Genomic DNA, 57096 nt, shown 5'->3' on the forward strand with positions numbered 1-57096 from the left:
GTTGGGCGCGAACGCCTCGACCTTGACCAGTGCCTCGTCGGTCCCCGGCACGGGCTGGGGGACCTCTGTGAAGGCGACGGGGCGCGCCGCATCTCCTGTGGGAATCAGTCTTCGCATGCCGGGAATGCAACCCCGGCGGCAGCGCCGCGATCCAACAACAGCCGAGCAAGACCGACAACTTTCGGTTGTCACCTATGGTGGAGCCGTGGATCTCGACGTGGCGCAGGTGCGCGCCTTCGTGCGCACCGCCGAGGAACTGCACTTCGGCCGGGCGGCCAGGACCCTCGCGATCTCCCAGCAGGCGCTCTCCAAGAGGATCGCGCGGCTGGAATCCCTGCTCGGCAGGGAACTGTTCCAGCGCGGCGCCAACGGCGTACGTCTCACCGAAGCCGGACAGCGCTTCCTCCCACCGGCCCGGCAGACCGTGGCCGCCGCCGACACCGCGGTCGCGGCGGCAGTCGGCGAGGAACGTCCATTGCAGGTGGACGTCTGGGGGCATCTGTACGCGCCGATGCGAACGCTGGCCCAAGTCGCCGGACGAGCCGGAGAGCTGACGCTGGGACACGGGCGGGATCTGCGGTCGGTGGCGACAGCACTGCTGAACGGCGACATCGACGCGGCATTCGGCCGTGTGCATCCCCCGCTGCCCGCCGGACTGGCGCACCGCCTCGTCCGTCTCGAACCGGTGGACGCCGTACTGAGCGCGGACCATCCGCTCGCGGCCGAACCGGCTCTGCGGCCTCACCAGTTGCGCGACAGCGTGCTGTGGGCACCCGGCGCCCTGGACCGGCTCGACTTCCTCCATCAGTTCGCCGACCGCTTCGGCATCCGGAACACGGCGACGAGCGTCAACCTGGGGCTCGCCCACTTCCTCGCCGAGGTGGCGGAAGAGCCGCGGCGCTTCTCGCTGGTGCCCGCCGATGTGCCCCTGCCGCAGGTCCCCGGCGTGAGGTCGGTGCCGCTGGTCGAACCCACGCCGCTGTACGCCTGGTCCCTGCTGTGGCGTTCCGGGAACGGCCACCCAGGACTGCACGGCCTCGCCGCCGCCTGCGCCGAGGAGGCAGGGCGAAACCGATGGCTCGAGTACACCCCGGTCCACGACTGGCTGCCCGCGCCGCCGCCACGACCGTGAGCACGTGCGCTCCGCCCACTTCGTGGCTGGTGTCCGGCCAGGACACCGGGGCCGTCACGCAGCTCTCGGGACGGAGGTGAGCGATTTCCTGAACACATGCGCGAGCTGCGTTACCCTCTTCTCTCACTGGGGGTGAACTGGCGTGCGACGAATGTGACTTCGGGGGATTACTTGTCGGGACAGCGGCCGGCGTCGGCGGACGACGCGGCTGCCGCGCTGCGGCAGACCGGTGCCTTACCACTGCGGCTCGGCGACCCGGGGCGCGTCGGTCCCTACGCCCCGGTGGCGCTGCTCGGCAGCGGCGGAATGGGGCGCGTCTATCTGGCGCGTCCCGGGGACGACAGCCCGGGGCTGGTCGCGGTGAAGGTGATCAGGCCGGAGTACGCCGAGGATCCCCGGTTCCGCCGCCGGTTCGAACGCGAAGCGTCCGTGCACGCCCGTCTGCGGACACCGCACGCGCCGCGCCTGTGCGGCACGGGTTTCGAGGACGAACTGCTGTGGATGGCCACGGAGTACCTCCCCGGCTTCGATCTGGCGGAAGCCGTGAAGGAGTACGGCGCCCTGGAGACGGCCGCGGTCTGGCGGCTGGTCGCGGAGCTGGGGCAGGCCCTGGCGAGCCTCGCCGTCGAGGAGATCGTGCACCGGGACCTGAAGCCGTCCAACGTACTGCTGTCCGTCCGCGGCGCCCATGTGATCGACTTCGGTATCTCGAAGGCCGCTGACGCCAGCGCGATCACCGGCACGGGCAACCGGGTGGGGACCCCGGCCTACATGTCACCCGAGCACTTGAGAGAGGGCCGGTCCGACACCGCGTCGGACGTCTTCTCGCTGGCCGGGACCCTGGTCTACGCGGCAGCGGGACGTGCGCCGTTCGGCGACGGCACCGGCGTCGACGTGATGCACCGGGTGGCGTACGAGGACCCGAACCCCGAGGTCGTCGGTGAGATCGCGGCGGCGGACGAGGAGCTCGGCGCGCTGCTGACCGCCTGCCTGGCCAAGGAGCCCGCGAAGCGCCCCACTCCGCGGGAGCTGATCGACGCCGCCCGGGCCCGCCGCGTACCGTCCACCTGGCCGGAGCCCCTGGACGGTGAGGTACGCGCCCGGCAGCGGGCGTACGAGGCGCTGCACCACCTGCCCGTCGCGAGCATGAGCCGCCTACGGGCCGCGGGCCCCGTGCCGCTTCCCCCGTCCGCGAGGCCCCAGCAGCCCGCGCCATCCGCGGCGCAGCCACTTCCGTCGCCGCAGCCGGAGAAGGACGCGAGCTCCGCCGCCGAGCCTCCGCTGGAACAGCCGGGCCCCGGGGGAGCTCCCGCCCGGGGCCGGCGGAGGGCGTTACTGGTCGCCGGCGCGGGCATCGTGATCTGTGTCGTGGCCGCGATGGCATTGCTGCTCAACCGTCAGGATTCCCCCGCCGCCGCCTCCCCGAAGGCCGGTGCGAGCTGGGCGGACGGCACCGGTTCCGGTGGCGCCTCCCCCGGTTCGGTGTCCCCGAGTACGAGCGGGCAGAGCCGCCCGGACGTCGACGGCGCCGTGGAGGAGGAGCGCGGCGCGAAGGCGGGAACCACCCCGGCGGTGCCCAGGGCCTCGGACTCCGCCGCCGGCCCGGACGACGACGCCCTGCCTTCCGGGGACACGCCGTCCACCGCGCTGTCCCCCGCACCGTCCGCCGACAGCCCGTCCGAGGAGGCCGGCACCGCGCCCTGGCTCTCCGAGTGCACGTACTACGCCGGCAGTGGACGCACCCGCCCCGGCGACAGCGGCAAACGCGTACAGCAGGTGCAGTGCATGCTGACGGAGCGCGGATACAGCGTGGGAAGCACCGGCGTGGACGGCGAGTTCGGGTCCGGCACGGAGAGCGCGGTCCGCGCCTTCCAGAGCGAGCGGGGGCTGAGCGCGGACGGTGTCGTGGCACACGACACCTGGGCCGCACTGCGCAGCTCCGACTGACGGCCCTGCGCCCTCGCTCCTACGTCACCGGGCTCGGCGGATGCGCCACGCTCACTCGTCGATCGCCGAGCCGAAGTGGGCGCCGTGGGCGCTGCCGCCGAGGGCGGCGGCGTTGTAGGACCGGGAGCCGTCGGCGAGCAGACCGTCGCCGCTCGCGGGCAGCAGCCACACCGCGCCGTCACCGGCGTTCTCGTCGGGCGCCGCGGCCACCAGCTCGGCCCGGCCGTCGCCGTCGGTGTCGATGAGCCGCACCTGGGCGCCCCATCCGTCGCCGGCCTCGGCGGCACCGGGGATGCCACGCGTGTTCTGGTCGAAGTGCTGGAACCCGGTGGCGGTCAGGCCCTCTCGCGAGCCACGCAGCAGCGACACAGCGCCCGCCCCCTGTTCGCCGTCCGCATCCTCGCCGGGCCCGCCGACGGCCAGGTCGGCGTATCCGTCACCGTCGACGTCGGCCACGGAGACGTCGCTGCCCCACGAGTCGTGCGCCCCCGGTGAGCCGAGCAGGCCCGGCGAGTTCTGCGACCACCACTGCGGGGCCGTGCCGGGACCCTCCGTACCGGCGGGTCCGTCGCCTCCGCCGTAGTAGACGCCGACCAGGCCGCCCGGTGCGTCCGCGTCACCGGCGGTCTCGTCGACGCCGCTGCGCTGGCCGACGACCAGGTCGTCGTGGCCGTCGCCGTTGATGTCGCCGGAGGCGGTGCCGAGGCCCCCGTGCAGGTCGCGCTGGTAGCTCAGGCCCTCGGCGCCGCCCGCGTAGAGCGCGGACCAGCCCTTGGTGTAGTCGTCGTCGGGGCTGTAGCCGGAGACGACGAGGTCGGCGAAGCCGTCGCTGTCGTAGTCGCCGGTGGTCAGGTAGGCGGCCTGGAGGGTGTGGCCGGTGGAGCGCGGAGTGCCGACCTGGCGCAGGAGGCCCGCGTGGTAGGTGAAGACGTGCAGGCCCGCCTTCTGGTCCAGGACGACCAGCTGGTCGCCGTCGATGTCGCCGGTGAACCGGGCGGCCGCGACCGCGTGTCCGAACCGGGCGCCCGCGACGGGTGTGGTGGCGGCGACGGTTCCGGTGCGCTCGAAGTCGAGGCCCTTCGCGGACCCGTGGACGACGGTCACCCGGCCCGCGTCCTCGACGGTGCCCTCGTCCTCGCCGGGCGTGCCGATGACCACGTCGTCGTAGCTGTCGCCGTCCAGGTCGCCGGTCGCGACGGCCTGTCCGAAGTGGTCACCGGTCTCGGAGGTTCCGGGTACGCCCTTGGTCGACTGGCTGACGAGCTGGACCTCGCCCTTGGGCACGGTGTTGTTGGTGCCGACGCCGTTGGGGGCGCCGTACTGGACGGTGACGTATCCGGCGCCTTCTTTGCCGTCGACGGTGCCGTCCGGGACGCCGGTGAGGAGGTCGTTGTAGCCGTCGCCGTCGAAGTCGCTGTTGCGGTCGACGGCGGCGGTGCCGCCGGGGACGCCCGCGAACGCGGTCGGCGCGGCCAGGATGCCCGCTCCCGCCAGCAGCAGGAAGGAGGCCGCTGCGACGGCGGCCGAGCCGGCGGTACGCCGGGTGGTGCGCGTGGTGATGCTCATGTCTGTTCCCCCCGTGGGATGTTGACGCTCTGTCAGTCGGCTGGTCGGGCCGACTGGTCTTGCTTGCAACGCAGGGTTCGACACGAGGAGCCCGGAACGAGTTGTGGTGCCCGGGCGTGCTGTGACACGCCAGTGACAATCGTTGCCGCACCACGACGGGGCCGCCCTTTGGCGGCATGACGGTCAGTGCTGGGCGAACTGCACCCGGGTCGGCTGCACGACATCGGGTTGTATTCCGATGCCGTCGATCTCCAGTTGCTCGCCGTAGATGTCGGTGATCCTGATCGCGCCGCCGCATGCGCTGCCCTGCTCGGACAGGAAGTAGTTGTAGTCGGTGCGGGGCAGCTCGCTCCACCCGGCGGCGGTTTTGACCTCGAGCCGGGCCAGCGGGTTGCGGTGGCCGATCGCCTGGATGGCGCACCAGTAGCGGCTCGAGCCGGTCTTGTAGCGGATCGAGATCGTCTCGGAGGTGCTGGGGCTCAGCAGGCCCCAGGTGATCGGGATGCGGCCCTGCACGGGCGCGGCGAGTTTCGCGAACGCCTGCGGGCTGAGGTCGAGTTGGCCGGGTGCGCAGGGCAGGGGGCACTCGTTGGTGATGCGGACCGTGACGGAGGCACCGCTCGCGGCGCGGACGAGGATGTAGGCCCCGCACGCCCTGGACGTCTCGTAGTCGGTGTGGTTCATCGCCGCGGTCATGACGTCGTCGGTGGGGCCGTACAGGCAGGCGCCGTCGCCGTCGCCCACGTCGTAGAAGGTGGCCACTCCCTCGTAGGAGACGCCCGGCTCGATCCGTCCGGCCGCCGGGGCCGATCCGGACACTTTCCGCGCCGGACGCGTGACCGGTGTCCTGGACGGCCGGGGCGAGGCGGTGCTCGCGCGGGCCTTCGGGCTGCTGGTACGGGCCGACGCCGAAGGGGACGCCGTGGTGGGCTCCGATTCCTCCGTCGTCGGGGTGGCCGTGCCACGGGTGCCGGCGACGGGCGTGGCCGCGGCCGGGCGGGCGTCGGTCCCGTGGTCGGGGCTGAACGCGAGAACCAGCGCTGCCACGAGCGCTACGGCTACGGCGGCGGCCGCGGAGACGAGGGCCGTGCGCCCCCTGCCCGGCGTAGGGGAACGATGCGAACGAGATGCCACTGGTGCGTCCTTGGGTGATCCGTGCGAGCCTCCGGCCGGAGGACGCTTGCGTCTCGTCAGTCGCCGCCGCTTCCCGAAAGGTTGCCGGGCACTTTCTCAGCCACCGCGTCCCCGGCCGGGTCCAGCCCCGTCATCAGCTCCGCGAAGGCGCCGGCCGCGGCCCGGGAGGTGAAGAGGCGCTCCAGACGGGCGCGGGCCAGGTGGCGCGGGAAGGGGTCGGCGTCGCCCGCGTCGTGCAGGGTCCGGGTGAGCCAGTGGGAGAACTCCTGGTCGTTCCAGACACGGCGCAGACAGCGCGCCGAGTAGGTGCTCAGGGCGGAGTCGTCGCCCCGGACGTAGTCGCGTACGGCCCGGGCGAGGACATCGGCCTCGTACAGGGCGAGGTTCATGCCCTTGCCGCCCATGGGTGACACGATGTGCGCCGCGTCGCCGACCAGGAAGAGCCGGCCGTACTGCATGGGGTCGTGGACGAGGCTGCGGAGCCGGAAGACCTCGCGGTCGGTGATCGGCCCGGAGACGAGGGCGGGGTCGCCGAGCCTGGTGCGCAGGGCGTCCCAGACGCGGTCCTCCGGCCAGGCACCGGGGTCGTCGTCGGGCGGGCACTGGAGGTAGTAGCGGCTGGCGTGCGGGCCGCGCGGGAAGTGGGCGGCGAAGCCCTGGCGGCTGACCGCCAGGAGGGGGTGGGCCGGGGGCGGTGCGTCGGCCAGGACGGTGAGCCAGCCGATGCCGTGGTCGAAGGCGTACGCGGTCAGCTCCCCGTCGGGGACGGCCGTACGGCTGACACCGTGGTCGCCGTCGCAGCCGGCGACGACGTCGCAGGTGATCGCGCGGGGTGTGCCGTCGGCGGCGCGGTAGCGGACGGTGGGGCGCTCGCCGGTCAGGTCGTGCAGGGAGACGTCGGCGGCCTCGAAGCGCAGGTCACCGCCGTCCTCGAGAAAGGCCGCGGTGAGTTTCTGCACGAGGACCTGCTGGGGGCAGAGGCGGGCCGCAAGCCCCTCGGAGCCGTCGCTGTCGGACACCAGATGGCTGCGGCCGTCCACCCGGAACTCCAGGATGCCGTCGTACGGGACACCGCCGAGGACCCGGTCCGTCAGCCCCCAGGAGTCGAACATGCGCACCGCGCGCGTCTCGACGATGCCGGCCCGCTGGCGCTGTGCCACGTGGTCGCGGGAGCGGCGTTCCAGGACGACGCAGTCGATGCCGCTGTGCCGCAGCAGGGTCGCGACGGTCAACCCTGCCGGGCCCGCGCCGATCACCACCACGGTCGTCGAATCGGCGGAATCCTGCAACTGTCTTGCGTTTTCGGCCACTTGGGCACCTCCGGCACCCAGCGTAGCGAGGCCGTGCACCCGCCGGGCCGGATTCGATCAGCGGTGGCCGCGCTGATCGAATCCGGCCCGGGGCCAGGGGGGTTCAGCGGTGACAGGTGGTGATGCCCGGCCGCCAGGGGCAGGCGAGCCCGGCGAAACCGCCGTTGGCCACGACGTCCACGGCGAGCGTGCCGTCGCCGCGCAGTACCTGCCGGTCCTGGACGAGACCGTCGGCGCCGTCCCGGATCGTCTCCACCAGCCACCGGCCCGGACCGAGCTGCAGCGGCACCTCGGCCGTGCGGGCGGCGCCGGCGTAGACCCCGCCCAGGAACCAGCGGTCCCCGCTGCGGCGGGCCAGCACGGCCTCCTGACCGGGTTCGCCGGCGAGCAGGCGGGTGTCGTCCCAGGCCGCGGGGACCTGGTCGAAGTAGGCCCGGGCGAGCGGCCGGGCCTCGTACGACTCGGGGGTGCCGGCGAACATCTGGAGACCCGACTCGTAGACGACGGTGAGGCCGACCTCGGCCGCATCGGAGTTGGGCCGCAGGCCCGCCCGCTGAAAGGCGCCGGGGGTGAAGTCCATGGAGCCGACGACGTTGCGGGTGAAGGGCAGGGTGGTGAGGTGGGCGGCGGTGTTGGTCCGCTTCTCCTCCCCCGCGACGCCCTCCAGCGTCATGACCTGCGGCCAGGTACGCTGGATGCCCTTGGGGACGGTGGAGCCGTGGAAGTCGACCATGAGGTGGTGGGCGGCCGTCTCCGCGAGGATGGTGTCGTACCACTGGAGCATGGGCTGCGCCTCGGAGTTCATGAAGTCGATCTTGACGCCCTTGACGCCCCACTTCTCCAGGGTCGGCAGCCACTGGGCGCGTTCCTCGGGGGTGTCGAGGTCACGCTGGTGGATCCAGACGATGATGCCGACACCCTTGGCGCGGGCGTACCGGGTGAGTTTCGGCATCCAGCTGTCGGTCTGCCAGTCGGGGTCGGTGACGTCCCACTCCCCCGGCCGGTAGTACCAGCCGGCGTCGACTGCCTCGTAGGGCCAATGCCGTTCGGCCGCGTAGTCGACGTACGCCTTCTGCGCCGCGAGGCTCTGCCCCGCCTCCCTGCCGCCCGCGAGCCAGGTCCACAGGACCGTACCGGGGCGGATCCAGGAGGTGTCGCGGACTTGGGAAGCGGGGGCGAGGTCGTCGGTGAACGTGGAGCGGGTGACGGTGGCGAGGTCGCCGGTGACCATGGCCCGCCAGGGGGTGGCGAGGGGTCCGTCGGCCTTGACGCGCTCGTCGGCGAGCTTGACGCGGTAGGTGCCGGTGCCCTGGGTGTGGGCGAGGCGGGCGCCGGAGTAGGCGCCGGTGAGGCCGGACTCGGCGAGCAGGGTGTAGCCGCCGTCGGTCGAGAAGAGGGCCTGGTCGGAGTAGTCCGCCGTGGGCGCGGTCGCCGCCGTGTACTGGGCGAACTGGCCCTCGTTGTCCACCCGGTAGGTGCCGAGCCAGGCCTTGGCGTCCGCGGGGAGGTTGAAGGCGGACGCCTCGCCGAGGACGTCGCCGGCTCCGGCGGGCAGGACGTAGCGGTAGGCGACGCCGTCGGCCGAGGCACGGACGACGAGGTCGAGACGGGCGCCCGCGGTGGTGGCGAAGGACAGCCGGGTCTCGTTCATACGGACCCGGCGGTCCAGCCGTTTGCCGGACTTGGTGCGGTAACGCTCCTCGACAGTACGGCTTTTGCGGTGCAGGAAACGCAAGTCCTTGGACAGGTCGGCCTGTTCGGTGAGGAGGCCGAGGGGGGACGGTTCGATGACCGTACGGCCCTCCCGGGACACGGCGAGGCTCAGCGTGCCTGTGGTCTCGTCGAGGGTGACCTGGGCGCGCGGGGCGTGTGCTCCCGCGGACAGGGACCAGGACTGGTCGTGCCGGTCGTGTTGTTCGGCTTGTGCGGGTGCCGTGGTGAGGAGTGCGGCCGCCAGCGAGGCGCAGAGTGCGGTGACCGCGGTTCTGATCGGAACTGCCATCAAATCCTCCGAGTTGTATGGCATCTGCCTGGCCCTTGCCGGCCTCTGCCCGACCCTGCCGGCCTTTACGGCAGTCCCCATGCCGGGCCCGGCTCGCTGACGGCGACGGGCGCGATGCTCAGGTCGGGACGCGAGCCGGCGTGGACGAGCACTTCGCGGCCGCGGGGCAGGTCGATGCCGAGGACGCCGTCGCCGAGGTCGCGGGTGCGGGCCGGGGTGCCGTCGTCCAGCACGGCGGTGAGGTGTCCGGTGAGGCCGTGCCGCAGCTCGAGGGGTTCGCCCGCCAGGCTCTTGACCCGGATGAAGCGGGTGGTCCCCGCCTTGCGGACGGCGCTGACCAGAAAGGCGCCCTGGGTACGGAAGTTGTGCAGGGTGAGGTCCGCCCAGGCGGTCGGGACGGCCGGGAAGACGCGGATCACTCCGCCCCAGCTCTGGCAGAACATGTCGTGCAGGGACTGCGAGGCGGACAGCGGGGTCTCGATGACCGGGCCGGCCTCGGTGTAGTGGGTGTTGGGGCGGCAGGGGTAACGGGTGGTCGGGTCGAAGAACTTGCGGAGGTAGGTGATCGCGGTGTCGCCGTCGCCGGACATCGCGTACATGGAGGCGGCGCCGGTGTAGCTGTAGCCGCGGTGGGCGCCGGTGAGCGCGTGCCAGTGGACGATCGACCTGGTGATGAGATCGCGGTTCTCGGGCTGGTCCCAGGTGACCAGGTAGAGCGGGTAGACCATCAGCAGGTGCGAGTAGTGGCGGTGGGACTGGGCGTAGGGGGTTTCGGCGCCGATCATGAAGCCGTTGTCGTCGACCGGGTACGGCGTGAGCTTGGCCGGCACCTCCTGCCAGCGCGGCTTCAACTCGTCGTCGACGCCGAGGATTTCGGCGGAGTCGAGGAGGGTCTGGCAGCCCCAGCGGATCAGGGCGAGGTCGTAGTTGGTGTCCTGCGGCGGGACGACGGGGTACTCGGGCGAGAGAGTGCTCGGCAGGTGGAGCTTGCCGTCGCTGCCCGGGGTGAGGAAGTGCAGGTAGTAGTTGATGGCGCGGCGCAGCACCGGGTAGACGGTGTCGCGCAGCAGGGACTTGTCCATGGAGTGGCGGTAGGACAGCCACACGTTGTGCAGGGCCCAGGTGAGGTCGCCGGTCTCGGCGCCGGTGCCGGGTCGGCCGACGGTGCGGTTGGCGAACATGTCGGAGCTGCGGCCGACGCCCGAGCTGTCGGCGCGATAGGCGGCCGGCACGTTGGCGATGAGCTGTTCCTGGTTCTGGCGCAGGGTGGTGGCGAGGGAGTCGAGCTCCGGGTGGTTGAAGCCGTGGATCAGCCAGTACTCCAGCTGGACGTTGAGGTTCCACCAGACCGCGGGCCAGGGGGTGGGTTCCAGCCAGGGCCCGGAGGTGGCCATGACGGGACCGCCGGCGCGGCTCGCGGAGGCGACCTTGTAGAGCTGGATCCAGTGGAAGCTCTGGAGCCGCTGGTCGGGGAACGACACGAAGCTCTTGCGGTAGAACGCGTGCCACCAGCGGAGGTGCTTCCGCCTGAGCGCGTCGTACGACTTCGCGCGGCGGAGGTTGCGCAGCGAGTCGGCCTCGGCGGCGGTGTCGGAAGGGTGGCTGTGGCCGACACTGAGGAGCAGGTCGGCGCCGGAGCGGCGGTGGGCGGTCGCGGTCTGCCCGCCGCCGGTGAGGGGCTGGAGGATCTGTTCGGTGCCGTCGCCGGTGGTGCGGGTGGTCCAGGGCGGGTTGGCGGTGTAGCCGGCCGGCGGGGCCTCGCTGATCTTGCGGGGGCTGACGGCTTCCTCGGGGTGGAAGGTCCAGGTGGCCCGTTCGCCGCCGTCGGCTGTGACACGGACGGCCAGGACCTCGTCGTGGATGAGGGCGGCGAGGGTGAGGGTGCCGGCCGTGGTCGTGACGGTGCCCGTGAGTTCGGCGTTCCACAGGCTCAGCCGCCAGTCGACGGCGGTGATGGTGCCGGCCGGTTCAAGGGTGAGGTGGCCGACGGGGAGACGGCAGGTGCCCCAGCCGCTGCCGAACTCGGGGCGGTGGTCCTGGACTCGGCCGTGCTGGACGGTGAAACGGATCTGGTGGGCGCCGGGTTCCTGGTAGACCATGCTGCCGAGCAGGCCGTCGCCGAGGAAGGGGCCCTCGTACCAGAGCGTGGGCAGCCTGGTCCACAGGAGGTCCTGGGCGCGCAGGAACCTGGCCCAGGCGGCGTCGGTGGTCATGGTGTCGCGAAGCTTCCAGGGCCGCTGGGCCGCGCCCCGCACGGACGCCGGTTCTTCGGCGTGGGCCGTACCGGGTAACGCGGCCGCCGCGGCTCCGCCCAGCGCGGTGCCGAGTACGGCTCTGCGGGGCAGCTGCGGGTGTCTCTCCGGCTGTGAGGTCATCGTCGTCCTCTCTACCTGATCTACCTGATCTGCCTGATCTACCTGACGAATCCTTGAGACATCGGGTGTATCGGGGAACCTAAGAGGCACATATGTACCTGTCAATAACTTCAACACCCCACTGATTGCATGCCAGGGAGCCCTTGCAGGGGCGACTTACCCGGACACGCAGGTCAGCTGGCCTGGACCAATATCTCGACTCCTCCGATGTATTCGATACTCGGCCTGGAAATCGGATGACCGCGGCTGCCCTCACCTTCGACAATGGGACATGCTGATCGACCACTGGCCGCTGCTGGGACTGCGCGTGCGCACGCCGCGCCTGGAGTTGCGACTGCCCGGTGAGGAGGAACTGGCCGAGCTGGGCGAGCTCGCCGCGGAGGGCATCCATGAGCCGGACCGCATGCCCTTCACCGTGCCGTGGTCCGACCTGCCTCCGGCGGAGCGGGCGCGCTCGGTGGTGCAGCACCACTGGTTGCGCAGGGGCAACTGGTCACCGGAGAACTGGGCCCTGAACCTCGTGGTCTTCGACGATGGCCGGGTCGTCGGCCTGCAGTCCGTCGCCGCCCGGGACTTTGCCGTGTTGCGGCAGGTGAGCACCGGCTCCTGGCTGGGGGCGCGGTTCCAGGGGCGAGGGAGGGGGACCGAGATGCGTGCCGCGGTGCTGCATCTGGCCTTCGCCGGCCTGAACGCACGTGAGGCGGTGTCGGGCGCCTTCGAGGACAACGCGCCCTCGTTCGCCGTGTCCATGAAGCACGGTTACGAACTCGACGGGATCGAGCGGCATGTGGTGCGTGGCCGTCCCGCGACCATGCGGCGGTTGAGGCTGACGCGAGCCCGCTGGCAGACGCATCAGCACGTCCCCGTCTCGCTCGTGGGGCTGTCGCCCTGTCTGCCGATGTTCGGCCTCGCGGAGGACGGGCGAGCCTGCGTCCAGGAGGCGCCTTCGTAACGCGGCCGCGGAGGCCGTCCGTCGGGCGGCTGCGGGGGGCCGCCCGTCGCCTACCGTCGGCGGGGACGATCCGGCAGGACGGCCGCCGAGTTCTGTCGGCTGTCCTCGACCGCCTTCCGGAGGTGTCGGACAGCCTCGTCGACCATGCTGTCGGCGAGGTTGCCATAGCCAAGGACCAGTCCGTGGTCGGCGTGGTCGTCGGTGGCGTGATAGGCGGCCAGGTCGGCGACCCGCAGCGACCGGGCGGCCGCGGCTGTGACCACGGCCGAGGTGTCCACGGTGGCCGGCAGGCGGAGGATGAGATGGAGGCCGGCCGCGATGCCGGAGATCTCGGCGCCGGGAAGCTGATCGGTGAGGGCTTGGACGAGGGTGTCGCGCCTGCCGCGGTACCTGTGCCGACAGGCTCGGAGATGGCGGTCGTAGGCGCCTGATTCCAGCAGCGAGGCAAAGGCGAGCTGGTCGGGAGTCGACGGCTGAGTGGCCGCCTGGTCGGTTCGGCGCAGCCGGTCGGTCCAGCGCGGGGGCGCCACCATCCAGCCGATGCCGAGTGCCGGGGACAGGGTCTTGCTGAGCGACTTGAACAGGATGACGCGAGACGGGTCCATGCCCTGAACGGCAGCGACCGGTCGACGGTCGTAGCGGAACTCCGCGTCGTAGTCGTCCTCCAGGACGACACCGTCCACCCGGCGGGCCCAGTCCAGCAGCGCGGCACGCCGCTCGGGAACGAGTACGGCTCCGAGGGGGAACTGGTGCGCCGGGGCCGTGAGCACGGCGCGCAGGCCCGGGCGCCCGGTGAGGTCGTCGACGCGCAGGCCGCCCTCGTCCACGCGCACGGGCACCGGCTCCAGGCCCGTGGCACGGATGACCTCGCGCAGCCGGGTCCAGCCCGGTTCCTCACATCCGACGGCCGTGATGCCGTCGGCCGGCAGGGCCTGGCACACGCGCCGTACCCCGTCGGTCACGCTCGCACACACCGTCACATCCCCCGGCGTCGCGATCACGCCTCGGGAGCGGCCCAGATACTCGGCGAGCAGCCGCCGGAGCCGGGGATGGCCACCGGGCTGCGGGTAACCGAACTCCGTGAAGGCCGTGGTCGTCAGCTGTTCGCGAATGGCGTCGGCCCACCGGCGGCGGGGAAAGGCGCGCAGATCCGGTAGGCCCGGCGCGAGGTCGAACCGGGCGGCGGGAGCCTGACCGGCCGCGGGGCGTTCGGCCTCGGTGCCGGAGTCGTTCGACCACCGCACCCGGGTGGCGGAGCCGCTGCGCGCCTCCAGGTAACCCTCGGCGACGAGCTGGCCGTACGCCTCGGTCACCGCCCACCGGGAGCAGCCGAGGTCGGCGGCGAGTTGCCGGCTGGGCGGCAGGGCGGTGCCGACCTCGACGCGGCCCTCCCGGATCGCCGACCGCAGCGCCCGCTTCACCCGCTCGTGCAGCGGTCCGTCTCCGGGCCGCCCCAGGTTGAGCAACAGATCCCCGGCCAGATTGGTCTGTGATACCCGCATGTCATTGGACGGTAGCAGCGAGCCGTTTCTCACTAGCTTGGGATGGCCGGCACAGGAGACGCCCCGTCGGCATCGACAAGCATCCGAGGAGGACGTGGTGGTTCCAGTGAGGCGTTCAAGCCCGGCCCACCCCCTGTTTCGTCCTGTGTTCGAGGACTGGTACGCGAAGGCCGGTGCCTTCTCGGCACTGCCGCAAGCGCCCGTCGTGCCGGATGAGTCCGGGCAGGAGCGGACCGCGCGGTCGCGCTGGCCGGCCCGCCTGGCCCGCCGAGGCCGCAGTGCGTCGGCCGGGTTGTCGACGAGCGTCAACACCACGGCCTGAAACGGACGTTGACACCCAATGGGTTCGGCGGCACGGTGAGGGTTCTTCCGCGTACCGGGCCCGGAGGTCTCGCCTTGGCTGGTTCATCCGCACCGAACTCGGACACCGAACTCGTCGAACGGGTACGGAAACTCCAGCCGCTCATCCGTTCGCACGCGCTGCGCGCGGAACAGGAGCGCCGGGTGACGGGCGAGGTCGTCGAGGCCCTGACGGACGCCGGGGTCTTCCGCATGAACGTCCCCCGCCGGTACGGCGGTCTCCAGTGTTCGGCTCGTACACAGGTCGACGTGCTGAGTGAGGTCTCCGCCGCGTGCGGGTCGGCCGGGTTCACCGCGCTGATCCAGGCGGGGTGCGCGTTCATCGCGGCGCTCTTCCCGGACGAGGCGCAGGACGAGATCTTCGCCGACCCCGGTGTACGGGTCAGCGGCACCCTCGTCCCGAAGGCGAAGGCCCGTCCGGTGGACGGCGGTTACGTGCTCGACGGAACCTCTCCGTTCGCCACCGGCTGCCAGGACTCCGACTGGCATCTGCTGACCGCCGTGGCGCACTCCGCGGAGGAGGGCCGCCCACCGGAACTGCTGTGGACGGCCGTGCCGATGACCGACCTCGAGGTGATCGACGACTGGCATGTCTCCGGTCTGGCCGGGAGCGGCAGCAACAGTGTCGTCGCCCGGGACGTCCGTGTCCCGGCCCACCGCGTACTGCCGCTGGGGCCGCTGCTGGGCGGCTCCTTCCCCTCGCGGCGCAACAGCGCCGACCCCTTCTACGGCATGCCCGTCCTCCTGCTGTTCTGCGCCTGGACGGCGGCCGGCGCCCTCGGTCCGGCCCGGGCGGCGCTGGCGGAGTTCGGTGAGCGCATCCACCAGCGGGGCATCACCTACACGTTCTACGAACGCCAGCACGAAGCCCCGGTGACGCATCTGCAGTTCGCCGAGGCCGCGATGAAGATCTCCTGCGCCGAAGCGCTCGCCGCCGACTTCATCGCGCTGATCGACGCCCGGGTCGGAGAGGGCAATCCGTACACGACGGAGGAACGGGCCCGGATCCGGGCCCAGAGCGGCTATGTGGCGCGGCTGTGCAAGGAGGCTGTGGACCTGATCGGTTCCGCCTCCGGTGCGTCCTCGCTGCGTCTGGAGGTTCCGGTCCAGCGCGCCGTGCGGGACCTCAACGCCCTGAACCTGCACTCCTTCGTCAACCCCGCCGCCAATCTGGAGCTGTACGGCAGGGTGTTGTCCGGACTGGACGCCGGTACGCCGTTCCTCTGACTGCCCCGGTGGGCCGGGCAGTCGGCGCCGGTCAGCCCCTGGCCAGGAGTTCCAGCGTGTCGATCACGCGGTTCGAGAAACCCCACTCGTTGTCGTACCAGGCGACGACCTTGACGTGGCGGCCCTCCACGCGGGTCAGCGCCGAGTCGAAGATCGACGAGGCGGGGTTGCCCGTGATGTCCGAGGAGACGAGCGGGTCCTCCGAGTACTCGAGGACACCGGCGAGGGGGCCCTCGGCCGCGGAGCGGTAGGCCGCGAGCACGTCCTCGCGGGTCACGTCACGCGAGACGGTCGTGTTCAGCTCGACGATGGAACCGACCGGAACCGGGACGCGGATCGAGTCGCCGGACAGCTTGCCGTCGAGGTTGGGCAGCACGAGGCCGATCGCCTTGGCGGCGCCGGTCGTGGTGGGCACGATGTTGACGCCGGCGGCGCGGGCCCGGCGGGCGTCGCGGTGCGGGCCGTCCTGGAGGTTCTGCTCCTGGGTGTAGGCGTGCACCGTGGTCATGAAGCCGTGCTCGATGCCGGCGAGCTCGTCGAGCACCGAGGCCAGGGGCGCGAGCGCGTTGGTCGTGCAGGAGGCGTTGGAGACGATCGTGTGCACGTCCGGGTCGTACGCGTCGGTGTTGACCCCGTACGCGAGGGTGACGTCGGCACCGTCCGAGGGCGCGCTGACGAGGACCTTCTTCGCGCCCGCGTCGAGATGGGCGCGGGCAGCCTTCGCCGAGGTGAACCGGCCGGTGGCCTCCAGGACGATGTCGACGCCGAGCTCGGCCCAGGGCAGCTGCGCCGGTTCGCGCTCGGCGAGCACGGTGATACGGCGGCCGTCGACGACCAGGGTGTTCCCGTCGACGGTCACCGGGCGGCCGAGGCGGCCGGCCGTGCTGTCGTAGGCGAGCAGCCTCGCGAGGGTGGCGGGCTCGGTGAGGTCGTTGACGGCGACGATCTCCAGGGCGCTGTCGCGTTCGAGGAGCGCGCGCAGCACATTGCGTCCGATGCGGCCGAATCCGTTGATGGCGATGCGAGTCATGAATGGTGTCCCTTCCCTATGTCCACCAGGCTCGCGCGCGGCACCGGCCGCTGACAGTGGCGCGATCGCCATGGTTCAAAAGGATCGCGCCAGGCGGGTGGGCGGGTCACTCACCGCGGGTGAACGTGCGCCGGTACTCGCTCGGTGTCGTCCCCAGGATCCGCTGGAAGTGCAGGCGCAGATTCGCGCCGGTCCCGAGCCCCACGTCGGTGGCGATCTGCTCGACGCCGCGCTCCGACCGCTCCAGCAGCTCGCGGGCCATGTCGATACGGGCGCGCATGACCCACTGCATCGGTGTGTATCCGGTCTCCTCGACGAACCGGCGGGAGAACGTGCGCGGCGAGACCGCGGCCTGCCGCGCCAGGATGTCGAGGGTGAGGGGTTCGTCGAGCCTGTGCAGGGCCCATTCCCGGGTGGCGGCGAAGCGCTCCCCGAGCGGCTCGGGCACGCTGCGCGGCACGTACTGCGCCTGACCGCCGCTGCGGTAGGGGGCCGCGACCAGGCGCCGGGCCGCGTGGTTGGAGGCGGCGACCCCGAGGTCACCGCGCAGGATGTGCAGGCACAGGTCGATTCCGGAGGCGGCGCCCGCCGAGGTGAGCACGCTGCCCTCGTCGACGAACAGGACGTTCTCGTCGACCCGGACGAGGGGATGCCTCGCCGCCAGCGCCCTCGTGTAGTGCCAGTGGGTCGTGGCGCGCCGGCCGTCGAGCAGGCCGGTCGCGGCCAGTGCGAAGGCGCCGGTCGAGATGGCGGCGAGCCGCGCGCCCCGGTCATGGGCGGCGACCAGCGCCTCGACGACGGCCGGTGGCGGGTCCTCGCGGTCCGGGAACCGGTAGCCGGGGATGAACACGAGGTCCGCCCACGCGAGCGCCTCCAGGCCGTGGGCGACGTGGTACGACAGCCCGTCCCCGCCGCTCACGAGCCCCGGGGCCGCGCCGCACAGCCGTACCTCGTACGGCATGCTCGCGCGTGTGGTGAAGACCTGTGCGGGGATCCCGACGTCCAGGGGCTTCGCGCCTTCGAGGACGAGGACGGCGACGCGGCGAAGGCGGGAGGCGGCGGACACGGGGACAGGCTACGCAGAGGTCAGGCGTCGGCCACGGTCGCGGTCACGGGCGTGCCGATCTCGACCGTGCGGCTCACGGTGCACAGGCGGTCGTGGGAGGTCTTCACCGCCCGGGGCAGGATCGTGCGGGCCCGGTCCGCGCCCTCGCCGTCCGGGAAGGTGACGGTGAAGGTGACCGCGAGGTCGGTCAGCCGGTTGCCGAGCTCGTCGGCGACCTTGTTTCCGCTCACCTCGACGGAGAAGGAGGCGGGTTCGGCGTGACGGCTGGTGGCGAGGTCGACGTCCACCGCCGTGCAGCCGCCGAGGGCGGCGAGGAGCAGTTCGACGGGGGTGAACTCGCTGTCGGAGCCGGTGCCGAAGCTGATCGTGCCGCCCCGGACGTTGGTGGCGACGAAGTGACCGGTGCCGGTGCGCTCGACGGTGACGGACCGCGCGGAGTTTTCGCTCATGCCGAGGACATTAGTGCCAGGCCGTGCCCCGGGGCGCGGGATGGCTTCGCCGCGGACCGCACGTCACCACTCCCCCTCCAGCGCCTCCGTCAGCCGCGCGACGGCGGCGACCTCGGGCAGGCTGCGCAGCTTGGCCACGGCCTCACGGCTGCCGAACGCGCGCTGCTCGGCGGTCACCGTCGGATCGACCGCGCAAGAGGCCTGTACGTACACGTAGTTGAGGTCTGTCGCGAACAGCATCGAGAAGGCGTCCAGGCCCCTGACCGTCGCCCGGCCTCCGGCGTCCCGGTAGGCACGCACCATGAGCCGTGCCGCCTCCACGTCGAAGAGGTTGCCGCCCGACCACACGTACACGGCCCGTGCGAGTTCACGCTCCGCCGAGACGGGCCCGGCGTTGTCCCAGTCGAGCAGGACCGGCCCGTCCGGGCCGACCAGGACGTTCTGCGGCCGCATGTCGAGATGGGAGGTCACCACGTCGGCGGGGGACGACGGCGAGACATGCCGGGCCAGCTCGACGGCCGTCGTGGCGACGAACCGGGCCAGCTCGCCCGCCCAGGGCAGTCCGGCCCGTTCGACCTGCGCGAGCAGTCCGGCCCAGTCGGAAGCCGGGTTGCACCGTTCGTACCAGCCGCTCGGGGTCCCGGTCGCGCCCTGTCCCGCCGTGTGCAGGATGGCGAGCGTACGGCCGCACCAGCTCAGGATCCGCGGGTCCGACGGGTCGGCCGCGGTGCCGTCGACCCAGTCGTACAGCTTGGCCCAAGAACCCCCGGGGAGCCGTACGACATGGGCGCCGGTGCGGTCGGGCATGAGCCGGGGCGCGGCAATGCCCAGCGTCTCCGCCGCGTCCCGCAGTGCGGACTCGGCGCGGACGTCCGGCTGGTCCTTCTCGAAGAGCAGTTCCTTCACCGCCCACGCGGTGCCGTTCCCGGACAGCTTCCAGATCTGCCCCAGGGCGCCGCGGGCGACGGGCGTCATCGTCCAGGCCGCTGCGCCGAGCCCGTAGGCGTCCGCGATGAGTCCACCCGTGTCACCCATGCGTCTCTCCCCTTCTTCGCCCGGTTGACGGGCGGCTGTGCCAGGCGATCCACGCCTCGAACGAACAACGGTGCCGGAGAGAGGACTTGGGGAACCGCCAGTCCACTCTCCGGCACCGGCCGGGCGGTGCTAAGCCGTCACACACGGAAGATCTCGAGGAAGCTGCTCCAGAAGCCCTTCTTGGCCGGCGGCTTCGGGCCCGCGGGGCCGGGGACGCGTCCCGCGGGGGCGGGCTGCTGGACGACGGTGGGGCGGGACGCGGTGGCGGTGCCGTACGCCGATGCCATCCGGGTGGCCGGGGTGGGGGTGAACTGGACGGGCAGGGTGGCCAGGGCACGGTGGAACGGGCCCGGACGCCACTGCAGTTCCTGGGCCGGGACGCTCAGGACGAGGTCGGGCAGGGCGTTGAGGATCTGCTCGATGGCGGTGACCGCCATGACCTGGGCCGGGCTCTTGGCCGGGCAGGCGTGCGGGCCCGCACCCCAGGCCAGGTGGGCGCCGCGGCTGTGGGCCTGGCCCGACTCGGTGAGGACCGGGTCGCTGTTGGCTCCGGCGAAGCTGATGACCAGCGGGGAGTTCGCCTGAACCACGACTCCGCCGAGGTCGACGTCCTGCACCGGGAAGTGCGTCGCGTAGTTGGCGATGGGCGGGTTGTTGAGCAGGACGTGGTCGAGGGCGTCCTCGATCTGCATGCTCGGGCCGTCCTCGCCCTCGGGACCGAGGAGCAGGAGCAGGGAGTTGGCGATGAGGTTGCGCGTGGGCTCCACCCCCGCGCCGATCAGCATCACCAGCTGGTCCTTGAGCTCCTCGTCGGTGAGACCGGCGGAGTGCTGGACGAGCCAGGAGGTGATGTCGTCGCCGGGTTCGCGGCGCTTGAGGGTGATGAGCTCCATGAAGCAGGCGGTGAGTTCGTCGCTGGCCTTCAGCGCGTCCTTGCCGTCGAACATGTCGGCCATCGCGCTGGTGACCCGGTCGCCGATGGCCGCGGGGCAGCCGAAGAGCTTGTTGATCAGCAGCATCGGCAGCAGCTTGGCGTAGTCGTTGATCAGGTCGGCCCGGCCGCGCTCGCTGAACTGGTCGATGAGGTAGGCGGCGATCGGCTCGACGTCGCGGCGGATCCGCGTGACATTGAGGCGGTCGAGGCTCTCGGTGACCGCCTTGCGCAGCCTGAGGTGCTGGGCACCGTCGGTGAACAGGCAGTTGGGGCGGTACGCCATCATCGGCAGGACGGGGCTGTCGAGAGGGACGCGCCCGTCGTTGAGGGCGGTCCAGCGGCGGCCGTCACGCGCGAACAGGTTGGGGTTCTGGAGCACGCGCAGGGCGGTCTCGTGGTCGACGACGAGGGTGGCGTCGACACCGGGGGCCAGTTCGACCGGGCCGGCCGGGCCGTGCGCCCGCAGGTACTCGTAGACCTTCTGCGGGTCCGCGGCGAAGGAGCCGTCGTACATGGGGCATCTGGCCGCACCGGTGGCGGCCGTGTCGTGAACGTCCATGTCTGTGTCCTTTGGTGGCCCGGACCGCGCGGTCCGGGCGGGGGGTGGTGGTTCAGGCGGCGCGGTCGAGCAGGTGACGCACGAGGGCGATCAGGGCGCGGGCGGAGGAGCGCTGGTCGCGGGCGTCGCAGTAGATGACGGGGGTGTCCGGAAGCAGGTCGAGGGCTTCGCGGATCTCCGCCTCCTCGAAGTGGCTGGTCTGCGAGAAGGTGTTGACGGCGATCGCGTACTCGAGGCCGTACTCGTCGATCAGGTCGATGACCGGGAACGTCTCCTCAAGACGCGAGGGGTCGACCAGCAGCAGGGCGCCGAGCGCGCCACGGGCCATGTCCTCCCACAGCTGCATGAAGCGCTGCTGTCCGGGGGTGCCGAACAGGTACAGCACCAGCTCGTCGCTCAGGGTCAGCCGGCCGAAGTCCAGCGCCACGGTGGTGGTCGCCTTCTCCGGCGCCCCGCGCAGGTCGTCGACGTGCATGGACGCCTGCGTCATCTTCTCCTCGGTGCGCAGCGGAGTGATCTCCGACAGGGACCCGATGAAGGTGGTCTTGCCCACGGCGAAGTGCCCGACCACCAGGATCTTCGCGGCGGTGGTCACCTCGGCGGACACGTAGATGGAGCCGTTCGCCCCGGGGTCAGCCGATGTTGAGGGTTTCGAGTCCATGCAGAACCTTCTCGAGTATCGCTCGGGGAACGTGCTGGGCGGGGGCCGGTTCAGCGCGGCGCAGGAGGTGCCCCTGTTCGAATAAATCGGACAGCAGCAGTCGGGCCACCCCCACGGGCAGTCCCAGATGTCCGGCGACTTCGGCGACCGACAGATAGCCGCCCGAACAGAGCTCCCAGATGGCCCGCACCTCGGGGCCGGCCCCGAGCGGCAGGGTCCGGTCGGGGGCCAGGCACACCAGCGTGTGCAGGGCCAGGTCGTCGTCGGAGGGGAGACGACGGCCGCCCGTGATGACGTAGGAGCGGACGAAGTCGCTGGTTACCGGAGCGTCCTCGCCTGGCCAGGTCATGCGTCTACGCCGGTGTTCTGGCGCGGCGTGGCGCTCATCGCCTTGGTCAGCGCGCCCACCGTCTTCTGCATCCGGATCGACATGGCCTCCATGTCGACGTCCAGAGCGGTCGAGACGGCGAGGTAGGAGCCGCTGCCCCCGGCGATGAGAAAGATCCATCCGCCGTCGAACTCGATCAGCGTCTGCTTCCACAGGCCCCTGCCGCCGCCCACGAAGGGGGCGACGCTGCGGCACAGGGACTGCAGGGAGCTCATCGCGGCGGCGTTCCGCTCGGCGTCGTCACGGACGATGCCGTCGGAGCGCTGCATCAGCAGGCCGTCCGCCGAGACGAGGATGGCGTGGCGTGCTCCGCGCACCTCGAGCACGTCGTTCAGCACCCACGACAGGTCGGGATTCACTGGTTCTGAGGTCCTTCCGTGTTGTCCGAGTCCCGCCCGATCACGGTTCCGCGAGCGAATGCCTTGAGCCGCGAGGCGGTCTCCTCGCCGGCCGCGTCCAGATCGGGTACGTCCACGCCGGGTGTGGCCACCACGGAGACAGTGCCGTTGCGGCGCCGGCGGCGCTTGGGCAGACCTCCGGCGGTCTGTCCGACGACGAGGGAGGCGACCGGGGTCGGCTTGGCCGCGGCGGACTCGCCCTCGTGGTCGTCGAGTTCGACGGGTGCGGGTGCGGGCACGTCCGCCGTCAGGAGGTTCTCCGGCACCCGGATCACGGCACGCACACCGCCGTAGGGGGAGACGGCGTCGACCGAGACGTGGAACCCGTAGTGGGCGGCGAGCTTCCCGGAGAGGGCGAAGCCGAACTTGGGCGGGTCGCCGAGGCTGGTGATGTCCACGGACCCGCCGCTGGTGAGCAGGGACGCGGCGCGGGCCTTGGTCTCCTGGTCCATGCCGAGGCCGGCGTCGTCGACGATCAGGCAGATCCCGGTGGGGACGGCCTGGATGTTGATCTCGACGGGGGTGCCGGGGGCGCTGTACTTGGTGGCGTTGTCCAGGAGTTCGGCCAGGACCATGGCGACCGGTTCGACCGCCCGGCTGGTGATGGCGACGCTGGCCTGCGAGTGGACCTTGACCCGCTCGAAGTCGCGGATCCGGCCCTGGGCGCTGCGGGCGACGTCGTAGACCGAGGCGTCCCGGTCGCGTCGGCCGAGCCAGCCGCCGCAGAGCACCGAGATGCCCTTGGTACGGCGGCTGAACTGGCTGCCGGTGTGGTCGACCAGCATCAGGTCGGCGAGGACCGCGTGGTCGTCGCCGTACTTCTGCTGGAGTCCGTCGAGCAGGGACAGCTGCTCCTCGGCGAGGGTGGCCAGGGTACCGACGGCCGACTTCAGCGTCGCCTTGGTCGCCGACTCGGCGTCCTTGCGCACCTCTTCCAGATCCGCGGCGTGCCGGGCGCTCACCGACGAGTAGGTCGTCTGGAGCTCGGCGAGCTGACCTCGCACACTCGCCATGTCGCCGTGCAGTTTGTTGTTGTTCGCGCGGAGCTGGATGTTGGTTCTCCGTGCGCGCATCACTGCGAAAACCGCAGCGATGAGTACCACGAGCAGGACCCACAGGAGTGGATCTTCGAACAATGACGTCATGAGACTCTCTTCAAGTCGCCTCGCGTCGGGAGACTGACCGTGCATGGGACCCCCGGAGTGCCCGGCGCCGTGTGGCGCGGACCTACCGGCGGACCAACCGTCACTCCTTCACGATGGGGCCGTTTTGGCTGTCCCCCGTACGCGCGTATGACGCGTCATCAGCCTACTGAAAAGTGTAATGATCTTATCAGCAGCCTCAGTGTCAACAGGCGTATCACAAGCCCCACTTGACGACTCTCCACAAAGATCCCGCAAAGGCCCCATGGGCGGCTACCGCTCCATGATCAACGCGCGCAGCCTACCAAGGCGTTGAGAACGCTTCGTCCCGGGCGGGGTGCAACCGATCGAGAGCGGCCGGCCCGAGACCGGCCTGCACACGGTGGAGTCCGGTCGGACGCATCCGGAGACGGCTCGGGGAACGAGCGCATCGACGTGGTGAGTTGATTTTCCTACGGCCGGACAGGGCTGTTATTCGCCTTTGCCGCGCAGCAATGCGCAGACGAAGTTCTCCTGGAGTGCGCGCATTCTCCGCAGCATTTCCGCGTCGGACGACTGGGTGATCTGGGAGGTCACCGAGAAGGTCAGTGAGCGGCGGCCGTCGGGAGTGGCCGCGATCAGCTGGGTGTAACCGAGCGTGTTGCCGGTGTGGCCCAGGACGGTTCCGCACCGCGTCCGGTAGCGGAAGACTGCCAGACCAGCGGAGTTGCGGCCCGGCCCGGCGGGCTCGGAGGCGCCCTCGACCCACTGCCGCTGCTGCTCGACGACCTTCCTGTCGTACAGCCGCCCGCTCGCGTAGCCGCGGATGAAGCGGGTCATGTCGGCCGGCGTGGAGACGATGCCTCCGGACGCCCAGACACCCGACATGCCGATGACCTCACTGACGTCCTCCGGCGGCGCGGACGGGTTCACGTCGTAGCCGTGCAGATAGGGCTTCGGCATCCGGTAGCCCTGCGGAAGGCTGGTGGAGTGCAGCCCCAGCGGCGCGTACACGAGTCTGCGCAGCAGCTCTTCGTACGGCGTGTGGGTGGCCGCCTCCGCCATGAGCGCTACGGCGATGTTGTCCGAGTTCGAGTACCGGTACTGCGTGCCCGGCTCGAAGAGCAGGGGCCGGCCGGCGACGTAGTCGAGCAGGCGCCGGGAGTCGAACTGGTGGTGCGGGTCGGCCCGCAGCTCGTCGAGGAACCCCTCGCTGCGGGAGTAGTCCGGCAGACCACTGGTGTGGTTCAGGAGTTGACGAAGCGTCACCGAAGCCCAGGCGTCGGGGAGTTGGGGAAGCCGCTTGCCCAGGGTGTCGTCCAGGCGCAGGGCGCGGTGGTCGATCAGAGTGAGGGCCACCGCCCCGCTGAAGGCCTTGGCCGTGCTCGCGATGCGCATGTGGTCGTCGGCGTGGGGCGGGCGGCCGGTGCGGATGTCGGCGACGCCGGCGCGCACGACACGGGTCCCCTTCTCGGTCCGCAGGACGGCGATGGCCCCGGGCGGGCCGCCGGGACGGTGCACGAAGTCCTCGAGCTGACGCTGGAGCGCCTGACGGCCGGACGGGTCGGCGGCCGCCCCGGCCGTGGCCGGGGTCAGCGCGGCGAGACAGACCGCGAGGACGGACACCGCTCTGAGGCGGCTTCGGCGCAGAGGCATGCGGGCTCCCGGAGGTGGCGACGTCATGACCCGTCAAGGCTCACCTCGATTCACGATCCCCTGCTTCCCGCGCTGCCGCAAACGGACCAGGGATACCCGCTCACGGGGACCGTGCCCACCCGCAGAGGTGGCTGCCCGCCCGTGGAGTCGCACGGCGGGCAGCCACCCCTACGTCTGGCTCGTGCCGGTCGGTGTCACATCGAGCGGCGGCTGGTGCGTCGTAGCAGAACGAAGCCGGAGATCAGGAGGATCGCGCCGAGTGCGGCGGGCCACAGCTGGGTGCCGGTCTCGGCGAGGCTGCTCTGACTGCCCTGGGGTTCGGGCTGTGCGGCGACCGGGGGCTGGGCGACGGCGTCGGTGGCGGTGTCGTCCTGCGGGTCGGGCTGGTTCGCCTGGTTGTCTCCGGTGCCGTCGCCGTTCCCGGTGCCGTTGCCGTTGCCGGTCCCCGCCCCGGGTGACGGCGCCGTCGTGCTGTGGGCGGTGGGGGAGCTGTAGGTCTTCGGCTCGTTGTCGGCGGGGGCGGTCGTCTGGTCGTCGGCGGGGGCTTCAGTGGTCGGCGTCGGCTGCTGCTGCGGTTCGTCACCGTTTCCGGGGTTGGGGTTGTCCTCGGAGCCGTTGTCGTCGCCGTTGCCGTTGCCGTCGCCGGGGCTCTGGGTGGCGCCGGGGTCCTGGGTGGCGCCGTTGCCGTCGCCCCCGCCGGCGTTGCCGTTGTCGCCGCCGTCGCCGTTGCCGTTGTCGCCGTTGCCCGGGTCGTCCTGGCCGGTGCCCGCGCCGCACTGGCGACCGTCGTTGATGCAGCCGACCATCTCGTTCATCAGGTTCTCGTCGAAGACGTTGATGAAGTCGCCGTGGTCGGTGACGGGCTTGTGGAGCTGCTCCGGGAAGGAGTCGACCGCGAACAGCGGAGTCGTGCGGCCGCCGTCGTTCAGGCTCGGCGCGTCGACGTCGTAGACGATCCGCTGGACCAGCTGCGGGATGGCCTCGAAGCCGTCCGGGCAGGTGCCGTCGTTCCGGGCGAACGCCACGTGGGTGCGGTGGTTGGCGCTGTCGATGTTGCGGCCGTCCCAGCAGCTCTGGAACTTGAAGGTGCGCACCACGTCACTGCCCTGCGGGCACAGCGGGTACTTGTCCTTCAGCTGCCGGTCCTCGAACCCGGTGCAGCTCCAGGACGCGTTGGCGTTGGCGGTGCCGTTGACGAAGGCCTTGGCGTCACCAGTGATGATGCGCAGCAGCCGAGGCATCGCGGTGACCTTGCCGCGGGGGTTGCCCACGAACGTCAGCGTCACCTCCTTCGGCGTGACGATCTGGCCGGCGTTGCCCTCGATGCCGCCGCCGGGCTTGGCGGCGTCCTGTTCCTGCGTGCCGTTCTGGAGCCGGATCACGGGCCAGTAGTACGTGGACTTGTCGCCCTGGTCGGCACAGCTCGTCTCGGCGTCGGCGAGGTCCTGGTCGCTGGCGAAGGCCGTGTTGGACTGGTTGCCGACGTAGTCGTGGAAGTGGTGGGCGCCGTTGGAGACACCCGGGGCCACGATGACGTTGTCCGAGTTGAACAGGCCGTTCGCGTTCACACCGCAGCTGGTGACGAAGGTGCCGCGGGAGGCGTCGCCCTGAGCCGGCGGCGCCTGTGCGGCGGGTGGAGCACTGTTGATGTCGGCGTAGTCGGCGGCCACGGGGCCGTTGCCGGCCTGGCCGCCGTTGCCCTGCTGCTGGCCGCCCTGGTCCTGACCGTCGCCCTGACCGTCCTGGTTCTGGCCCTGCTGGTCCTGACCGTCCCCTTGTTGACCGTCGCCCTGTTGGTCGCCGCCCTGGTCCTGGCCGTCGCCGTTCTGGTTCTCGGTCTGGCGCAGGGTGCAGCCGGCCATGTCACCGAGGCCGTCCGGCTGTCCCCCCGCGCCCTGGAGGGCGGCGGTGATGCGCTCGATCGTGGCGGCGCGGTTCTCCTGCAGCGGGTCGACGATACGGCTCTGCGCGGACTCCTGGTCCGTCACCGACGGGTCCTGGAGCTGCTGGTAGGCCTCGGCCACCTGCTGGTCCAGCAGGGCGAGTTCCTTGTCGACGTCCGCCCTCGACGCGTCGGGCACGCTGGTGAGCCTGTCCCCGACGTCCGGGCAGTCGATCGTGACGGATCCCCACGACGTCTGCTGCGGCGTGCCGCTCTCCGTGGCGGAGGCGTACACGTTCGCCGCGACCAGGCCACCACCCCCGAGCATCAGGGCCACTGCGGCGAAGGTCGCACGTCGTGCGCCGGTCGGTCGTCTGCGATTGCTGCGTCCCACGGAAATACTCCTGCAAGTGTCGGCTCTCCGGGCATGCAAATCCCCCGCCCCATACGGACGGCGGGCTCCCCGTGTTCAACCGACTCGGAAATTCACAGCACTCTCATACTGAACACCGAGTTCCACCACCCCCTTTCGACCCTCTGCGCAGGGAAAACGAGGTGACTCACCGGTATCCGCACCCCTACGGTTCTCGACATGAACGGCCCAGGCCCCGAACGCCTCCTGAACGTCGTGGACGTCGAAGCCACGTGCTGGCCCGGCTCCCCTCCCCCGGGCTCGGTCAGCGAGATCGTCGAGATCGGGCTGACGGTGGTGGATCTGTCCACCGCCGAGCGCGTCGGGCGGCACCGGATCCTCGTACGTCCCGCACGCTCCGAAGTCAGCGCCTTCTGCACGGAGTTGACCGGCCTCACCCAGGAAGAGGTCGACGGGGGACTGCCCTTCGGGAAGGCCTGCCGACTGCTGGCCCGCGAACACGCCTCCGGTGCGCGCCCGTGGGCGAGTTGGGGCGACTACGACCGTCACCAGTTCACCCGGCAGTGCGGGGCCACGAGGACGCCGTACCCCTTCGGCCGCCGCCACACCAACGCCAAGGCGGTCTTCACCGAGGTGCACGGCCTGCGCAAGCGCCCCGGGATGGCACAGGCACTCGCCATCGCCGGGCTTCCTCTCGAAGGCCGCCACCATCGCGGCGAGGACGACGCGTGGAACATCGCGGCCCTGGTGCTGCATCTGGCGGGGCGGGGAGGCTGGCCCGCGCTCACGGATACCGGAAAGCCGGACCTGCCGGGTCGCCGCAGCAGATCTGCGTGAGGTCGGCCACGCGGTGCGCGCCCCGGACGGTCAACGCGGGCCCGACCGCCACGGGTTCATGGTCGGCCAGGAATGAGGCGCTATTCGTCGAGGTAACGGTGTCTGATGTCGGCCGGCATGACGAAGAGCCGGCCCTCGCGCACCTGCCATTCGGCCGCCCCCTCGACTTCGTGGCTGACAAGGAACAGGCCCTGGACGAAGTCTCCGTCATCGTCGGAAGGGGGGATTCGGGCGATTTCCCTGATCTGGGCGGTGAACCAGTCCATGGCCGACTCACGGATGTCCGCGCCGTAGAAGGCGTAGTACCTCCAGTTCACGTGTCGGCGCGGTGAGCCCCATCCGTTGGTGTAGTGGTTGTCCTCGTGTGAGGAGATGATCTCCTGAACGGCGGCGAGTTGCGTCTGGTCGCACTCCAGCCACCCTCTGATCGACACGTAAACACCCATGGGCATGTCCTCCTGACCGCCAGGGAAGAGCCACGCGACCTGCGGTATCAGAGCACGGCCGCCCCCCGCACATCCCTCCGGGAAGCCGCCAGGTAGCCGACGAAGCCGAGGATGGCCACGGTCCAGGACAGGGTGACCGGGCCGAGGCCCAGGTTCAGTCCGCCCCGGCTGTGGCCGACGGCCATCCAGTCGGCGATCGAGGCGCCGAGGGGACGGGTGATGACGTAGGCGGACCAGAAGGCCGTCACCGCGTTCACGCCGCCCCGGCGGTGGGCGAGCCCCGGGACGGCGATCGCGGCGGCGTACAGGACGGCGGAGCCGAGGTAGCCGAGTCCGAGCGTGGCCGTGAGATCGCCGGCTGCGGTGCCGAGGGCGAAGGTGGCCAGGACGGCGGCCCAGTAGAAGACCTCACGGCGGCGGGTGCGGACGCTGTGGATGGACAGGGTCCGTTCGCTGCCGTGCCAGAGGGCGAAGACGGTGGCGAGCGCGGCCAGGAAGAACGGGGTCGAGAGGGCGTACGGCACGCCGAGGCCGACATGCAGCACGTCGGCGGCCATCGTGCCGAACACGCTGACCATGACCACGGCCGTCCAGTAGATCCAGGCCACGTAACGGCGGACGGCGAACTGCACCGTCAGCGCGGCCGCCAGGGCCACTGCGCCGAGGCCGACCGCCGGGATCGGGCCGAGGAGGTGGGCGAGCCAGTCCGACGCCGTCTCGCCCATCCCGGTGGTCAGCACTTTGATGATCCAGAAGTAGACGGTCACCTCCGGCACCTTGCTCGCCGCGTGGCGCAGGGGGTCCGCGGGCCGGTCGTGAGTGAGGTGATCAGTCGACATGGCAGGCACGATGACACGGCGCCCGGCCGTCGCCCCAGACCCCTTTGCCAGAGCTTTGGCGCTTCTGGTGCTCGGGTTGCCCAAGGCCCGCCGCCGCCTGAAATCACTTGGAACGCTCATGAAGGTCGACCCCCCGCACCGCCCCCGGAGCGCCGCCGTGTCGAAGCCGTCGCTCCGGGTACTCGGGGCTCCCGTCACGGCCCCTCGGTGCGGGCCGGCCAGGAAGGGGGCACTGATGACGCAGCACGCCGACGACGACGTCGACCGCCACGGGGGCGTCGCCGGACTGCGACTGGCGACCGGAGCGACAGGGGGCGCCGCCGACGCGCTCGCCTCGAGTCTGCCCGTCGACCGCAACCAGGCGATCCTGGAGGCGGCCAAGCAGGTCGGCGCGATCCTGAAACGAGAAGGGCACCCGTTCGCGCTCGCGGGCAGCGTCGCCGTGTACGCCCATGGCGGCGCCCAGAACCTCCAGCACGACGTCGACTTCGCCATCCTCCCCGAGGACGCGCAGTCCGTCGCCGAGACCCTCCGCGAAGCGGGTCTCGAGGTGCGGACGCCCCCGGAGGACTGGCTGCTGAAGGCCGACTGCATGGGCCAGCAGGTCGACCTGATCTTCGAGTTGGCGCACCAGCCGGTCACCAGGGAACTGTTGGCGCGGGCCGACGAACTCTCGGTCGACTCGGTGTTCATGCCGGTGCTGTCCCCGACGGATCTGCTGCACAGCCTGCTGTCCGCGTTCTCCGAGCATCACTGCGACTTCGGGGCCGTCCTGCCGATCGCCCGGGCGCTGCGGGAGAAGGTCGACTGGGACGCCGTACGCCGGGGCTGCGGGGACGCGCCGATGCCGGACGCGTTCTTCTACTTCCTGGAACGGCTTCAGGTCATCGAGCCGAGGACGAGGGAGGAACGGCCATGAGCGGGTCCCCGGGACAGCACGCGGAGCACTCCGCGGAGAACGTCGAGTACCGCGTCGCCCACCTGCGCGACCGGCTGGCCGCCGAGGAACTCGGCGAGCTGGGAGTCCGCGCCGAGGTGCGGGCCGGGGCGGTCGTGGTCACCGGCACGGTGCCGTCCGCGCAGTGCCGGGAGACCGTGCTGCGCACCGTCCGCGAGGAGCTGGCCGGACTCGCCGTGCACACCGACGTGGTGGTGGCGGACAACGCCACGCCCGATCATGCGGAGGAGCTGCCGTGATCCGTGTCGGCGCCGTGGGGGACATCCACATGGGCCCGGAGAGCCAGGGGGTGCTGCGTCCCGCCTTCGAGACCCTGTCCGACTGCGCCGACCTGCTGCTGCTGGCCGGGGACCTCACCCGGCACGGCACCCCGGACGAGGCCCGGGTGGTCGCCCAGGAGGTGCGGGACCTCCCGGTCCCGGTCGTGGCGGTCCTGGGCAATCACGACCACCACGACGAGCAGCCCGAGAAGGTCACCGCCCTCCTGGAGGACGCCGGTGTGCGGGTGCTGGAGGGCGAGGGGACGGTCGTGGAGTGCGGCGGCACGCGCGTGGGTGTCGCCGGCACCAAGGGGTTCGGCGGCGGGTTCGTGGGCCGCAGCGCCGGGGAGTTCGGCGAGCCGCTGATGAAGGAGTTCGTACGGTACTCACGGCGCTGCGCGGACGGGCTGCGCACCGCGCTGGAGGAACTGGACCGGCAGGGCTGCGCGACACGGGTGGCGCTCACCCACTTTTCCCCCGTCGCCGACACCCTGGCCGGTGAGCCGCCGGAGATCTATCCGTTCCTCGGCAGCTATCTGCTGGCCGAGGCGATCGACACCGCGGGGGCCGACCTGAGCGTGCACGGACACGCCCACGCGGGCACCGAGCACGGGATGACGGCCGGCGGCGTGCGGGTGCGGAACGTGGCCCAGCCGGTGATCCGACGGGCCTTCAACGTGTACCACCTGCACACCGACTGACGGTTCCTTCGCAAGCCGACCAGGGGGCGCGCACCCGCTGCGCGGCCCCCTCAGCCGCGGACGGACGCCCGGTCGTGGTCCTCCCACGCCTCGTCCCGCAGCTCCGGGCGCAGCAGGACCTCCACCGCCGTACAGGCCAGCGCCTCCGCCGCCGCGAGCATCACCTGCCGGCCGCGCTCGGAGCCGGCCGCGACGGCGAACTCGGGAGTGTGGTCCGAACCGTCCTCCTCCATGATCGCCACGAAGGGGTGGATGGCGGGCACCCGTCCGCTGACGTTGCCGACGTCGGAGGAGCCCAGGTAGACGCCCGGTGCGGGCGGGGTCATCTCGATGCCCGTCGCCGCCAGGTGCCGGGCGAACCGAGCCGACAGCGCCGTGCTGTCCCGGAAGTGCTCGTAGCGGGGGGTGGCCCGTTCCACCGTGACCGTCGTGCCCGTCGCCCGCGCCACCCCCTGGGCGCAGGTCAGCAGTTCCCCGGCCAGGTCCTCCAGGGCGTCCGTCGTCAGCGCGCGGAGCCCGAAGAGGCCCTCCGCGTACTCGGGGACGATGTTGGTCGCCTTGCCGCCGTCCGTGACGATGCCCTGCACGTGCGAGCCCTCGGGCAGTCTGCGCCCGATCACGGCCAGCGTGTTGAACAGCTGGATGAGCGCGGCGAGCGCGTCGATGCCCTCGGTGGGGTTGCCGGTCGGGTGGGCGGCGCGTCCGCGGAACCCGACCCGGTACTGGGCCTGCGCGGTCAGAGGAGCCCACTGCCAGCTGTGCACACCGGGGTGGAACATCAGCGCCGCGTCGACGTCGTCGAACAGCCCGGCCTCGGTCTCGGCGACCTTGCCTCCGCCGCCCTCCTCCGCGGGCGTGCCGATGGCCCACACGGTGCCCGCGTCCCGGTCCAGCACGGCGCGTGCGGCCAGGGCGGCTCCCAGGCCCGCCGCGGCGATCAGGTTGTGGCCGCACGCGTGGCCGAGGCCGGGCAGGGCGTCGTACTCCAGCATCAGGGCCACCGCGGGGCGGGTCCTGGTGCCGGAGCGGGCGGTGAACGCGGTGGGCAGTCCGGCGACGTCCCGCTGGACCTTGAACCCGGCCCATTCGAGTTCCCCGCACAGCAGCGCGGCCGCCCGGTGCTCCTCGAAGGCGTACTCCGGGTCGGAGTGCAGCATCCGTGCCATGTCCCACAGCCGATCCGCCCGTGCGGCCACCTCTCCGCGCACTCGCGCGAGCACCTCGTCCACGGCGTCGGTCACATCGGCCTCCCAGAACGTCGTACGCCTGCGTCCTGGTGCGGGTTCCTTCGAGGGGCCCGCCTTACACCCGGGCACCGTTACCGGTACCGGGGCGGGGGTACTCAGAAGCGGTCGTCGGCAGTCGTCAGGGAGGCCTCCATGAGGGCGGACCGGATCGCGGATCCCTGGGGTGACCGGACGCCGTACGGGCGCCACGAGACCTGGCCGTCCAGGGTGGACGGGTACCTCGCGGAGGGCGTGGAGCCCGCGGCGGTGCACAGGTGGGTGGCGGCGGCGTCGCTGCTGCACTCCGGTGGGGACGCCATGGACATCGCCGTCGTCGACGGCCGGATGGCGGGCGTGCGGGGACGGGCCGCGGACCGTGTCAGCCGGGGCAGGCTCGGGCCGAAGGACCTGTTCGGCTGGCAGGCGAACGCCTCGTCGGACCGGCTGACCAGGCCGCTGGTACGGCGCGGCGGGCATCTCGTGGAGACGGACTGGGACACCGCGATGGAGCTGGTGGCCGCGCGCACCCGTGAGCTGCTGGAGGAGCGCGGGCCCGGCTCGATCGGCTTCTACACCAGCGGACAGCTCTTCCTGGAGGAGTACTACACGCTCGCGGTGCTGGCCCGGGCGGGGATCGGCACCAATCATCTCGACGGCAACACGCGGCTGTGCACCGCGACCGCGGCCGAGGCGCTGAAGGAGTCCTTCGGCTGCGACGGCCAGCCCGGCAGCTTCGACGACCTCGACCACGCCGACGTGATCGCGCTGTTCGGCCACAACATGGCCGAGACGCAGACCGTGCAGTGGTCGCGGGTCCTGGACCGGCTGGCGGGCGGCGACCCGCCGCGGCTGCTGTGTGTGGATCCGCGCCCGACCCAGGTGGCCCGGCACGCCGCCGTGCACCTGGCGCCGCGGGTCGGCACCAATGTGGCGCTGCTGAACGCCCTGCTGCACGAGACGATCCGGCACGACCGGGTCGACCACGACTTCGTCGAGGCGCACACGGTCGGTTTCGAGGAGCTGTCCGAGCGGGTCGCGCCCTGCACGCCCCAGTGGGCGGCGGACATCTGCGACGTGCCCGTGTCGCGGATCATCGAGGCGGCCGAGCTCATCGGTACGGCGGACGCCCTGCTGTCCACGGTCCTCCAGGGTGTCTACCAGGCACACCAGGCCACCGCGGCGGCCGTGCAGGTCGACAACCTGCACCTGATCCGCGGGATGCTGGGCCGCCCGGGCGCGGGTGTGCTCCAGATGAACGGCCAGCCCAGCGCCCAGAACACCCGCGAGTGCGGAGCCGACGGCGATCTGCCGGGCTTCCGCAACTGGCAGAACGACGCCCACGTGGCCGACCTGGCCAAGGTGTGGAACGTCGACCCGTCCACGATCCCGCACTTCGCGCCGCCCACCCACGCGATGCAGATGTTCCGCTACGCCGAGCAGGGCTCGATCGGCATGCTCTGGATCAGCGGCACCAACCCGGCGGTCTCCCTGCCCGAACTGGCCCGTATCCGCGCCCTGTTGGCGCAGGAACGGCTCTTCACGGTCGTACAGGACCTGTTCCTGACGGAGACCGCCCGGCTCGCCGACGTCGTGCTGCCCGCCGCCACCTGGGGCGAGAAGACCGGCACGATCACCAACGCCGACCGGACCGTCCACCTGTGTGAGAAAGCGGTCGAGCCGCCCGGCGAGGCCAGGCCGGACCTGGACATCTTCGTGGACTTCGCGCGCCGCATGGACTTCCGTGACAAGGACGGCGGCCCGCTCATCGGCTGGCGGGAGCCCGAGGAGGCGTTCGAGGCGTGGAAGCGGTGCAGCGCGGGCCGCCCCTGCGACTACACGGGCCTGTCCTACGACCGGCTGCGCGACGCCGGTGGCATCCAGTGGCCCTGCACCGAGGCGAACCCTCAGGGCACCGAACGGCTCTACACGGACGGCATCACCTGGGCCCACCCCGACGACTGCGAGAGCTACGGCAAGGACCTGGAGACCGGGGCCGCCGTGGACCCGGTGGAGTACCGCTCCCTCAACCCGGACGGCAAGGCCGTACTCAAGGCGGCCGCGTACGTCGAGCCGCACGAGATGCCGGACGAGCGGTACCCGTTCCAGCTCTCGACGGGGCGCACGCTCTACCACTTCCACACCCGGACCAAGACCGGCCGGGTGGCCCAGCTGGACGAGGCCGCGCCGGAGGTGTGGGTGGAGGTCTGCGCGGCGGACGCGGTGCGACTGGGGCTGGGCGAGGGCGATCTCGTCCGGGTGGCCACCCCGCGCGGCGCCCTGGAGGCGCGGCTGCGGGTGACGGACCTCCGGCCGGGGCTGCTGTTCGCGCCCTTTCACTACGGCTACTGGGACACCAAGGAGGGCGACGGCCCGGACGGCGGCGGCCCCGGACGCGCCGCGAACGAGACGACGGTCACCGACTGGGACCCCGCCTCCAAGCAGCCCCTGTTCAAGACCGCGGCCGCCGCGCTCACCCTCGTCGCCCGCGCTGACGGACGGTGCGCGCCCGCGCCGACCACCACGGCCTCGGCGCCCTCGGACGCCGGCTCCGTACCGGCCACCACCGGCGGCCGGCAGGCGTACGCGACCCAGGACACTGTGCCGGGAGGCACGCCATGAAGGACGGCATCGCCCACACCCTGCGCGCCCTGCACCACGGGGAGCGGCGGCTGGCGCGGGACCTGGTGGCCGTGGCGGAACGGCACGCCGAGGAACACGAGGTCCACCACGTCGCCACCGACCTCGCCGACTGGTCGCGCGAGCATGCGGGGCGGCTCGCCGAGCTTGCCGCGGCCGAGGGACTGCGGCTCGACGACGACGCAACCGAGCCCCTGTCCGGCGCGGGACCGGAGGGGCTGCTGCTCCTGCACGACCTGCGGACCCTGCACCTGGCCGCCACGGAGAACTCCCTGCACTGGGAGATGCTCGCGCAGGCCGCCCAGGCCACCCGGGACGAACGGCTCCTCGACCTGGCGTCGGCCTGCCACCCGCGGACGCTGCGCCAGATGCGCTGGACCAACACCTTGATCAAACAGTTGTCCCCACAGCTCCTGACAAGCCTGTGACCAGGCATAGAGCGTGAGACTGAGGGCACTCGGGGGGCGGAGGTGGAAGAACATGGGACACGGAGGAAACGTCATCGACGAGCTGGTGACCGATCACCACGAGGTCGAGGAACTGTTCGGGAAGATCGAGGCGCTGGCGCCCGGTGACAAGAAGCGGAAGGTGTACGCCGACCAGGCCACCATGGAGCTGATCCGGCACTCGGTCGCGGAGGAGGAGTATCTCTACCCCGCGGTACGGGAGCACCTGGTCAACGGGAACACCATGGCGGACCGGGAGATCGACGACCACTCCAAGGCCGAGCAGCTGATGAAGGACCTGGAGGGCCGCGAGGCGGACGATCCCGAGTTCGACCGGATCGTGGGCGAGCTGATGGCCGAGGTCCGCTCGCACATCGCCGAGGAGGAGGAGACCCTCTTCCCGCAGTTGCGTGTCGCGTGCTCGGAGAAGGAGCTGAACGAGCTGGGCGAGAAGGTGCGCCGTGCCAAGAAGACGGCGCCGACCCGCCCGCACCCGTCGGCCCCCGACACCCCTCCGGCGAACAAGCTGCTCGCTCCGGGGACCGGCCTGGTCGACCGGCTGCGCGACGCGCTGTCGGGCCGGGGCAAGGGCGCCTGAGGATCGGCAAGGACGTCCGGTTCGCCCCGCGCCGCCCTTCCCGGGCCGCGGGGCACGCCGGTCACGCGGCGAGCGCCTCGTCCGATCCCAGTCGGTCCAGGAGCTCGCCCCGGTGCAGCCCGGCCACCGACGCGATCAGGTCGGGATGGCGGAGCAGGGCCGCGGCGTCCCGGTCCGCCGCGTCCGGGGCGAGCAGACGGCGGAACACGGCCGGTGAGCCCGTCGTGTGCTCGCCCTCCGCGATCTCCGCCACCGCCCGTGCGGCCAGTCCGGGGTCGGTGAGCAGACAGGCCGCCCAGCTGGCCACGACCTCGTCCACCCAGGTGCGCCAGGCATGGTCCTCGGCGTCCCGGTCCTCGGTGCCGTCCGCGCCGGTGATCCAGTCGAGGCGGGCGGAGCCGCCCGGGCCGGCCATGCCGACGAGGGCGGCGTCCATCGCCGTCGGATAGCGCAGCCAGGCGGCGGCGGTCACGGCCTGCCGTGCCTGCACCTCGCACAGCGCGGCGGCCAGGGCGCCGCCCGCCGGCGGATAGGCGCGGGTCAGCCAGTAGGCGGTCGCCGCGATGACCGGGGAGAGATCTGCTTGCACTGGCGGGCCGCCCGAGGTGCTGGTGGGAGAGGGGACTGCGCGAAACGGTAGCCGCGGTCCCGCCGGGACGACATGGCTCCGGCCTCCCCAGGCACGTGGCTTCGGCCACACCGGCCTCTTCGCGCGCCTACGCCTCCAGCCAGAACCGGGTGCGCCCGAGCCACAGGTCCAGCAGCTCCGAGTCCCCTCGCGTCTCGACACCGCGCGCCGGGCGGGCGTAGAGGAACAGGAGCAGGTCGGTGACCGGCCCGCGCACCCTCACCGCGGCCTCGCCGGAACCGCGCCGCCACACCGGCCGCCGTCCGGTGAGGTCCAGCAGCCACTCCCCCGCCGCCCCCGCGTCGAAGCCCAGGGTCCGCCCCGGCCCGAGCAGCTCCGCCACGCCGGGCCGGGGTTCGTAGGCCTCGGGAACGGTCGAGAACTCCAGCCACTCCTCCACGGCGTCCACCGCGTAAGACTCCTCGACCACGAACTCCGCACCGGTCACGAGCGCCGCGTCGGCCCGGTGCAGCAGGGTCTCGTACGTCATGCGCCGGGCCCAGAACAGCGTGGACTGCTCGACCAGTTGCTCGTCGGCGGGGGTCCACACCGGTACGCCGGGACCGGCCGCGCACAGGGTGCCGGCCAGTCGCACGGCGCCCTCCACGAGCCAGTCGCCGAGGGTGGAGTCGTCGAGGTCGGCGTAGGCGGCGGGGTCGTTGACCGAGTCGTCGTCGATCGGCCCGGTGGCCCGGGTCCGTACGATCTCCTCCGCCCAGCGGTGGTCGCCGCCCACGTGCCGCAGCAGCCGACCGAGGTCCCAGCCGGGGCACGTGGGCACCGGAGCGCTCAGATCGGCGCCCTTGACGTGTCGGGCCAGCAGGCCGGTCTGGTCGACGATCGCGTCGCGGTACTCGTCGAAGGTCAACAACGCTTCCCCCATCGCTGCACGATTCGTCGTCCCTGCCACCTAACCTGACTCCTTCGAGTACCACCACTGCGCAGAGGAGACACGGCCATGCTGGTCAGGGCGGGGAACACAGGGCTTCGGATGGCCCATGCGGCGTTGCTGGCGGGTGTCCTGACGGGCTGTTCGGAGGCCGCCGAGCAGGACGACTCGAAGGGGTCCGCGCGCGCGTCGGCGACGGCGGAGGCCTCTGGCGCCGACGGCGCGGCCGCGAGCAGGGCCGGCGGCACGATCGGTGGTCCCGGCTCGGCTTGCGAGCTGCCCGTCACCTTCGGCACGGCGAAGAGCTGGAAGGCCGAGGCGGTGCGGGCGCCGCTGAGCCAGGGGCCCGTGACCCTGGTCTGCGAGATCGACGCGAAGCCCGCGGGCAACATCGGCTTCCTGCGCGTATGGGCGGGCAAGCCCGGTGACGCGGACGCCCGGACCGTGCTGAAGGCGTTCGTCGCGGCCGAGGACGGGGTGAGCGGGGAGAAGTACCGGACCTTCACGTCGGGCGGCCTCCCGGGAGTGGAGGTCGAGTACCTGTACGCGAGCGAACTCCTGGAGGAGACGAAGAAGGAGAGCGCCTTCGCCGTCACCACCCCGGACGGGCCGGTGGTGGTGCACCTCGGCGGACTCGACACCGAGGAGCACGAGGAGATGCTCCCGGCGTACGAGCTCGCGCGGCGCACCGTGCACACCGCCTGACACGGGGCCGCGGCGTCAGGCCTCCGTGCCCGTGTAGAACGCGATCGTCGCGGCCGCCGTCCTGGTCGCCGTCTCCTGGTCCACGCCGGAGGCGGCGTACGCCTCGCCCCAGCCCTCGCCCGAGCCGGTGATGAACGCGCTGCCGTCGGGCGTGGTGTGCCAGGTAGCGGCCTCCTCCTTGCTGAGGCCGCCGCCCGCGAGGTGCAGGGCGAGCCCGTAGAGCCCCAGGTCCCAGCCGACTCCGACGGCACCGGGCCCGAACTGGTCCCAGAAGTCGTCCGGTACGACGGCCACGTGCTCGAGTTCGAGGACCGTGCGCTCCCCGGCCTCGGGGGTGAGGCGCACCTCGACCTCGCTGAAGCCCGGGTCGGGGCCGTACAGCCAGCTGACCCGCAGCCTCTCGGGTTCGACGCAGTCGAGGATCTCGCCGCCCGCGTTGCCCTCCAGCTGGTAGCGGCCGCCGACCTTGAGCTCGCCGCTGACCGGCATGAACCAGCGCGCGATCCGCTCGGGGGAGGTCACCGCGTCCCACACGTCGGCGATCTCGGCGTCGTAGGTACGGCGCAACAGGACCGTGCGGGCCTCGCCGGCCTCGACCTGCCGGGTGCCGACCCGCCGGTGCATACGGTTGATCGCGTCGGCGATCTCACTCATGCTCGCTCACCTCTCCTTGCAGTCTGCGCTCGCGCTTGCCTCGCGCGAGCTCCGTTCCGAGCGCGTCGAGCCGCTGGTCCCAGAAACCCCGGAAGCGCTCCAGCCAGGCGTCGACCTCCTTGAGCGGCGCGGCCTCGACGGCGTACAGCCGCCGGTTGCCGTCGGCGCGGACGGAGGCGAACCCGCTCTCCCGCAGCACCTTCAGATGCTGGGAGACGGCCGGCTGGGAGATCCCGAACTCGTCCCGGATCACGGCACTGACCTCGCCCGACGCCTGCTCGCCGGTGGCGAGCAGTTCCAATATCCGGCGCCTGACCGGATCCCCGAGTACGTCGAACGCGTGCACACGGCCACTATGCCAGCTTTCGCTTATATAAGCCAAGGCTTACAAATAGGCCGGGGCCGCGGAGTGTTCCGCGGCCCCGGCCTGTGCCGACAGGTCAGGAGGTGAGGCAGACGGTCAGGCGGGAACCGCCTCGGGTCGCAGCATGGGATGGCGCGCCGCGACCTCCTCCGACACGGCGAAGGCGTCGGTGAGCGTCAGGGCGTGCGGCGCCAGCGCCGCGACGGTGGCCTCCAGCGCCTCCGGCAGGTACCGCACCTGCTCGGCCGTCAGCCGCTCGTGCGCGAGCAGTTCACCACTGTGCGCGGCGATGTACCGCAGGGTGAACAGCCGGTGGAGGTGCTCGAGGAGGAGGCCCACCTGCGGGTCGGCGGACTGCGTGGCCGCGGCGAGGAGTTCCTGGGCGGCCAGCCGGTGGGCGTGGGCGTCGACCAGGGACAGCGCCGCGCCGGAGGCGCCGTTCCAGCGGTCGAGGGGTGAGCCGGCCCGTTTGGCGCGCAGGCGCACCCGGGCCCGCTCGTGGCGTATTCGTTCCAGGTCCCCCATCAGATCGTGCAGATGGGCCGGATCGTGCAGGGTCCGGGTGGCCGGGGGGATCTCGCTGAGCGGCATCGGGGTGAACCCGCCCAGCAGCATCTCTCCGGCCGCCTTGACCCAGATGACGGTGTTGTCGCCCTCCGCGGTGATCGTGCCCTCGTTGGCCGCGAGCTGTCCCGCGATGCCGTTGGAGAGCAACAGGCCCTGGGCGCCGCAGCGTTCGCGGCACTCGGTCATCACGGACCGGGCCTGCCAGGTGATCCAGCCCTTGGCGACGGCCACCAGCCGCTCGGCCTCCTCGCGCTCCCCCTCCGCCGCCTGCACCCATCGCCGTACGACCGCACGCTGCAGCAGGGTGGCGGCGTAGGTCGTGGCGAGCGCCTCCACGAGCGGGGCATGGTGGGTGCGGTGGCTGAACAGCGGCACCCGCTGCCCGCTGGTCATGCCCGAGGTGACCCGCTGGTGGGCGTGGCGCACCGCCACGGTCAGGGCGTGCCGGGTCACACCGAGGCTGTAGGCGCTCATGCACAGCTTGCCCATGGTCACGCGGCCGATGGACCGCAGGAACCGTTTTCGCGGGCTTCCCAGGCAGGAGACGAGTTCACCCTCGTCCGTCAGCCGGCCGTGTTCGCCCTGGAGCATGGCCGTCCGCGGCAGCCGTACCCCGTGGAAGGAGGTGGCGCAGTGGTCGACCGGACTGCTGGCGGTCTGGGGCAGCAGCTCCACCTCGATGCCCGGCAGATGGCGGCCGTTCGCGTCGGTCAGCGCGGTCAGGAAGAGGAAGACGCCCTGGTCCTTGCCGTCGATCACCAGACGCGCGGCGACCAGGGCGTCCTTCGGGCCGCCCGCCACGGAGGTGTTGGGCATCCACTTGCGCGCGCCCCGCGTCGGGGTGGTGAGCACGAAGCCGCCCGTCTCCCGGTCCAGGGTCGCGGTGGTCTCCAGCTGGGGGGCGTCGTTGCCGTGTGCCTGCTCGGTGCACAGGAAGGTGCCGATGCGTTCCATCCGCAGGTACGGCCCCAGGTCCCGGCCCTCGTGGTCGTGTTCGAGCAGACTGCCGAGGAACAGGTTGTAGTGGATGCTGGCGAGCGTCGTCATGCCGGCGTCCGCCACCCCGGCCCACTCGTGCAGGGCGCTCAGGGCGACCGGGTCCCGGGCCAGGGCCTGGGGATCGGGCACCGCCGCGTTCACCGTGCGCAGGCGTTGATAGGACAGTTCCGTGCGCTCCTGGTGCGTCAGCCCCTCGTGATAGGCGAACACGTCGGAGCTGAACAGGCGGCGCCAGGGTTCGTGGATCTCGGCCTGCGTGTCGAAGAGGAGGTGCCGGATCGCGGCGGTCTCGGTCAGCGGGGGTGTCGTTACGGGGAGTTGAGAGGTGATCACCGCCGCAACGTAGCCCGTGGCACGCTCTGATCACATCATGATCATCCCCACGATTGAACACCTGCGCGTGGTGGTAGTTACCCCTTAAACAGCCTCTCTAATACCACAAGCCACCATCTGCACAAGGGTGATTCCCGTCCCACGCCGCACTTTACGCCTGCGTGTCCGGGCAACTCGGGCCGAGCCCTCGGCGTGTCGGCTTCGACCTGCCGACCGGTCACCACCCGCTGACGCGGCTCCAGTAGGCCTGGACGACCGGCGCGCCCGCCGTGGGCCGTGTGCCGTCGACGACGTGGTACCCGTGGTGCTGGGCCGCGGTGGCGCAGGCGTGGTTGGGCAGGACGCGCAGGCGGGTGCCGATGGGCAGGTCGGGCAGACGCGCGCAGTCGCGGACCGTGAGGGTGCCGTGCTCCTGGCTGGCGGCCGTCATGACCAGGCCCGGGACCAGGTTGCCGTCGAGGTCGGCGACCAGGCCGTACCCCTGGTCCTGTGCCTCCGCCTCGGCCAGGGTGGACACGGTGACCGGGCAGGGCGGACTTCCTTCGTGCAGGAGCGCGGCGACGTCGAGGCTCTTGGCGGTCTTCACATGGGGCCGCAGGCCGACACCGAGCCGCCCGGCCCTGGCCGCCAGCCGCTCGACGTTGCGCCTGGCCTTGTGGACGTCGACGACGGCGAACGGGGTGTCGGGATCGGCAAGGGTCCGCGCGACGGAGCTCTTGAAGCCGCCGACAGGGGTCACAGAGGTCATGAGAGGGCCCGTCACTTGCTGTAGTTGTAGACGGTCGCCCGGGACACCCCGAGCAGGTCCGCGATGGTCTGGGCGGCGTCCCGCGAGTCGAAGTACCCGTCCTGGTGCAGCCGCCGTACGAGCGCCTTCTTGTCCTGTCGGCTCAGCGAGCGGGGGGTGGCGGCGCGCTCGGCGGCCAACTCCTCCACCGCCTGGCGCAGTTCGCGCGTGGTGCGGTCCCGCAGGGTCTCCATGGGCTGCTCGCGGTGCTCGGTGTCGGTGGCCACCAGGTTGGACAGGGCGAGCGTGACGGGTGACAGCACCGACACGTCGAGATTCAGACACAGGGCCGCGATGTACTCACCGGCCTCGTTCTTGATCCCGATGGACGTGCTCTTGGCCGGGCGGCCGTCGGGGAACCGGTTCGGGTAGTTCTGGATGACGCTCGGGTACCCCGGGTCGGCGATGCGGGCCAGTCCGAGTTCGGTCGCGGAGTCCCCGACCCGGCGGCCGGAGAGGCTGTTCTCGATCGCCCGGATCGCGTGCCGCGGGTCCCGCAGGTCGTGCAGCACCACCTCGCACAGCCCCGGGAACATGCGGCCGAGCGCCACGGCGATCTTCTCGGCCTCGCCGATGAGGTGCTCGTCCGCACCGTCATGCCCGCCCTTCGCCACCGGGACTCCGCCCCCTCCGCACAAATAGACTGATTATCTAGATCTGGACAGTCAGCCTAAGAGTGCGCTCTGCGGTTGTCCAGCACGGTGAGCGAGGTATACATATGGGCCGCCCGGGTGCGGACCGGCGCCTTCGTGGCGCATTCTTGCTGTGTCGCCCGCGGGACGGCGCACGGACGAGGTAGGGCCGATGACTGGGAGCGTCGAAGACCCACACTCGACGGCAGGGCGGCTGGCGGCACTTCTGATCGACGCTTCGACGGAGGCGGTCAGTGCGGCCGGCGGCCACGCCGGAGGGGTCTATCTGCGCTCCCGCACGCCCGGACTGCTGCGGCTCGCCGTTCTGTCGGGGCTGCCCGGTCCGCTGTTCCGCCCCTGGTGGCGACTGCACGTCGACCGGCCCTTCCCCGTCGCCGACGCCTACCGGCTCGGCCTCCAGGTGGTCCTGCCGAACGCCACCGAGACCATGCGCCGCTACCCGCAGTTCGCCGCCGGGCTGCCGTTCCAGTTCGGCTCGCTCTACGTGCCGGTCGTCGGCGGTTCCACCACCTACGGTGTGCTGACCGTGCTGCGCCCCGCCGTCACCGACGCCGCCGACGTACTGGCCGAGCGCGACCGCGTGGTGCGCCTCGCCCGTGAGCTGGGCGAGGCGTTGCGGGGCCTGGAGGACGGAGACCCGGACCAGGTCGCCTGGGACGGCGAGCCCGTCTGTCTTCGGCCACCGACCGCCTCCACCTCCGTGGGACGCGCCGGACGCTTCGCCTGGGACCCCGAGGCGGGCGGCATCACCCTGGACGAGGACCTGCACACCCTGCTGGGCGTGCCGCCGAGCGAGTTCCCCGGCACCGTCGAGGCGTTCGCCGAGGCCGTGGCCCCCACCGACGCCCACCGCATCCTGGCCACCCTGCGGGACACCGCCACCGGCCGGCCTCCCGCCCTGCCCCTGTACCTGCGGGCCGAGGGCGGCGAGCTGCGCCTGCTGGACCTGTGGAGCGCCTACGACCCGCCCGCCGCGCCCGCGGTCCGGGGCGTCGTGGTGGCCCCCGGGCCCGCCCCCACGGCGGACTCGGCGGCCGACCTGCTGCCCGACGGGGTGTTCTGCGTGGACCGGCTGGGCCTGGTCGTCTACGCGAATCCGCGCGCCGCCCAGCTTCTGGGCCGCCCCCGCGCCGAGCTGGTCGGCCGCGACCTGTGGGAGGCCGTGCCGTGGCTGGCCCGCCCCGACTTCGAGGACCACCTGCGGGCGGCCCTCCTGACCCCGGACCCGGTCCACTTCCATCTCGTACGACCGTCCGCGCGGGAGCCCGGCACACGGCCGACCACGCAGGACGCCGGGTCACCGCGATCCGTTCGGGACGCGGGGCCCCCGCCGAGCGCTCCGCAGGCTGGGCCGCACCCGCCCGCTCGGGACGCCGGGTCCTCCCCGGACGCCCACCACGCCGAGCGGCACCCTCCCGCTCAGGACACCGGGTCCTCCCCGGACGCCCACCACGCCGAGCCGCACCCGCCCGCTCAGGACACCGACTCACCGGCGCCCGCCCGAGACCCCGGGCCGCCGCCCACGCCCCACCACGCCGAGCCGTCCTCACCCGACCACGCGACCAAGCCGCCCCCGTCCCCTCAGGACACCGACTCACCCGTACCCGCTCCCGGCGCCGGAGCGCCGCCCGCCGTCCACCGCGCCGACCCGCCCTCACCCGCTTCGCCCGCCGCGCCGGCCCCAGCCACCCCCCACACCACAACGCCGGCCACCCCGCACACCACAACACCGCCGGCCCCCCAGGACACCCGCCCACCCCCCTCCACCCGGCGCACCGAGCCACCCTCGCCCTCCCCGGACGCCGAATCCGCCCCGCAGCCGTACGAAGGCGACTGGCTCGCCCTGTCCGTGCACCCCGGCCCTGACCGGCTGACCTGTACGGTCCGGCCCGCGAGCCGGGTGACGGACAGTCCCGCCGGGCAGGGGGCCGCCGAGGCGTCCGAGGCGGGCGTGAGCCGGCTGGCGCCGCTGTACCGGCCGATCGCGCTCGCCATCGCCCTGACCGAGGCCGTCACCGCCCGGCAGGTGTCCGCCGTCGTGATGCGCGAGCTGCTGCCCGCGTTCGGCGGCCGCCGGCTCGCGATCTACCTGCTCCAGGAACGGCATCTGTACCTGGAGTGGGAGACCGGCTTCCCCAAGGGCTTCCTCGCGCCCTTCGACGGCGTGGACCTGCGCGCGCATCTGCCCGGGGTGGAGACCCTCACCACCGGGCGCCCCCTCTTCTTCGACTCGATGGAACAGCTGACGGCCGCCTACCCCGGTATCGCCCTGGACGCGGCGGAGGGCGCCCGCGTGTTCCTGCCGCTGATCGCCTCCGGGCGTCCGGTCGGCTCGTGCATCCTCGGCTTCGACCGGCAGCGCAGTTTCTCCACCGAAGACCGCACCGTGCTCACCGCGCTGGCCGGACTCATCGCGCACGCCATGGAGAAGGCGCAGCGCTACGAGTCGGAGACCGCTCTCGCCCGGGGCCTGCAGCAGGCGCTTCTCCCCCGCCGCCTGGCGGCGCACCCCCTGCTGGAGACCACAGGCCGCTATCTGCCGGGCACCGCGGGGATGGAGGTCGGCGGGGACTGGTACGACGTCGTCGAGTCGGGTGACGGGCTCGCCCTGGTCATCGGGGACGTCCAGGGGCACGGCGTACAGGCGGCGGCCACCATGGGCCAGCTGCGCAGCGCCGTGAGGGCGTTCGCGCTCGGCGACCGGCCGCCGGACGAGGTCATGAGCAGCACCAACCATCTCCTCACCGACCTCGATCCCGGCCTGTTCGCCAGCTGCTGCTACATCCGGCTCGACCCCGCCACGGGGGTGGCCAGAGCGGCCCGCGCCGGGCATCCGCCGCCCCTGCTGCGCAGCCCCGACGGGCGCACCCGGGTCCTGGACCTGCCCGGCGGGGTCGTCCTCGGGGTGGACCCGCGCGCCCGTTACCCGGTCACCGAGCTCCAGGTGGAGCCCGGCGCGATCCTGGCGCTCTACACGGACGGGCTGGTGGAACGGCCCGGCAGCGACATCGACGAGGGGATCACCGCGCTGCGGGTGGCCCTCGCCAAGGCCGGGGCTCCGCCCGCGCGGCCGGGCGGGCGGTTCCTGGCGGGCGTGGCGGACCGGCTCACGGCGACCGCCCGGCACGCCGTGGACCGCCCCGACGACATCGCGTTGCTGCTCGCCACCCGGCGGTCGGCGCCTGCGGGGTCGGCGCCTTCCGGGTCGGCGCCTTCGGGGCCGGCGCCTTCGGGGTCGGCGCCTTCGGGGTCGGCGTGAGGAGGGTCTGTGTTCATGTTCTGTCACACCCTGTGACGCCTCTCGCCTCCCGGGGCGCGGCAGTGTAGACATGGGCACATGGCCCGACTCCCGGGCCGCTCCGGGGGCGGGCCGGCCCGTCGCCCCGGCGGCCCCCGCCCACCGCAGACACCCGACCCCGCTCCCGACCGTGATGAAGGCCCGTTGAGGGGCGGTTCGCCCACGCGGGTGGAGCGCGACGGAGCCCGGACGCGACGGCGGCAAGGAGCCCTGCGGGCGGCGGTCGGCGGACGCAGCGTGGCCGGACAGGTCTTCGTCCTTCAGGTCGTGATCGTCCTGCTGCTGGTCGTGGCCGCCGTGGTGGCGCTGGTGCTGCAGGTGCGGCACGACAGCCACACCGAGGCCCGCAACCGTTCGGTGGCCGTGGCCGAAGCCTTCGCCAACGCCCCGGGCACGGCCGAGGCCCTCAGCGGTCCGAACCCCTCGGCGGTGCTCCAGCCGCGCGCCGAGGCGGCCCGGCTGGCGACCGACGTGGACTTCATCGTCGTCATGAACACCGAGGGCATCCGGTACACGCACCCCAAGCCGAACCGCATCGGCAAGAAGTTCGTCGGGAACATCGCCCCCGCGCTCGCCGGGCAGGTGGTCACCGAGGACATCACGGGCACCATCGGACCGCTCGTGCAGGCCGTCGTCCCCGTCAAGGCGGAGGACGGGAAGGTCGTGGGCCTGGTGTCGGCCGGTATCACCACCGCGAAGGTGGGCGGCACCGCCGACCAGCAGCTGCCGCTGCTCCTGACGGCCGCCGCCGTGGGCCTCGCCCTGGCCACCGGCGGCACGGCACTGGTCAGCAGACGGCTGCTGCGCCAGACACACGGCCTGGGCCCGCACGAGATGACCCGCATGTACGAGCACCACGACGCGGTCCTGCACGCCGTGCGCGAGGGTGTGCTGATCGTCGGCGGCGAGGGCCGGCTGCTGCTCGCCAACGACGAGGCCCACCGACTGCTCGACCTGCCCGCCGACGCCGAGGGCCGGCACGTCCTCGACCTCGCGCTGCCCGCCGACACCGCCGGTCTGCTGGCCTCCGGGCGGGTCGCGACCGACGAGGTGCACCGGGTCAAGGACCGCCTCCTGGCGGTCAACCAGCGGCCCACCGACATCCAGGGCGGCCCGCCGGGCAGCGTCGCCACCCTGCGCGACTCGACCGAGCTGCGCGCCCTGTCCGGGCGCGCCGAGGTGGCCCGCGAGCGCCTGGACATGCTGTACGACGCCACGGTCGGCATCGGCACGAGCCTGGACGTGACCCGCACCGCCGAGGAGCTGGCCGAGCTCGCCGTACCGCGGTTCGCGGACTTCGCCACCGTAGACCTGTTCGACGCGGTGCTCAGCGGCGGTCAGCCGGAGGCGGCGAGCACCCTGCGCCGCACCGCGCTCAGCGGTATCCGTGAGGACGCCCCGCTGTTCAAGGTCGGCGAGCGCATCCCCCTGGTCGACTCCGCCCCCCAGGCCCGTGGCATCAGCAGCGGCCGGGCCGTCCTGGAGCCGCGTCTCGCCGAGGCCACCGGATGGCACGCCCAGGACAAGGAGCGCTCCGCCCACGTCATGGAGTACGGCATCCACTCGCTGATCGCCGTTCCCCTGCGGGCCGGCAACCTCGTGCTGGGCACGGTCAGTTTCTGGCGCTCGGACAAGCCCCAGCCCTTCGACACCGAAGAGGTCGCCCTCGCCGAGGAGCTCGTGACCCGGGCCGCGGTCTCCATCGACAACGCCCGCCGCTACACCCGCGAGCACACCATGGCGGTGACGCTCCAGCGCAGTCTGCTGCCGCGCCGCCTGCCCGAGCAGGACGCCCTGGACATCGCCTACAAGTACCTGCCCGCGCAGGCCGGGGTGGGCGGCGACTGGTTCGACGTACTGCCCCTGTCCGGTGCGCGGGTCGCGCTCGTGGTCGGGGACGTCGTGGGGCACGGGCTGCACGCCGCGGCCACGATGGGCAGGCTGCGCACGGCGGTGCACAACTTCTCCGCACTCGACCTGCCGCCCGACGAACTGCTCGCGCTGCTGGACGAGTTGGTGGCCCGGATCGACCAGGACGAGGCCGAGGAGAGCGGCAACTCCCCGGTCACGGGCGCGACCTGCCTGTACGCCGTCTACGACCCGGTGTCCCGGCTGTGCACGATCGCCCGGGCCGGCCATCCGCCGCCCGCCGTCATCCACCCCGACGGCAGCGTCGAGTACCCCGACGTGCCCGCGGGGCCCCCGCTCGGCCTGGGCGGCCTGCCGTTCGAGACGGCCGACCTGGAACTCGCCGAGGGCAGCCGACTGGTGCTCTACACGGACGGGCTCGTCGAGGACCGCGAGCACGACATCGACGTGGGCCTGGAGCTGCTCCGCACCGCCCTGGAGCAGGCGGGCCCCTCGCCCGAGGACACCTGCCGGGCCGTACTGGAGGCGCGGCCGCCGGCCCGCGCCACCGACGACATCGCCCTGATCGTGGCCCGCACCCGCGCGCTCGCCCCCGACCGGATCGCCGAGTGGCAGGTCCCCGCCGACCCGGCGGCCGTCAAGGAGGTACGGGCGACCGTGTCCCGGCAGCTCGCCCGCTGGAACCTGGACGACCTCGCGTTCACCACGGAGCTGATCCTGAGCGAGCTCGTCACCAACGCGATCCGTTACGGCGGCGACTCCATCCACGTCCGCATGCTGTTCGACCGCACGCTGATCTGCGAGGTGTTCGACACCAGCAGCACCTCACCGCATCTGCGGTACGCGGCCATGACCGACGAGGGCGGCCGCGGACTGTTCCTCGTCGCCCAGCTCAGCGAGCGCTGGGGCACCCGGTACACCCCGGCGGGCAAGGTCATCTGGGCGGAACAGCCGCTGACGTGACCCGGGTTCGAGTGCTTGGCCACTCATGTCGCCACTCACTTCGCCACTCACTTCGCCACTCATAAGGTGATCTTATGAGTCCATAGATCGGACCCGCGTACCGGGTAAGGCTTGCCTTAGCTTAGGCTTCCCCCGAGTTGATCTGTCACCGCTCGAAGGGAACCTGACCATGCCCCGCCCCCTGCGGGTAGCCATCGTCGGAGCCGGCCCCGCCGGGATCTACGCCGCCGACGCGCTGCTCAAGTCAGATGTGGCCACCGAGCCCGGTGTCTCCATCGACCTCTTCGAGCGGATGCCGGCCCCGTTCGGACTGATCCGTTACGGCGTGGCTCCGGACCACCCCCGGATCAAGGGCATCATCACGGCTCTGCACCAGGTGCTCGACAAGCCGCAGATCAGGCTGTTCGGCAACGTCGACTACCCGACCGACATCAACCTGGACGACCTGCGCGCGTTCTACGACGCCGTGATCTTCTCCACGGGCGCGACGGCCGACCGCGAGCTGCGCATACCGGGCATCGAGCTCGACGGCTCGTACGGCGCCGCCGACTTCGTCTCCTGGTACGACGGCCACCCGGACGTGCCGCGCACCTGGCCCCTGGAGGCCGAGAAGGTCGCCGTGCTCGGCGTCGGCAACGTCGCCCTCGACGTGGCGCGCATCCTCGCCAAGACGGCCGACGAACTCCTGCCGACGGAGATCCCGCCGAACGTCTATGAGGGCCTGAAGGCCAACAAGGCCCTGGAGGTCCACGTCTTCGGCCGCCGCGGCCCGGCGCAGGCGAAGTTCTCCCCGATGGAGCTGCGGGAGCTGGACCACTCCCCCAACATCGAGGTCATCGTCGACCCCGAGGACATCGACTACGACGAGGGCTCGATCGAGACCCGGCGCGGCAACAAGCAGGCCGACATGGTCGCCAAGACCCTGGAGAACTGGGCGATCCGCGATGTCGGCGACCGCCCGCACAAGCTGTTCCTGCACTTCTTCGAGTCGCCCACCGACATCCTCGGCGAGGACGGCAAGGTCGTCGGCCTGCGCACCGAGCGCACCGCCCTGGACGGCACCGGCAACGTCAAGGGCACCGGCGAGTTCAAGGACTGGGACGTCACCGCGGTCTACCGCGCGGTCGGCTACCTCTCCGACAAGCTGCCCAAGCTGCCCTGGGACATCGACTCGGGCACCGTCCCCGACCAGGGCGGCCGGGTCATACAGGAGAGCGGCGAGCACCTCCAGTCGACGTACGTCACCGGCTGGATCCGGCGCGGTCCGGTGGGCCTGATCGGCCACACCAAGGGCGACGCCAACGAGACCGTGTCGAACCTCCTGGACGACTTCGCCAACAACCGTCTCCAGACGCCGGGTTCGCCCGAGCCGGAGGCCGTGGACGCGTTCCTCGCCGAGCGGAACGTCCGCTTCACCACCTGGGAGGGCTGGTACAAGCTGGACGCCGCCGAGAAGGCACTGGGCGAGCCCCAGGGCCGCGAGCGCGTGAAGCTCGTCGAGCGCGAGGACATGCTGCGCGAGAGCGGCGCCTGATCCCACACGCGACGCCGGTCGTGCCGAAGCCCCGCAGGGCGGTGCGGCCGGCGTCGCTGTGCACGGAACCCTCGCCGCCGCCCCGTCGTTCCCTTCGTGTCCGTACGACCGTGCGGGCCGACGCGGGACGGACGGGGTGGGTGTGGCACGCGTACTGGTCATCGGCGGCGGTATCGCCGGTACGGCGGCGGCTCTGGCACTGCACAAGGCGGGCCTCGAGGTCGCGGTGCACGAGGCCCATCCCGACTCGGCCGAGGACATCGGCGCGTTCCTCACGCTGGCGAGCAACGGCATGCGCGCCCTCGCCGAGTTGGACGCCTCCGCGGCGGTCACCGCGATCGGCTTCCCGCTGACCTCGCTGCGGGTCCTCGACGACACGGGCAAGGAGTTGGCGCACACCCCCATGGGCGAGGTCACGGACCCGCTCCTGCACTACCGGTGCCTGCGCCGCGGCGACCTCAACACCGCGCTCCAGTCGGAGGCCCGGCGCCGGGGCATCCGCGTCCGGCACGGCGCACGGCTCGCCTCCGCCGAGGACGGGCCCGACGGAGTCACCGCCCACTTCACCGACGGCACCCGCGCGAGCGGCGACCTGCTGATCGGCGCCGACGGCCTGAACTCCGCCGTACGACAGTCGATCTCACCCGGGACGCATCCCTGCCCCGCCGGTCAGTACGTCTTCTACGGCTACACGCGCGCCGCGTCCGGCCCCGGACCGGACGCCTGCATCACCATGGTCCGCGGCAGCGGGGCCGCGTTCGGCTACGCGGTGTCGCCCGAGGGGGAGACGTACTGGTTCGCCCGGGTGACCGGCGACCCGCTGTCCGCCGAGGAGTTGGCGCAGGGCACGCCCGGCCGCCGGCGCGACCTGCTGCTGCCGCTCCTGCGCAAGGACCCCACACCGGCCGCGGGCCTGGTCGCGGCCACCGGCGACGACCTCATGGTCACCAACGCCACCGAGATCCCCACCGGCACCCCATGGCGCTCGGGACGGAGGCTGCTCATCGGCGACGCCGCCCACGCGGCCTCCCCCGCCACCGGCCAGGGTGCCTCGATGGCGCTGGAGGACGCCGTCGTCCTCGCCAAGTCCCTGCGGGACGCGCCGGACACGGAAGCCGCGCTCGACCTCTACGAGAGGCTCCGCCGCCCCCGCGTCGAACACAACATCACCGTCAGCGGCAACATCTCCCGGGGCACCCACACCCCCTCGGCCGCCGCCCGCCCCTCCGAGGAGGACCTCGCCCGGCTCCTGGAGTGGGGCGCGGACCTCTGGGCCGAGCGGCGCCCCCTCTGAACCCGGCCTTGGGGTCCCGCCCCTCAGGAGAACAGCGCCTGGACGTCCGGCTTCTTGCCGCCGAAGATGCCGTCCTGCTCACCGAGCGCGGCGAGCTTCTCCAGTGAGGCCAGGTCGACCTGGGCCGGCCAGCTGGGCAGGATGAGCTTGGACAGCACATCGCCGCTGATCTTGGTGTAGGCGGTGAGGATCTGGCGGGCCTCGTCCGGGTGGCCGGTCGCATACCGCAGTGACTCCGTCATGGCCTCGGTGAAGTTCTTCACCAGGGCGGGATTCTGCTGCGCGATCTTCGTCGAGGTGAACCAGGTCGCGACGGTGAGCTTCGGGTCGGTCTCGGCGAAGGGCGAGGCGATGACCCGGGCGCCCTGCGCCTTGGCGACCGTCTGGGCCGGCTCGCCCATCCACGCGGCGTCCACCCGGCCGCCGTCCAGCGCGGCGGGCATCTGGTCGAAGGGGATCTCGACGAACTTCACCTTCGCCGGGTCGCCGCCGTCCTCCCGCACCGACTCACGGACCGTGGTGTCCCCGATGTTCTGGAGGGTGTTCACCGCGACGGTACGTCCGGCCAGGTCCTTCGCGGACTTCACCGGGCTGTCCTTCTTCACCAGGACGCCGGTGACGTCGGCCCCCACCTTGCCGTTGGAAGCCGCCCCGTTGACCACGGACTTCACCGGAACGCCCTTGGTCTGCGCGAGCATCAGGGACGTGGTGTTGCTGAAGCCGAACTGGAACTGACCGCTCACCACCCCGGGGATGATCGCCGCGCCACCCTGCGCGGTCACCATCTTCAGGTCGATCCCCCGCGCGGAGAAGAAGCCCTTCTTCTGCCCGAGGTAGAGCGGCGCCACGTCGACGATAGGGATGACACCGACCGTGACCTGCGTCTTCTTCGCTCCGCCCGCGGACGACGTGCCGCCGCTCCCGGAGTTGGACGATCCGCATCCGGCGGCACCCGCGAGGGTCACCACCGCAACGGCAAGTCCGAGCAAGCGCCTTCGCATGGGGCCCTCCTGACGAGGCGGCAGTACGCCTCACGACCCGTCCACTGACGTTGTGCACATCATTGACGCCCGCAATGTACACGCCTACTTTCGCCGGTGTCAGTCCCCCGACCGCAGCAAAACGGACTGCGCCCAAGGAGCGCTATGTCGACAGCGCGGGCCACTGCACGTTCAGCCCCGGTGAGCAGATCGCCGCCCTGCACACCCTGGAGGACGGGATCGCCGGCGGCCACTGGCGCGACAGCGATCCCGCCGCACTCAACTCCCGTGCCACCGAGGCCGGTCCGGGGTCACCGGCCCACTGCCTCCCGTACTCGCCGTCCGGTTGCCCCCGCCCCTACGACCGGGCCCACCCGCGCGACGGGCACCGGACTCCAGCCCTCAGCGGTCACGGCTCCGACGTCTCGGACTCGAGCGAGGCGCGCGTGGCCTTGCCGTAGACGCCGGCGTCGTCCTGGAGGACGAAGCGGCTGACCTGGTAGGTGCGGACGGCGCTTTGGACCTGCTCGTCGAAGTCGCCGTCGGCCTCCTCGTCGTAGAGGCCGACCTGCCGGAGGCGGAGCTGGAGTTCGACGACCTCGGGTCCCTGGTCGCCCAGGCCGAGCACTGGGGGCTGACCGTTCGACACGGTCGGCCTCGGGACCACCGTGGCGGTGGCGGCGGCGCTCGACGGGGGGCCGCTCGGGGTGGTGGTGCCCGTCGGGGACACGCTGGCGCTGGACTCCGCGCTCGGCGAGGAGGAGGGCGGCACGGACGACTGCGTCGGGGTCGCCGTCGGGGAGGAAGCCGTGACGGACGGGCCGCTCGACGACGGCGCCGCCTCCGGCACGGCCGCGCGCACGCCGCCGGCCACGGAACCGTCCCGTGCGGGGCCGTCGTAGCTGAAGAGTCCGCCGACGAATCCGCCGGTGACCAGGACGGCGACGGCCGCTCCCGCCCCGGCGACGACCACGGTCCGCCGTCCGCGACCGGCCGGTTCACCGTCGGCCCGGGCTTCAGCGGGCGACTCCTCGACAGGTGCCTCGCCGCCGGCGGCCGCACCGGACAGGGTGATGTCGTTCAAGTCCCCGGTGAGGAGCGGCCGTTCGGGATCCGAGGCCGGGTCCGCCGGTTCCTCGCCGACCTCCACGAAGGGCCGTATGCGCACGGGATCGAAGTCCTCCGCGGCGGCCGCCTCGGCCGTACGGGACTCCAGGTGGGCCTCGGAGGCGCGGTGCGCGCAGGTGCAGGAGGGAGTGCCGTCCGCCGCCCTGGGCGCCCCGCACTCCGGGCAGACGAGGACTGGTGGTTCACTCACGCGCGTTCCCTCTCCGTACGATCTTCATATCGTAGACAGATATGCCGCGCGGAAATTCCACAACTGGTATCCATCGGGAACCACGGCTTCCACGGGGCCGAGATTCGGCCACTCCTCGTGAAGCAGAGATGAACAGCGGCGGGCACGGCCCCGCAATCCCGGCCCAGCACAGCAGACTTGACCATCGAGGGATGCGCGAGACCACGACAACATAGGGTAACCGGCGGTAACTTCTGTCCCGCCCCGCTCCACCCATCCGCGCGCTCCCCCAGGAGACACTCCCCATGCGCAGACTCTTGGCCGCTCTGGCGGCGACCACCGCCGTCCTCGGCGGACTCACCGCGGCCGCCCCCACCGCCGCGGCCGCCGACTCGGGCAGCTTCAGCGTCCTCACGTACAACGTGGCCGGACTGCCCTCGGCCATCAACAGCTCATCGACACCGCGCGAGTCGAGCACGACGGCGATCGGTCAGCGGATCGCGCCGTACGACATCGTCCACGTCGAGGAGGACTTCAACTACCACTCCTACCTCTACGCGGGCGACACCAGCCACGCCTACCGCACCCCGACCAGCGGCGGCGCCGGCATCGGCAGCGGCCTGAACACCCTGTCGAAGATCCCGTACGACGAGGACGACTTCGAGCGGGTGCGCTGGAACTCCTGCCAGGTGGACTCGGGCGACTGCCTGACGCCCAAGGGCTTCACCTTCATGCGCGAGCGCCTGGCCGAGGGCGTGTACGTCGACTTCTACAACCTGCACACCAACGCGGGCACCAACGACGGGGACCTCGCCTCACGCGCGGACAACCTCAACCAGCTCACGGCGTTCATCAAGAGCCACTCCGCGGGCAACGCGGTCGTGGTCATGGGCGACACCAACACCCGCTACACCCGCTCCGGCGACACCATCGCCGAGTTCGCCGCGGCCAACGGGCTGACCGACCCCTGGGTCCAGCTGATCCGCGGCGGCACCCCGCCCGCCAAGGGCAGCGACGCGCTGGTCTGCGACCAGACGGGGACCACCGTCCCCAACACCTGCGAGGTCGTCGACAAGGTCCTCTACCGCGGCAGCAGGCTGGTCTCGCTCAACGCCACGTCGTACAACAACGAGCACTCCACGTTCCTGACGGACGCCGGGCTGATGCTCTCCGACCACGACCCGGTCACCGTCGGGTTCACCTGGTCCCGCAACCCCGCCTACCAGCTCAGCGACCAGTACGGCGGCCCGCACGGCGACTACTACAACGACATCACCGCGGTCCCCGCCGGCGCCCGGGCCACCAGCATCGGCCTGCGGGCCGGCTCCCGGATCGACCAGCTGAGCCTGACCCTGGCGAACGGCACCACGCTGACCCACGGCGGGACCGGCGGCACCGCGTCCTCCCTGACGCTCGGCAGCGGCGAGTACGTGACCGCGGCCAACCTGTGCCAGGCGGAGAAGGACGGCCACACGCGGATCTTCTACGCCAGGTTCACGACCAATCTCGGCCGCACGCTGGCCGGCGGCACCACCACCTCGGACTGCGTGACCCGTACCGCCCCGGCCGGCCGGCAGATCGCCGGCTTCCACGGCCGCGGCGGGGACGAGGTCGACAAGGTCGGCTTCATCTACACCCAGCGCTGATACACCCCGCGCCGACCCACCCGCCCCGGGGCGCTCCCGCGCCCCGGGTGCACAGAAATCACAAAGGAGTGTCAGGACGATTGACGCGCTCATGGTCAGGCCCTACTTTCTGATCGATTTGCCGAACTCCGTTCGAAATACCGGTCATTGGGATGCCCCCCACAAGCCTTGAGGCGCCCCCGCACGCCACCTTGGAGAGCACGATGAGCGCAAACCCCCACCTGTCCCGTCGCGGCCTCCTGGGCATGACGGCCGCCGTGCCGCTCGCCCTGACCCTCGGCGCGGGCACCGCCCAGGCCGCCGACTCGGCGTACGCGATGGTCTACTTCACCGAGTCGACCAACCTCGGCGACGGCACCGACTACGGCCTGCACCTGGCCGTCAGCCCCGACGGGCTGAACTGGACACCGCTCAACCAGAACAACCCCCTGGTCACCCCCACCGCCGGTGCGCTCGGTCTGCGCGACCCGTTCCTGATGCGCAAGCGGGACGGCACGTTCGTCGTCCTCGCCACCGACCTCAAGGGCACCGACTGGGGCTACAACAGCCAGTACATCCACGTCTGGGACTCCACCGACCTGCGCACCTTCACCGGCTACCGGCGCCTGAAACTGCACGACATGGCGACCCACAGCTGGGCTCCCGAGGCGTTCTGGGACGCGGCCCGTGGCCAGTACGCGGTCATCTACTCCTCGGTCAACAGCAGCGGCCACAACGTGATCATGGTCAACTACACCAGTGACTTCGTCACCGCCTCGGCCCCGCAGGTCTTCTTCGACCCCGGCTACGACGTCATCGACGGCGACATGGCCGTGGGCGTGAACGGCTACAACTACCTCTTCTTCAAGAAGAACCAGACCCTGGTGTCCGCGCGCTCCACCTCCCTGACCCCGGGCAGCTTCACCGAGTTCAGCGCGGGTGTGGCTCACGGCGGCACGGAGGCGCCGACCGTCGTGAAGTCCCTGACCTCCGGGACCTGGTGGCTGTGGGGTGACACCTACACACCCAACGGCGTGTTCTACGCCTGGCAGTCCAGCAGCCCGGCCTCCGGCACCTGGACTCCGCTGGACCAGAGGACCTACACCCAGCCGGTGAACTCCAAGCACTGCGGCATCGCGACGATCACCACGGCCGAGTACAACAATCTGCTGGCCAAGTGGGGCGCGCCGGCCTGGAACCGGCTCAAGTCCTACAACTTCCCGGCCCGTTACGTCCGCCACTCCAACTACGCGGGGCGCATCGACGAGTACCCGGTCGAGCCGTACAAGGACTCCCTGTGGACCCTCGTCCCGGGCCTGGCGGACAGCTCCGGGGTCTCCTTCCGGTCGGTCAACTACCCCGACCGCTATCTGCGGCACTACGACTACGCGCTCCGGCTCGACGTCAACGACGGCACGTCGACCTTCGCCGGGGACGCGACCTTCTACCGCACGGCGGGCCTCGCGGACGCGAGCTGGGCCTCCTTCCGCTCGTACAACAACCCGACCCGCTACATCCGCCACTCCGACTACGTCCTGCGCATCGACCCGGTCTCCACAGCGACGGAGAAGCAGGACGCCACATTCCGAGTCGGTTACTGATTCAACCGAAAAGCCCCCTTGGCGCTCCGCGTTGTATACGCTCCAGGTC

49 protein-coding genes (1 of these 49 only partly in view) are annotated in these 57096 nt (G+C 71.6%); 19 read left to right on the plus strand and 30 right to left on the minus strand.

The genetic code is table 11. From position 1 onward, the window contains the following. Positions 1-117 carry the 5' end (the start) of a zinc-binding dehydrogenase gene (locus ACFYZ8_RS38400; protein WP_388533401.1) on the minus strand. It extends 804 nt beyond the left edge of the window, so only the first 117 of its 921 coding nucleotides appear in the window; its start codon is at positions 115-117; its stop codon lies beyond the left edge, outside the window. Between the two features lie 88 nt (positions 118-205). On the opposite strand from ACFYZ8_RS38400, the gene ACFYZ8_RS38405 reads away from it, so the two are divergent. Continuing rightward, entirely contained in the window at positions 206-1132 is a 927-nt protein-coding gene (locus ACFYZ8_RS38405; RefSeq protein WP_388533399.1) for a LysR family transcriptional regulator, read from the plus strand. A 171-nt stretch (positions 1133-1303) separates the two neighbouring features. Continuing rightward, entirely contained in the window at positions 1304-3079 is a 1776-nt protein-coding gene (locus ACFYZ8_RS38410; protein WP_388533396.1) for a protein kinase, read from the plus strand. Between the two features lie 51 nt (positions 3080-3130). On the opposite strand, the gene ACFYZ8_RS38415 is transcribed toward ACFYZ8_RS38410, so the two are convergent. From ACFYZ8_RS38415 to ACFYZ8_RS38435, 5 genes are all read right to left on the minus strand, one after another. After that, positions 3131-4645, minus strand: a complete 1515-nt coding sequence (locus ACFYZ8_RS38415; protein WP_388533393.1) for an FG-GAP repeat protein — start codon at positions 4643-4645, stop codon at positions 3131-3133. A gap of 183 nt (positions 4646-4828) precedes the next feature. Continuing rightward, a complete protein-coding gene (locus tag ACFYZ8_RS38420; RefSeq protein WP_388533390.1) occupies positions 4829-5779 on the minus strand; it encodes an expansin EXLX1 family cellulose-binding protein in 951 nt (316 codons plus the stop codon). A gap of 56 nt (positions 5780-5835) precedes the next feature. Next, entirely contained in the window at positions 5836-7089 is a 1254-nt protein-coding gene (locus ACFYZ8_RS38425) for a 4-hydroxybenzoate 3-monooxygenase (RefSeq protein WP_388533387.1), read from the minus strand. Positions 7090-7192: 103 nt separating this feature from the next. Continuing rightward, positions 7193-9091, minus strand: a complete 1899-nt coding sequence (locus ACFYZ8_RS38430) for a glycoside hydrolase family 97 catalytic domain-containing protein (protein ID WP_388533385.1) — start codon at positions 9089-9091, stop codon at positions 7193-7195. A gap of 65 nt (positions 9092-9156) precedes the next feature. After that, positions 9157-11466, minus strand: a complete 2310-nt coding sequence (locus tag ACFYZ8_RS38435) for a Tat pathway signal sequence domain protein (RefSeq protein WP_388533382.1) — start codon at positions 11464-11466, stop codon at positions 9157-9159. 271 nt (positions 11467-11737) lie between these two features. Here ACFYZ8_RS38435 and ACFYZ8_RS38440 point away from each other — a divergent pair, with 271 nt between their 5' ends. After that, complete coding sequence (locus tag ACFYZ8_RS38440; RefSeq protein WP_388533379.1) at positions 11738-12418, plus strand: GNAT family N-acetyltransferase; 681 nt, start codon at positions 11738-11740, stop codon at positions 12416-12418. Positions 12419-12468: 50 nt separating this feature from the next. On the opposite strand, the gene ACFYZ8_RS38445 is transcribed toward ACFYZ8_RS38440, so the two are convergent. Next, positions 12469-13920: a PLP-dependent aminotransferase family protein gene (locus ACFYZ8_RS38445; RefSeq protein WP_388533377.1), complete on the minus strand. Its 1452-nt coding sequence runs from the start codon at positions 13918-13920 to the stop codon at positions 12469-12471. 396 nt (positions 13921-14316) lie between these two features. Between ACFYZ8_RS38445 and ACFYZ8_RS38450 the strand changes: the two genes are divergently transcribed. After that, positions 14317-15507 (plus strand): acyl-CoA dehydrogenase family protein, encoded by a 1191-nt coding sequence (locus ACFYZ8_RS38450; protein ID WP_388533375.1) that lies wholly within the window; start codon positions 14317-14319, stop codon positions 15505-15507. A gap of 31 nt (positions 15508-15538) precedes the next feature. On the opposite strand, the gene gap is transcribed toward ACFYZ8_RS38450, so the two are convergent. From gap to ACFYZ8_RS38505, 11 genes are all read right to left on the minus strand, one after another. After that, positions 15539-16537, minus strand: a complete 999-nt coding sequence (gene gap, locus ACFYZ8_RS38455; protein WP_388533373.1) for a type I glyceraldehyde-3-phosphate dehydrogenase — start codon at positions 16535-16537, stop codon at positions 15539-15541. Positions 16538-16643: 106 nt separating this feature from the next. Continuing rightward, on the minus strand, positions 16644-17603 hold the full coding sequence (locus ACFYZ8_RS38460) for a GlxA family transcriptional regulator (protein WP_388533370.1): 960 nt from the start codon (positions 17601-17603) through the stop codon (positions 16644-16646). 20 nt (positions 17604-17623) lie between these two features. Next, positions 17624-18052, minus strand: a complete 429-nt coding sequence (locus ACFYZ8_RS38465) for an OsmC family protein (RefSeq protein ID WP_359029068.1) — start codon at positions 18050-18052, stop codon at positions 17624-17626. A 63-nt stretch (positions 18053-18115) separates the two neighbouring features. Then, a complete protein-coding gene (locus tag ACFYZ8_RS38470; protein ID WP_359029069.1) occupies positions 18116-19087 on the minus strand; it encodes an aminoglycoside phosphotransferase family protein in 972 nt (323 codons plus the stop codon). A 137-nt stretch (positions 19088-19224) separates the two neighbouring features. After that, a complete protein-coding gene (locus tag ACFYZ8_RS38475) occupies positions 19225-20580 on the minus strand; it encodes a cytochrome P450 (protein ID WP_359029070.1) in 1356 nt (451 codons plus the stop codon). Positions 20581-20632: 52 nt separating this feature from the next. Further along, complete coding sequence (locus ACFYZ8_RS38480) at positions 20633-21241, minus strand: ATP/GTP-binding protein (RefSeq protein WP_388533366.1); 609 nt, start codon at positions 21239-21241, stop codon at positions 20633-20635. Next, a complete protein-coding gene (locus ACFYZ8_RS38485) occupies positions 21213-21590 on the minus strand; it encodes a DUF742 domain-containing protein (RefSeq protein WP_007386762.1) in 378 nt (125 codons plus the stop codon). Before ACFYZ8_RS38485 ends, ACFYZ8_RS38480 begins: the two co-directional genes overlap by 29 nt. Continuing rightward, on the minus strand, positions 21587-21988 hold the full coding sequence (locus ACFYZ8_RS38490) for a roadblock/LC7 domain-containing protein (protein ID WP_069759829.1): 402 nt from the start codon (positions 21986-21988) through the stop codon (positions 21587-21589). Before ACFYZ8_RS38490 ends, ACFYZ8_RS38485 begins: the two co-directional genes overlap by 4 nt. Beyond that, on the minus strand, positions 21985-23172 hold the full coding sequence (locus tag ACFYZ8_RS38495; RefSeq protein ID WP_388533362.1) for an ATP-binding protein: 1188 nt from the start codon (positions 23170-23172) through the stop codon (positions 21985-21987). Before ACFYZ8_RS38495 ends, ACFYZ8_RS38490 begins: the two co-directional genes overlap by 4 nt. 468 nt (positions 23173-23640) lie before the next feature. Continuing rightward, complete coding sequence (locus ACFYZ8_RS38500) at positions 23641-24804, minus strand: serine hydrolase domain-containing protein (RefSeq protein ID WP_388533359.1); 1164 nt, start codon at positions 24802-24804, stop codon at positions 23641-23643. A 194-nt stretch (positions 24805-24998) separates the two neighbouring features. Next, on the minus strand, positions 24999-27014 hold the full coding sequence (locus ACFYZ8_RS38505; protein WP_388533795.1) for a DUF1996 domain-containing protein: 2016 nt from the start codon (positions 27012-27014) through the stop codon (positions 24999-25001). Positions 27015-27278: 264 nt separating this feature from the next. On the opposite strand from ACFYZ8_RS38505, the gene ACFYZ8_RS38510 reads away from it, so the two are divergent. Next, positions 27279-27896, plus strand: coding sequence for an exonuclease domain-containing protein (locus ACFYZ8_RS38510; RefSeq protein WP_388533356.1), 618 nt, complete (start codon positions 27279-27281; stop codon positions 27894-27896). Positions 27897-27976: 80 nt separating this feature from the next. Here the strand turns inward: ACFYZ8_RS38510 and ACFYZ8_RS38515 are convergent, their stop codons facing one another. Both ACFYZ8_RS38515 and ACFYZ8_RS38520 read right to left on the minus strand, forming a co-directional pair. After that, positions 27977-28342: a hypothetical protein gene (locus ACFYZ8_RS38515; RefSeq protein ID WP_359029075.1), complete on the minus strand. Its 366-nt coding sequence runs from the start codon at positions 28340-28342 to the stop codon at positions 27977-27979. 47 nt (positions 28343-28389) lie between these two features. Then, the gene (locus tag ACFYZ8_RS38520) at positions 28390-29181 is read right to left on the minus strand and encodes a hypothetical protein (protein WP_388533353.1); all 792 of its coding nucleotides are present in this window, start codon (positions 29179-29181) and stop codon (positions 28390-28392) included. Between the two features lie 235 nt (positions 29182-29416). Here ACFYZ8_RS38520 and ACFYZ8_RS38525 point away from each other — a divergent pair, with 235 nt between their 5' ends. Genes ACFYZ8_RS38525 through ACFYZ8_RS38535 form a run of 3 tightly spaced genes read left to right on the plus strand, consistent with a single transcriptional unit; the run spans position 29417 to position 31100 of the window. Continuing rightward, positions 29417-30100, plus strand: coding sequence for a nucleotidyltransferase domain-containing protein (locus tag ACFYZ8_RS38525; protein WP_388533351.1), 684 nt, complete (start codon positions 29417-29419; stop codon positions 30098-30100). Beyond that, a complete protein-coding gene (locus tag ACFYZ8_RS38530; RefSeq protein WP_388533349.1) occupies positions 30097-30378 on the plus strand; it encodes a BON domain-containing protein in 282 nt (93 codons plus the stop codon). The genes ACFYZ8_RS38525 and ACFYZ8_RS38530 overlap by 4 nt, the downstream gene beginning before the upstream one ends. Further along, positions 30375-31100: a metallophosphoesterase gene (locus ACFYZ8_RS38535; RefSeq protein ID WP_388533347.1), complete on the plus strand. Its 726-nt coding sequence runs from the start codon at positions 30375-30377 to the stop codon at positions 31098-31100. The genes ACFYZ8_RS38530 and ACFYZ8_RS38535 overlap by 4 nt, the downstream gene beginning before the upstream one ends. 50 nt (positions 31101-31150) lie before the next feature. Here the strand turns inward: ACFYZ8_RS38535 and ACFYZ8_RS38540 are convergent, their stop codons facing one another. Continuing rightward, entirely contained in the window at positions 31151-32341 is a 1191-nt protein-coding gene (locus ACFYZ8_RS38540; protein ID WP_388533344.1) for an amidohydrolase, read from the minus strand. A gap of 138 nt (positions 32342-32479) precedes the next feature. Between ACFYZ8_RS38540 and ACFYZ8_RS38545 the strand changes: the two genes are divergently transcribed. Genes ACFYZ8_RS38545 through ACFYZ8_RS38555 form a run of 3 tightly spaced genes read left to right on the plus strand, consistent with a single transcriptional unit; the run spans position 32480 to position 36007 of the window. Continuing rightward, on the plus strand, positions 32480-34945 hold the full coding sequence (locus ACFYZ8_RS38545) for a molybdopterin oxidoreductase family protein (RefSeq protein WP_388533342.1): 2466 nt from the start codon (positions 32480-32482) through the stop codon (positions 34943-34945). Then, positions 34942-35391: a hypothetical protein gene (locus ACFYZ8_RS38550; RefSeq protein WP_388533339.1), complete on the plus strand. Its 450-nt coding sequence runs from the start codon at positions 34942-34944 to the stop codon at positions 35389-35391. The genes ACFYZ8_RS38545 and ACFYZ8_RS38550 overlap by 4 nt, the downstream gene beginning before the upstream one ends. 52 nt (positions 35392-35443) lie before the next feature. Beyond that, positions 35444-36007 carry a hemerythrin domain-containing protein gene (locus tag ACFYZ8_RS38555; RefSeq protein ID WP_359029083.1) on the plus strand — a complete coding sequence of 188 codons (564 nt, stop codon included), beginning with the start codon at positions 35444-35446 and terminating at the stop codon, positions 36005-36007. A gap of 61 nt (positions 36008-36068) precedes the next feature. Here ACFYZ8_RS38555 and ACFYZ8_RS38560 read toward each other — a convergent pair whose 3' ends face one another. Together ACFYZ8_RS38560 and ACFYZ8_RS38565 are read right to left on the minus strand one after the other, a co-directional pair. After that, positions 36069-36596, minus strand: a complete 528-nt coding sequence (locus ACFYZ8_RS38560; RefSeq protein ID WP_388533337.1) for a hypothetical protein — start codon at positions 36594-36596, stop codon at positions 36069-36071. A 127-nt stretch (positions 36597-36723) separates the two neighbouring features. Next, positions 36724-37518 carry a maleylpyruvate isomerase family mycothiol-dependent enzyme gene (locus ACFYZ8_RS38565; protein WP_388533334.1) on the minus strand — a complete coding sequence of 265 codons (795 nt, stop codon included), beginning with the start codon at positions 37516-37518 and terminating at the stop codon, positions 36724-36726. A gap of 75 nt (positions 37519-37593) precedes the next feature. Between ACFYZ8_RS38565 and ACFYZ8_RS38570 the strand changes: the two genes are divergently transcribed. After that, positions 37594-38229 carry a lipoprotein gene (locus ACFYZ8_RS38570; RefSeq protein ID WP_388533331.1) on the plus strand — a complete coding sequence of 212 codons (636 nt, stop codon included), beginning with the start codon at positions 37594-37596 and terminating at the stop codon, positions 38227-38229. Between the two features lie 15 nt (positions 38230-38244). On the opposite strand, the gene ACFYZ8_RS38575 is transcribed toward ACFYZ8_RS38570, so the two are convergent. The 5 genes from ACFYZ8_RS38575 to ACFYZ8_RS38595 all read right to left on the minus strand — a co-directional run bounded on the left by ACFYZ8_RS38575 (position 38245) and on the right by ACFYZ8_RS38595 (position 42547). Further along, positions 38245-38883 (minus strand): SRPBCC family protein, encoded by a 639-nt coding sequence (locus ACFYZ8_RS38575; protein ID WP_388533328.1) that lies wholly within the window; start codon positions 38881-38883, stop codon positions 38245-38247. Further along, the gene (locus ACFYZ8_RS38580) at positions 38876-39229 is read right to left on the minus strand and encodes an ArsR/SmtB family transcription factor (RefSeq protein ID WP_388533325.1); all 354 of its coding nucleotides are present in this window, start codon (positions 39227-39229) and stop codon (positions 38876-38878) included. Before ACFYZ8_RS38580 ends, ACFYZ8_RS38575 begins: the two co-directional genes overlap by 8 nt. Before the next feature lie 114 nt (positions 39230-39343). Then, entirely contained in the window at positions 39344-41146 is a 1803-nt protein-coding gene (locus ACFYZ8_RS38585; protein WP_359029089.1) for an acyl-CoA dehydrogenase, read from the minus strand. Between the two features lie 217 nt (positions 41147-41363). Next, entirely contained in the window at positions 41364-41894 is a 531-nt protein-coding gene (locus tag ACFYZ8_RS38590; RefSeq protein ID WP_388533321.1) for a hypothetical protein, read from the minus strand. Positions 41895-41905: 11 nt separating this feature from the next. Then, positions 41906-42547 (minus strand): PAS domain-containing protein, encoded by a 642-nt coding sequence (locus ACFYZ8_RS38595; RefSeq protein ID WP_359029091.1) that lies wholly within the window; start codon positions 42545-42547, stop codon positions 41906-41908. Positions 42548-42737: 190 nt separating this feature from the next. Here ACFYZ8_RS38595 and ACFYZ8_RS38600 point away from each other — a divergent pair, with 190 nt between their 5' ends. The 4 genes from ACFYZ8_RS38600 to ACFYZ8_RS38615 all read left to right on the plus strand — a co-directional run bounded on the left by ACFYZ8_RS38600 (position 42738) and on the right by ACFYZ8_RS38615 (position 51544). After that, the gene (locus ACFYZ8_RS38600) at positions 42738-45845 is read left to right on the plus strand and encodes a SpoIIE family protein phosphatase (protein WP_388533318.1); all 3108 of its coding nucleotides are present in this window, start codon (positions 42738-42740) and stop codon (positions 45843-45845) included. A gap of 276 nt (positions 45846-46121) precedes the next feature. After that, positions 46122-48716, plus strand: coding sequence for a SpoIIE family protein phosphatase (locus tag ACFYZ8_RS38605; protein WP_359029093.1), 2595 nt, complete (start codon positions 46122-46124; stop codon positions 48714-48716). Positions 48717-48885: 169 nt separating this feature from the next. Beyond that, positions 48886-50250: an FAD-dependent oxidoreductase gene (locus tag ACFYZ8_RS38610; RefSeq protein WP_388533314.1), complete on the plus strand. Its 1365-nt coding sequence runs from the start codon at positions 48886-48888 to the stop codon at positions 50248-50250. 136 nt (positions 50251-50386) lie between these two features. Further along, positions 50387-51544, plus strand: a complete 1158-nt coding sequence (locus ACFYZ8_RS38615) for an FAD-dependent oxidoreductase (protein WP_388533312.1) — start codon at positions 50387-50389, stop codon at positions 51542-51544. A 23-nt stretch (positions 51545-51567) separates the two neighbouring features. On the opposite strand, the gene ACFYZ8_RS38620 is transcribed toward ACFYZ8_RS38615, so the two are convergent. Further along, positions 51568-52545, minus strand: a complete 978-nt coding sequence (locus ACFYZ8_RS38620; RefSeq protein ID WP_388533309.1) for an ABC transporter substrate-binding protein — start codon at positions 52543-52545, stop codon at positions 51568-51570. A 74-nt stretch (positions 52546-52619) separates the two neighbouring features. On the opposite strand from ACFYZ8_RS38620, the gene ACFYZ8_RS38625 reads away from it, so the two are divergent. After that, the gene (locus ACFYZ8_RS38625) at positions 52620-52985 is read left to right on the plus strand and encodes a hypothetical protein (RefSeq protein WP_388533306.1); all 366 of its coding nucleotides are present in this window, start codon (positions 52620-52622) and stop codon (positions 52983-52985) included. On the opposite strand, the gene ACFYZ8_RS38630 is transcribed toward ACFYZ8_RS38625, so the two are convergent. Beyond that, complete coding sequence (locus ACFYZ8_RS38630; protein WP_388533304.1) at positions 52934-53842, minus strand: peptidoglycan-binding protein; 909 nt, start codon at positions 53840-53842, stop codon at positions 52934-52936. The two genes, ACFYZ8_RS38625 and ACFYZ8_RS38630, sit on opposite strands and share 52 nt — an antisense overlap. 284 nt (positions 53843-54126) lie before the next feature. Between ACFYZ8_RS38630 and ACFYZ8_RS38635 the strand changes: the two genes are divergently transcribed. Next, the gene (locus ACFYZ8_RS38635) at positions 54127-55467 is read left to right on the plus strand and encodes a jacalin-like lectin (RefSeq protein WP_388533301.1); all 1341 of its coding nucleotides are present in this window, start codon (positions 54127-54129) and stop codon (positions 55465-55467) included. A 203-nt stretch (positions 55468-55670) separates the two neighbouring features. Beyond that, positions 55671-57047, plus strand: coding sequence for a glycoside hydrolase family 43 protein (locus ACFYZ8_RS38640; RefSeq protein ID WP_388533298.1), 1377 nt, complete (start codon positions 55671-55673; stop codon positions 57045-57047). The last annotated feature ends 49 nt before the right edge of the window (positions 57048-57096 follow it).

Source organism: Streptomyces sp. NPDC001668, from assembly GCF_042893155.1.
In the GTDB taxonomy this organism is placed as follows: domain Bacteria; phylum Actinomycetota; class Actinomycetes; order Streptomycetales; family Streptomycetaceae; genus Streptomyces.

What these genes read in the sequence shown, in the direction of transcription:
- ACFYZ8_RS38415 (WP_388533393.1), bottom strand. Translation starts at nt 4,645, where the DNA reads ATGAGCATCACCACGCGCACCACCCGGCGTACCGCCGGCTCGGCCGCC.
- ACFYZ8_RS38430 (WP_388533385.1), bottom strand. Translation starts at nt 9,091, where the DNA reads ATGGCAGTTCCGATCAGAACCGCGGTCACCGCACTCTGCGCCTCGCTG.
- ACFYZ8_RS38435 (WP_388533382.1), bottom strand. Translation starts at nt 11,466, where the DNA reads ATGACCTCACAGCCGGAGAGACACCCGCAGCTGCCCCGCAGAGCCGTA.
- ACFYZ8_RS38440 (WP_388533379.1), top strand. Translation starts at nt 11,738, where the DNA reads ATGCTGATCGACCACTGGCCGCTGCTGGGACTGCGCGTGCGCACGCCG.
- ACFYZ8_RS38445 (WP_388533377.1), bottom strand. Translation starts at nt 13,920, where the DNA reads ATGCGGGTATCACAGACCAATCTGGCCGGGGATCTGTTGCTCAACCTG.
- gap (WP_388533373.1), bottom strand. Translation starts at nt 16,537, where the DNA reads ATGACTCGCATCGCCATCAACGGATTCGGCCGCATCGGACGCAATGTG.
- ACFYZ8_RS38465 (WP_359029068.1), bottom strand. Translation starts at nt 18,052, where the DNA reads ATGAGCGAAAACTCCGCGCGGTCCGTCACCGTCGAGCGCACCGGCACC.
- ACFYZ8_RS38470 (WP_359029069.1), bottom strand. Translation starts at nt 19,087, where the DNA reads ATGGGTGACACGGGTGGACTCATCGCGGACGCCTACGGGCTCGGCGCA.
- ACFYZ8_RS38475 (WP_359029070.1), bottom strand. Translation starts at nt 20,580, where the DNA reads ATGGACGTTCACGACACGGCCGCCACCGGTGCGGCCAGATGCCCCATG.
- ACFYZ8_RS38480 (WP_388533366.1), bottom strand. Translation starts at nt 21,241, where the DNA reads ATGGACTCGAAACCCTCAACATCGGCTGACCCCGGGGCGAACGGCTCC.
- ACFYZ8_RS38485 (WP_007386762.1), bottom strand. Translation starts at nt 21,590, where the DNA reads ATGACCTGGCCAGGCGAGGACGCTCCGGTAACCAGCGACTTCGTCCGC.
- ACFYZ8_RS38495 (WP_388533362.1), bottom strand. Translation starts at nt 23,172, where the DNA reads ATGACGTCATTGTTCGAAGATCCACTCCTGTGGGTCCTGCTCGTGGTA.
- ACFYZ8_RS38500 (WP_388533359.1), bottom strand. Translation starts at nt 24,804, where the DNA reads ATGCCTCTGCGCCGAAGCCGCCTCAGAGCGGTGTCCGTCCTCGCGGTC.
- ACFYZ8_RS38505 (WP_388533795.1), bottom strand. Translation starts at nt 27,014, where the DNA reads ATGCTCGGGGGTGGTGGCCTGGTCGCGGCGAACGTGTACGCCTCCGCC.
- ACFYZ8_RS38510 (WP_388533356.1), top strand. Translation starts at nt 27,279, where the DNA reads ATGAACGGCCCAGGCCCCGAACGCCTCCTGAACGTCGTGGACGTCGAA.
- ACFYZ8_RS38515 (WP_359029075.1), bottom strand. Translation starts at nt 28,342, where the DNA reads ATGGGTGTTTACGTGTCGATCAGAGGGTGGCTGGAGTGCGACCAGACG.
- ACFYZ8_RS38520 (WP_388533353.1), bottom strand. Translation starts at nt 29,181, where the DNA reads ATGTCGACTGATCACCTCACTCACGACCGGCCCGCGGACCCCCTGCGC.
- ACFYZ8_RS38525 (WP_388533351.1), top strand. Translation starts at nt 29,417, where the DNA reads ATGACGCAGCACGCCGACGACGACGTCGACCGCCACGGGGGCGTCGCC.
- ACFYZ8_RS38530 (WP_388533349.1), top strand. Translation starts at nt 30,097, where the DNA reads ATGAGCGGGTCCCCGGGACAGCACGCGGAGCACTCCGCGGAGAACGTC.
- ACFYZ8_RS38545 (WP_388533342.1), top strand. Translation starts at nt 32,480, where the DNA reads ATGAGGGCGGACCGGATCGCGGATCCCTGGGGTGACCGGACGCCGTAC.
- ACFYZ8_RS38550 (WP_388533339.1), top strand. Translation starts at nt 34,942, where the DNA reads ATGAAGGACGGCATCGCCCACACCCTGCGCGCCCTGCACCACGGGGAG.
- ACFYZ8_RS38555 (WP_359029083.1), top strand. Translation starts at nt 35,444, where the DNA reads ATGGGACACGGAGGAAACGTCATCGACGAGCTGGTGACCGATCACCAC.
- ACFYZ8_RS38565 (WP_388533334.1), bottom strand. Translation starts at nt 37,518, where the DNA reads ATGGGGGAAGCGTTGTTGACCTTCGACGAGTACCGCGACGCGATCGTC.
- ACFYZ8_RS38570 (WP_388533331.1), top strand. Translation starts at nt 37,594, where the DNA reads ATGCTGGTCAGGGCGGGGAACACAGGGCTTCGGATGGCCCATGCGGCG.
- ACFYZ8_RS38575 (WP_388533328.1), bottom strand. Translation starts at nt 38,883, where the DNA reads ATGAGTGAGATCGCCGACGCGATCAACCGTATGCACCGGCGGGTCGGC.
- ACFYZ8_RS38590 (WP_388533321.1), bottom strand. Translation starts at nt 41,894, where the DNA reads ATGACCTCTGTGACCCCTGTCGGCGGCTTCAAGAGCTCCGTCGCGCGG.
- ACFYZ8_RS38600 (WP_388533318.1), top strand. Translation starts at nt 42,738, where the DNA reads ATGACTGGGAGCGTCGAAGACCCACACTCGACGGCAGGGCGGCTGGCG.
- ACFYZ8_RS38610 (WP_388533314.1), top strand. Translation starts at nt 48,886, where the DNA reads ATGCCCCGCCCCCTGCGGGTAGCCATCGTCGGAGCCGGCCCCGCCGGG.
- ACFYZ8_RS38620 (WP_388533309.1), bottom strand. Translation starts at nt 52,545, where the DNA reads ATGCGAAGGCGCTTGCTCGGACTTGCCGTTGCGGTGGTGACCCTCGCG.
- ACFYZ8_RS38625 (WP_388533306.1), top strand. Translation starts at nt 52,620, where the DNA reads ATGTACACGCCTACTTTCGCCGGTGTCAGTCCCCCGACCGCAGCAAAA.
- ACFYZ8_RS38635 (WP_388533301.1), top strand. Translation starts at nt 54,127, where the DNA reads ATGCGCAGACTCTTGGCCGCTCTGGCGGCGACCACCGCCGTCCTCGGC.
- ACFYZ8_RS38640 (WP_388533298.1), top strand. Translation starts at nt 55,671, where the DNA reads ATGAGCGCAAACCCCCACCTGTCCCGTCGCGGCCTCCTGGGCATGACG.